The sequence below is a fragment of the Mesorhizobium sp. M0243 genome, from assembly GCF_040321775.1.
Classification (GTDB): domain Bacteria; phylum Pseudomonadota; class Alphaproteobacteria; order Rhizobiales; family Rhizobiaceae; genus Mesorhizobium.
Genome location: NZ_JAMYSF010000023.1, coordinates 1 through 57,466, shown reverse-complemented (window position 1 = coordinate 57,466; position 57,466 = coordinate 1). Strand labels below are relative to the sequence as shown.

The window sequence follows — 57,466 nt, the reverse complement described above, 5'->3', positions numbered from 1 at the left end:
CTGCAAATCTGCGCCGCGCGGGCAATAGTCCGGCGGAACTCAGAATGCTTCCCGGGATGTACTGGCATCGGATCACCGAGGCTGCCGGCAATCGGTTCTTTGAGGAAACCTGGAAGGTCGCGCCCGAAGCCGACCGCATCGGCTATCGCTTCCGGGGCGGGACGCCGCTGGAGTTCGTCGAGCGCGAGCAGCCTTTCGGTGCGGGCTCCGACCCCTCGAACATCGTCGATGCCTGCTATCCCTACGGATCCGTCCAGGTGCCGAGTGGCACGGAGCCGATCGTTCTTCACCGGGACGCGGTTTCGGGTGGCGGGTACATGATGCTGGGCGTGGTGATATCGGCCGACATGGACCTTATCGCCCAGCTCCAGCCGCACACCCCGGCGCGCTTCGTTCCGGTGACGCTGGAAGACGCGCTTGCCGCGCGAACCGAACAGCGCGCCGCGCTGGCGCGTGCTGAAGGACATCTGGCCGGCTGACGTCAGCCGGAAAAATGCCGGCGGAGGAGCCGGTGGCGAGGAGATCGGCCGGCCAAAACCGACCGTGCGTGGCGGAAGACAAAATCCGGTGCGCGAAACGACAAGACGACGCCGGGCAACGGCGTGAATTTGGCATCCGAGCAGTCCGCTAGAGACCGCCGGAACCGACAGGGGAAGACATTTGCAACGTGACTGGCCGCAAGGCCGGATGCTTCGCGCCTTTCCGTCGGTAGAAAGAAGGAAAGGGTCATGAGTCACCTGAGCGCGGAGAACGTCTCGGTATCGTTTGCGGGGCTGAAGGCCCTGTCATCGGTAGACCTCCAAATTACGCCCGGCCGCATTAGTGGCCTCATCGGCCCGAATGGCGCTGGCAAGACCACGCTCGTCAACGTGCTGACCGGCTTCCAGGCACCGACGGAAGGCACCATCAAGCTCGACGGCGCAGCACTCACGGGTCTCAAGCCGCATCAGGTCCGGCGGCGCGGCATCGCCCGCACCTTCCAGGGTGGGCGGCTCTTCCGCGACTTGCCTGTGCTGGACAATTTGGAGGTAACCGGCGTTGGCCTGGGAATGAGCCGGCGCGCTGCCATCGCCGAAGCGGAAGCGATGCTCGACTGGATAGGCATCGGTGCGCTGAGCACCCGCATCGCCGGAACGTTGCCATATACGGACGAGCGCCGCGTCGCCATTGGCCGCGCCCTGATGGGACGGCCCGCATACATCCTGCTCGACGAGCCCGCGGCTGGCATGAGTGCACTGGAGGCGCGGGAGCTTTCGGCCCTGATAAGACATATCGCCAGCGATCTCGGCTGCGGTGTCCTGCTCATCGAGCACAATGTCGGGCTGGTGCTCGGCCTTTGCCAGCATATCGTTGTGCTCGATTCCGGAGCGATCATCGAGGAAGGCCCGCCTGCGGCCATCCGCGACAGCGAGAAGGTGCGCCACGCCTATATGGGCACGGCCGCGAACACCGACTTGCCTGTTCTGGAGGCGATGGAATGAGCCTGCTCGCCCTTTCCGATATCACTATTCGCTATAGCCGTCTCACGGCGGTCCGAAATGTCTCCTTCTCCATGGCCGAGGGAGAAATCCTGTTCATCACCGGCCCGAACGGAGCCGGGAAGTCTTCGCTGCTGCGCGCGATCGCCGGTGTTACGCCGGTGGCGGGCGGCCGGATCGACCTTGCAGGTCATGAGATCACCGGCCAGGCGCCGGAAAACATCGCCCGGCTCGGATTCTCCATGGTGCCGGAGGGGCGCGATGTCTTCGGCTCGCTGACGACCGAAGAGAACCTCCTGGTCGGAACCGGCATGCACGCCCGCGAACGCGGCTGGCGCAGCCGAGCGGCCGACGAACTCGAAGCCGTCTACGCAACCTTCCCGATGCTGAAAGAGAGGCGGCACGGGCAGGCGGGATTGCTGTCCGGCGGGCAGCAGCAAATGCTGGTCATCGGACGCGCGCTGATGACCAATCCGCGGCTTGTAGCCATTGACGAGCCTTCGCTGGGCCTCGCCCCCAACATCAACGACCAGGTCTACGAGCGGCTGATCGCGCTGCGTGCGCAGCGCCAACTCACGCTCCTGATCGTTGAGCAGAGCTCGGCCCGGGCGATGATGGTGGGCGGGAGGATGATCCTGATGCGTGGCGGACAGATCGTGCTCGATGGCGACGCGCGGACGCTCGGCAACGGCGAGGCGATCCAGGCTGCCTATTTCGGCTACGAGGACAATTGAGATGCTTCAGATCCTGTTCGACGCACTCTCGCTTGGCTCGCTGTACGCGCTCGGCGCGCTCGGCATTGCCCTCATCTTCGGCGTGATGCGGCTCGTGAACTTCGCGCATGGCGACGTCATCGCCTTCTGCGTCTTCGCGCTGCTATGGCCGTCAACAGACGCCATGGCCATCGTCTTCGCCGGCCAATTGCCGTGGTACCTGCTGGTGCCCTTCGTGCTCCTCTGCGGGGCCGGGCTGTCGGTGCTGTGCGAAATCGTCGTCTTCAGGCGGTTCCGCCAGGCAAATCCGGCAACCATGATGATCGCCTCCTTCGCGCTCGGTTTCGTTATTCGCTACTTCCTGCTCATGCTTTTCTCCAGTCGGCCGAAATCGATTTCGCTGCTGCCCGAATTGTCCCAGCCGGTGGAGATCCTTGGTGCCCGGCTTCCCCTCCTCCAGCTCATAACGATCGTCGCCACGATGGTCATCCTGATCGGCCTGACATTGTTCCTGCGTCAAACCCGCTTCGGCCTGGAGATGCGGGCGGCGGCCGAGAACTTCTCGATGGCCCGCATGCTGGGTGTGCGTGCGAACCGGGTCATCATGGGTGCGTTCGCCCTCTCCGGCGCGTTGGCCGCCGCCATTGCGCTGATCTTTGGCGCCCAGACAGGCACGCTGGACATCCAGATGGGCGCCTCGATCATGTTGATGGCCTTCATCGCCACCGTCATTGGCGGCCTCGGCAGCCTCGGGGGAGCCGTGCTCGCCGGCTTCCTGCTGGGTGCCGCCTCGGTGATCATGCAGGTCATGCTGCCCATCGACGCCCGGCCATTCCGCGATGCCTTTGTCTATGGAGCGGTCATCCTCGTCCTCCTCTTCCGCCCGCAAGGGCTTATTGCCGCGCGCGGCACCAAGGAAAGGGTCTGATTTCATGGCTGTCGCCGCCTCCCTAGCCAACTCTACCGCTCCCGGTGCCGCGGCTGCCAAGCAAAAGCCCGCCCGCTTCGCACTTGCGCGCCGCACAATCCTGACGCCGGTCCTGCTTTCTCTGCTGCTGCTGGCCATCGCGCTGATCACGGTGATGACCGGATCGCGGCCCTTCAACCAGACGGTGATCGACGTGTTCGTCCGTGTCATCCTCGTCGTGGGCCTATACATCTTTATCGGAAATTCGGGCGTTCTCAGCTTCGGGCATATCGGCTTCACCTGCCTTGGCGCCTACGCGGCCGCGTGGCTCACCATCAACCCGATGATGAAACGCGGTTCGTTGCCGGGACTGCCCGAATGGCTGCTGGCGACCCGATTGCCTTACTGGCAATCGGCCGTGCTGGCGGCATTGTTCGCCGCCCTCGCCGCTCTCATCTTCGGGCGGGTGCTGATGCGATTATCGGGCATCGCAGCATCGATCGCGACCTTCGCGATGCTCGCCATGATCAACACAATTTATTCCAACTGGGAGAGCGTGACCGGAGCGACCTCGTCGGTCGTCGGCATTCCGATCGTGCGCGTGATCTGGCCGTATCTCATCGGCGCCGTGGTCGCAATCTTCATCGCCTGGGTGCACGCGATCTCCCGGTCCGGCCTAGCCCTTCGTGCTGCCCGCGACGAGCCCACCGCCGCCGCGGCTTCCGGTATCGACATTCCCAGGGAAAGACTGGTGGCGTTCGTCGTATCGGGCGCGGTGATGGGGCTGGGCGGTGCGCTGATGGCTCATTCCATCGGCGTGGTCACACCCGATACATTCTATCTCGGTCTCACCTTCATCACCCTTTCCATGCTCGTCGTCGGCGGCATGGGCAGCCTGTCGGGTGGTGTGGTGGGTGTCGTCCTGCTGTCCGCCCTCATCCAGGCGCTGCGTTGGCTGGAGGCAGGCGTATCGCTCGGCGAGTCCACGTTCGCCCTCCCGAAAGGGGTTCAGGAAATAGCCCTCGGCGTCATCATGATCGTGATCCTCGCGCTTCGCCCATCCGGACTCATGGGCAACCGCGAACTCACCTTACCTCGCAGCAGTCGCAACAAGTGACCGGCGGCACAAGCCCGACCGGAAAACAAAAAAGGAGACGTGCATGGCATACAAAATGAGAATTGTCGCAACCGCTCTGGCCTCGATGTCCATCGCATACCCGGCCCTGGCCGATGACAAGACTATCGTCATCGGCTTCGCCACTGCGGAGTCGGGCTTCATGGAAGCCTATGACAAGCCTGCCCAGGAGGCGGCTTTGATCCGCATCGACGAGATCAATGCGGCTGGCGGTCTGCTTGGAAAGCAGATCAAGGTCGTCAAGGCCGACACCAAGTCCGACCGGGCCGAAGGCGCCAAGGCTGGCCTCTCCGTGCTCGACCAGGGTGCGGATCTCGTGGTCGTGTCCTGCGACTACGACTTCGGATCGCCGGCTGCGCTCGCGGCCGAGGACGCAGGCCGTATCTCCTTCTTCCTGTGCGCGGAATCGGTCAAGGCCGGCATCCAGGGTGTCGGCCCGCACAGCTTCTCCGCGTCGGTGCTGGCGGCCGTGCAGGGAGCGACCATGGCCGAGTGGGCATTCAAGGAAAAGGGCGCAAAGGACTTCTACCGTCTGCTCGATACCTGGACGGCCTACAACAAGGGCATCTGCGACGGCTTCGACTGGATGATGCCGAAGCTCGAAGCCCAGGGCGCGAAGCTTGTCGGTGAAGACACCTTCAAGAACGAGGATGCCTCCATCGCCGCGCAGATCACCCGCATCAAGTCTCTGCCGAAGGAGCCGGATGCGATCATGCTTTGCACGATGATGCCGGGCGCCGTCTCGGCCATCAAGCAGCTTCGCGCCGCGGGTATCAATTCCATGATCCTGAATGGATCGGGCGTCGACGGTAGCTATTGGCTCTCGGCTGTGCCCGATCTGACGAACTTCTACGTCCCCGTTCAGGGATCGATCTATGGCGACGATCCCAATCCGGCCGTGCTGAAGTTCAATGCCACCTACAAGCAGAAGACAGGCGCCGATCCCTCGAGCCAGTATGTCTTTCCGGGTTACGTCATGGTCGACGTCTGGGCCAAGGCGGTGGAGCGTGCAGGCACGGCCGATGCCGACGCGGTCGTCGCGGAACTGGAAAAGATGAAGAATGAGCCGACACTGTTCGGGCCTCGTACCTTCACGCCGGAACTGCATCACCAGAACCAGACGCGGTACCTGATCGTCGAGACCAAGGCCGGCAAGCCGGGTGTTGTAGGCAACTGGACGATTTCCGAGCCGGTACCGATGGAAGCCTTGCTCAAGTAGGAGAAGATGGGCCGGGTAAGCCCGGCCCTTCATATGCGGAAGGCCCTGTTCCTTTGGGATGACCGGGCCTTTCGTCTTTTGAGGATATTGCCTTTGAGCAAAAAACGAGGGCGGCCCGTTTGGACCGCCCTTGTCGCCCGATGAATCCAGATTTTCGCTACCCTCGCGCTTTGCGGTAGGAATCCTTGAGCGCTATGAGCTCCCCCGAGAAAGCGAAGATATCGCAGCCGTCGACTTCGATTTGCTGCCCCGCTGCCGTGGTGCCGACGAAGCGCCATGATGAAAGCCCGGTGTCGCCCGTCACGATGTGCCGTCCCCTGATCCACGCGGCTTTCGGGAAGGCATCGAACAGCGCTGCATAGGCGACGCGCACTGCGTCACGCCCCACATGCTTGCGCCCTTCGGCATCGGGGCCGGCCGAGCCGTGGAAAGCGCAATTCTCAACCATGCAGTCCATCAGCGCGCCCACGTCGCGAGCGTTCCAGGCCGCGAGGAACCGGTCGAGCACGGCGAGCCGCCTGGCTGCGAGATCGCCAGCCTCAACGACCTCGACCTCGAGAAAGGCGAGCGGCGCATCGCCGGCATTGATGACATTGTGGGCCACACCCGTCCGCCGCGAGTAGGGCACCCCTTGAGTGAGAGCGGCTTGCGACTGCGCGCCGTCGGGGCCTTCGAGACCGAGCTTGCCGTCCGTAAGCGGCACGATGACGTAGTCATGGCCATGGATGTGCCAGCCGGTCTCGGCCCCGGTGGCAAAGCGCCATTCGGTGACCCGAAAGCGTTCGTCGTCGATATGGATGACCGGTTCGGCTTTCATGCGGGTCATTCAAGTCCCTCCTTGGCAACCGCACCGGTCAGGCGCTCAAGCGTCCGGCCCATGCGCGTCATGATTTCCTTCACATCGTCTTCTGTCGAGATCATCGGCGGACAGAGCGCGAGCTGGTCGCCGATGGCGCGGAAGATGAGGCCTTCCTCGTGGCCGATTCCCGCTGCGATACTCCCTGCGCGCCCAACCTTGGCGAAGGGGCGTTTCGTCGCCTTGTCTGCCACCAGCTCCACGGCGCCGATAAGACCGGTGCCCCGCGCTTCGCCGACAAGCGGGTGATCGGCGAACGAGCGGATGCCGGCCTGGAACGACGTCTCAAGGCGGGCCGCGTTTCCGATCAAGTCCCGCTCCTCGAAGATGGCGAGGTTTTCGAGACCCACCGCCGTCGCGACCGGATGACCCGACGCCGTGAAGCCGTGGCCGAAATTGCCGATCGTTGCGGTGTTGTCGGCGATCGCCTGATAGATCGCATCGGAGAAAATGACGGCGGCAAGCGGCATATAAGACGACGTGATTTGCTTGGAGACCGTCATGATATCAGGCGTGAAGCCGTATTTCTGAGCGCCGAAAGGCGTACCAAGCCGCCCGAAACCACAGATCACCTCGTCTGCTATCAGGATGATATCATTTGCCCGGCAGATTTTCTCCACGCCTTCCCAGTACCCGACCGGCGGCGGCAGAACGCCGCCGGCTGCCATGAGCGGCTCTCCTATAAAGGCTGCAATGGTGTCAGCCCCTTCTTCCGCGATCGCCGCTTCCAGCTCGGCGAGCAGACGCGCCGTGAAGGCGGCTTCGTCTTCGCCTTCCATGCCGAAGCGATAGAAGTGCGGGCAGGTCAAATGGCGAACGGGAATCGCCGGCAGATCGAAGTCGCGATGGTTGACCGGCAGGCCCGTCAGGCTGCCGGAGGCGACGGTGATGCCGTGATAGCCCTTGGTCCGTGCCAGGAATTTCTTCTTTTTTGGCCGGCCCAGCGCGTTGTTCATGAACCACATCATCTTGACGATGGTGTCGTTGGCTTCCGAGCCCGACGACGTGAAGAAGACACGCGTCAGGTTTTCCGGCGTCATCTCCACGAGTTTCTCAGCGAGCCGGATGGATGGCTCATGCGCCTTGGAGGAGAAGGTGTGGTAGTAGGGCAGCTTCAGCATTTGCTGGTAGGCAGCGTCGGCCAACCGCTTTTCCGAAAAGCCGACGCCCACCGACCACAGCCCGGCGAGCCCTTCGATGTATTCCTTGCCGCGTTCGTCATACACACGGATGCCGTCGCCGCGGCTGATGATCAGCGGCCCGGTTTCCTCGTGCTGACGCAGGTTTGTGTAGGGGTGCATGGAGGTGGCGATGTCGGCGGCGGCGAGAGAGTTGGAAAGCGCATCCATGGAAGTCCTCAGCGGCTTGGGGAAATGGTTCGGGAGGTGAGTGCGAGATAGTCCTCGATCCCATGCGTGGAGCTTTCACGATTCGGGAAATGAATCATGGCAGGCTGTTGGAATGGGTGTCGATGATCCGCCGCATCAGCGCGGCGACGTCGCGCGCATTCGGAGGATCGGAGTGGATGCAGACGGTGTCGAAGTCGACCGGGCGGATCGTACCGTCTGTCGTGACGAGTTCGCGTCGGGTAAGCGCCCCCACCATGCGGTGCTCGGCAAGCGTCAGGTCGATGGCCGACTGGACGCGCGGAATGATCAGGCTGCCGCCGGGAGCGTAGGCAAGATCGGGAAAGAACTCGCCCACGAAGGCGACGCCGAGTTCGGCTGCCGCCGTCTCGTGACAGGTTCCCGCCAGGCCGAAGAGAGGGACGCCGAACGGCTTGACCGCCGCGGCAATCGCCCGGGCAGTGTCCACGTCGTGCGCGGCCATGCCGTAGATGATGCCATGCGGCTTGACATGGCTGAGCTGCCCGCCCTCGGCGGCCAGCATTCCTGTCAGCGCACCGATTTGGTAGAGGAAGGCGGCTGTCAGTTCCTCGGGCTGAAGTTTCATCTCGCGCCGGCCGAACCCCTCGCGATCGGGAAGGGACGGATGCGCGCCAACCTGCTTTCCGTGCGAAAGCGCGAGCCGCACGGTCTTCAGCATCGTCCATGGATCGGAGGCGTGGAAGCCGCATGCGATGTTGGCGCAATCGATGTGGGGCATGATGCCGGCATCGTCGCCGAAACGCCAGTTGCCGTAACTTTCCCCCATGTCGCAGTTCAGGGTGACCATGGTTTGCTTGCCTCAGCCCAGAGTGTTCGACGCCCAGCCGTGGGCGATGTGGGGGAATTCCGGCGGCGGTTCGCGCTCGTGCAGCAGTCGAAGCACGCGCGGCGGCGTCAGTGGCAGCTGCCGCACCGGCTTGCCGATAGCGCGTGCCACAGCGCAGCCGATCGCCGCGCCCACGGCCAGGATCGGGACCTCGCCCGCGCCCTTGGTGCCTAGAGGCCCCATCGACGGAGCGCCCTCGTAGAGGTCGGCGGCGACCGGAACCACGTCCTGCGCCAGCGGCAGGCGATAGGTCTCGAAATCGTCCTGCGCGATACGTCCGTCAGCGGTGATCGTCACCTCCTCATGCAGGGCGTAGCCGAGACCCTGCACGACACCACCCTGTATCTGGCCCATGACCGCGCGCGGGTTGAGTGCGCGGCCGACATCCTGCACCACGCGATAGGCCAGCACCTCGACATGACCGGTGTCCGGATCAACCGCCACCTCGGCCTCGTGGACAACGAAGACGGGGATGTCGAGCGCATCGATGAAGTGCCCCATCGCGCAGCCGGACATTGCCGGAGTGTTCCTGGCGGTAAAGGCTCCGCTTCCGGTGACCGGGCCGGTGGTTGCCTGCGCATGGGCGACGACAGCGGGGATCGATATGCCGGAGCCGGGACGTCCCGCGATCTCGACACGACCATCCCGCAGCACCAAGTCTTCCGGTCGGGTCTGGAGCATCTCGCCGGCGGTCCGCAGCAGCTTTTCCCGCACTTCCGCGCAGGCAGCCACACTTGCCGCGCCGATGGACACGGTGGTTCGTCCGCCGCCAACGCCGACATCGAGACCGGCGGCATCGGTGTCGGCTTCGCGCACGATCACCTGGTCGGGAGCGAGGCCGAGTTGCCCGGCCACGATTTGCGGCAGGGATTGCACCATCGTGCCAGATCCGATCTCCACACCCGACGTGACCAGTGTTGCACTGCCGTCGGCGTTCAAATTCACCGTCGCCGCCGAAGGCCCGACGAAAACGAACCATGTGCCGACCGTGGTTGCAATACCATAGAGCCTGCCGTCGGCCTCGGCCTCTGATGTACCGGTACTGGCGCGCAGTGTCTCCATGCGATCGAGCATCGGACCCAGCACGTCGGCCTCGAAAACCTGGCCCGTGGCACCGAGATCACCATCTCCCAGGACATTTTTCTTCCGGAACTCCATCGGGTCGAAGCCTAGCGCATCACAGATTTCGTCGGTGTGTCGCTCCAAAGCGAATGTGTTGTAGACGCCGTTGCAAGCCCGGAAAGCACCGTTGGGTGGTGTGTTGGTGTATACGGCGCGGCTGACGAGCCGCGTTGCGCCAACCCTGTAATTGCCGCCCAGCGTGTGCGCCGTCATCGTCGTCAGAAAAACCTGTTCGCCTCCATACGCACCGCAGTCCATCAGCACGACCGCCTCGCGCCCGGCGATGTATCCTTCGGCAGTGACAGCGGACCGGATGCGGATTTCCGCATTCTCGCGGCAGAGGCAGGTTGCCATCTCTTCCTGCCGGGTATTTTCCAGGACCACCGTGCGCCCGGTCATCCGCGCCAGAACTGCAGTGATAGGCTCGATGGATGCATCGAATTTCAGGCCGAACCCGCCGCCGACAGGGGGTACAGTGACCCGCACACGCCCGGGCGGAAGCTGCATGACCCTTCCGGTGACGTTGCGCACGGTCCAAGGCACCTGCGTCGAGGTCTGTATGTGAGCACGGCCGTCCTCCCAGGAGCCGATGGCAACGCGCGGTTCGAAGGGCACATGGCTCTGCCGGCCGACGGTAAAGCTGCTCTCGACAATGCGTATGTCGGGACGGGCGAAGGCCGCATCGACGTCACCGCGGCTGGATTTTGCCTCCCATGCGATGTTGCCGGCACGTGCACCGCCCTCGGTGATCACCTCGTAGCCGCGCCAGCCCTCGTGGACGAGACGGGCGCCGGGCTGGAGCGCGTCGGCCATGGTGAGCACCGGTGCCAGCGGCTCGACCTCGAGCATGATGGCGGCAAGTGCCGCCCGCGCCTGCTTCTCCGTCTCGGCGGCGACGACGGCGATTGGTTCACCGTGATAGCGGATCGTGTCGATGGCCAGGAGCGGATGGTCGGCAATGCCGATGCCGTAGAGCCCTGGCGCGTCGGCGCCGGTCGCCACCGCGCGCACGCCAGGACAGCGAAGTGCCGCCGAAACGTCGAGCTTGCGGATACGCCCCGCGGGAACGGTCGACCGCAGCAGCACGGCATGCAACATGTCGGGGCGAACCCGGTCGTTGGTGTATTTCGTCCGCCCGCGCAGCTTGTCCTGCGCATCGCGGCGGGGAAGATTCATCACGGTGGCGGACAGCTCAGACATGTATGCCTCCCGCCAACTGGCCAGCCTTCCGCGCTTGGTCAAGGCAGTCGGCCACGGCGTCGACGATCCGCTCATATCCCGTGCAGCGGCAGATGTTGCCGGCCATCGCGGCCTTGATTTCGGGACGGCTCGCATGCGGATTGTCACGCACGAACGCCGAAAGGCTCATGACCATTCCTGGAAAACACATGCCGCATTGCACGGCATCGACCGCCTCGAAATTGGCCTGGAGCGGGTGCAGCGCCTGGCTTCCGAAACTCAATCCCTCGATGGTCGTCACCGCGCATCCCTGGACGAGGCCAATCGGCTTCAGGCAGGACGGCACCGCTTCGTCGTCGACATGCACCGTGCACGCGCCGCAAAAGCCTTCGCGGCACACGGCTTTGGTCCCCGTCAGGAATCGTTCCTGCCGCAAGATGTCGACGAGCGGCGTCATCGGATCGCCATCAAAGCGGCAGTCCTCGCCATTCAGCTGGAATGTCACGGTCATGCCAGGCCCCCAGTCTTGAGAAGTGCGGCAACACCGCGTTTGACCAGCGGCGGAAGAACCTGGCGGCGGTACCAACCCTCCGCCTCCTTACCGTCGCGGCCCTGAAAATCATTGTGCTCCAGTGCAAGCTCGGCGGTGCGTTCCGGATCGAGCGCATAGGCCGGGCCTGCCCTCATGGCCTGTTCGAGCGCCGTCCAGCGCCGCGCTACCGGCTCCACCGAGCCGACGGCGATGCGACATCGTTTGTCTTTGTCTACCGCAAGCGAGACGACGGCGACCGGATAGTCGCCGGCTTTCCGAAGCGGCAGGCGGATATGAGCACTTGCGACAAGGTCGCGGCGCAGATGAATTCTCGTCACAATCGCTTCGGCCAGCAGCGTATGCCTGTCTTTGAGGAAATCTGAAATACCGAGAAGTTTTGGGCCTTCGAACGTCTCCAGTTCCACCGCCGCCTCACAGACGAGAAGCGCAGGGGCGAGATCGGCGGCGGCAAAGTCGAGGGCACAAAGGTTGCCGCCCACGGTGGCGACCCTTCGGATGCCGGGATTGGCCGCATTCTCCGCCGCGGCAACCAGACCTTCGAAGCCCACTGCCCCGTGCAACGCGCGGCCAAGGACTGCATGGGTAACGGCTGCGCCGATCACGACATGGTCCGGTTCGATTTCGACCTTGGACAAGGCGGGTATTCGGTGGAGTGCGACCACCGCCTCGGGAAGGTCGACCCCGCGCCGTGGATCACGCATCATCCAGGTGCCGCCGGCAAGCACCGCCGCGCCTTGCCGGCGTGCGGCCATTGCCTCTTCAATCGTGCTGGCTGCGGTGAACGATCGTTCCACGCTTGGTGCCATCTGTCATACCCCTCGGAAGCAGCCAACTTTCGCGGCGCTGCAGCATTGTTGCTCCAGCTTTAGGCTCCTGTGAAATAGTAATTCTTTGAGTATCGTATCGAAAAAACAGATAACTCTGCGGCGTGCTCTTTGGCGCTCAGGCCCAGTGAGCGACCGTGCGTTTCTCAAAGCTCTCACGGAACTGGGCGGTGGTTCTGGGGAGGAGTTCGCCAGTCTCCCAGTCGAGGATCACGGCATAGTGCCGAACCGCATCGAGCGTATCGATCTCGCCGGAGCGATATTTGCGCGCGACCTCCTCAGGATCCATGCGTGCCCAGTCCTTCCGTTTCGCCCGGATGTCGGCACGGCAGGCTTCGGTTGCCGTCCCGTCGATTTCGTACTGGCACAGGTCGCGGTCGATTTCGCGGATCACCACGCCGTAGTCAGTCTTGGCGCGCTCCAGGGAAACGTAGTCGTCGATCACGTCCTCCATCACCTTGCGGGGCTCGCGCTGCAGTGGATCGCCGAAACCGCCGCCGCCGGCCGTCGGACGAGCGAACTGGTCGCCTGTGTGGACGGAGTAATCGGAGAATACGGAGCCGAGCCAGATCTCGGTCTCTTCTCCGGCGCGCTTCATGGTCAAGCCGTGGGGCATCGACGGCAGGCCTCCTTCGACACCCCAGACGACAGCGCGCTCGCGGTCGCAAATATAGGACATGACGGCATTTTCAGCCTCAAGCAGCAACGAGGTCTTCTGCACGCCGACGCCGCCCCGCCATTTGCCGGGCCCGGCTGAATCCTGCTTGATCTGGAACTCGACCGTCCGAGTCGGATTCACCCGTTCGTTGCCTTCGTTCGGTTGCGACATCAACCCGGTTCCGAAGCAGGCGGTGGTGACATCGGCACCATCCTTGCCGTTGCGCCCGCCCCAACCGCCCGGCAGCCATTCGTAGAACATGAAGATCGGCTTTTCGGGTTTGCGCGCGTCCCGTCCCCCGGCCAGCAGATATTCGAGGTTGAAGGCGCAGGCGATAGCGCGTTCGGGCATGATCTTCGACCACATCTCGAAGATCGCGTTCATGATCTTTTCGAACGGCATCAGGAACCCGGTCACCGCCACCGGCCATTCCGCACTGACGATGCTGTTCTTTGGCGCAGTCACCTCGATCATCCGGTAAAATCCGCTGTTGAGCGGGAGGTCCGGAAAGAAGGTTTTCATGCCGGCGACCACGGCCGAGAAGGTCGCGCCCGGGGCGGAATTGTACATCGAGGCAATGGTCGAATGGCTTCCCGTAAAGTCGTAGTGGATCGTGTCGCCCTTGATCGTCATCTTGATGCGGATCGGGATCATGCCTTCGCCGGCACCGAGATCCCGGTCGATGTAGTCGACCGTCTCCCAAGTGCCGTCGGGCAGTTCCGCGAGACGCTTTCGCACGGCACGTTCGACGTAGTCCTGAACCTCCTCCATCCCGCGCATGACCTGGCCGCGTCCGTACTTCTTGACCAGCCGCAACAGTTCGCGCTCGGCGGCCTGCGTCGCCTGCGCCTGGGAATGGATGTCGCCAATGATCGACGCGGGATCGCGCGTGTTGGCCGCGATCATGTTGGCGACGTCGGAGCAGAAGCGGCCGCGCTGGAAAAGGCGCAACGGCGTGATCCGCAGGCCTTCGCGAAACATGTCGCGGGCGGTGACGTCGAAGGAACCCGGCACCGAGCCGCCGAGATCCGACCAGTGTCCGTTCGACTGGGAGAAGCCGATCAGTTTGTCTTCATCGAAGATCGGTCGGACGAGCCGAACATCGCTGAAATGCGTACCGCCGGCATAGGGATCGTTGATTGCGTAGACGTCACCGGGTGCCATATCGCCTTCGAAGACCCGGATCACCTCCTTGCATGTGTTGTGCAGTGTGCCGACATGGACCGCGATGTCGTAGTTGCCCTGGGCAACGGAGTTGCCATCGGCGTCGTGCAGGGCGTTCGAAAAGTCTCGGTTGTAGATGACGAAGGAATAGCAGGTGCGAAGCATCTGTTCGGCCATCTGGTCGACGGTGGTGATGAAGGAGTTTTTCAGCACCTCGAACGTTACCGGATCGAGGCCAGGGCTCGTTTCAATCAGCTTTGTCATGTCTCAGCCTTTCGTCACGATGAGAATGTTCAGGAAGTCGTCGACGGTGGCGCTCATTCCCGGCGGAACCACGGTGGTGGAATCGAACTGTTCGACGATGGCGGGTCCCGCAAAGGCAGCGCCGGCGCTGAGTTGGTCGCGTTCATAGACAGCCGCATCATGAGATACGCCGTCGAACCAGACGCCGCGGCGGCCGACCGGCTGTGGCTTGTGCGGCAAGACTTCATGCCGCGGCATCTCGGCTTTCGGTACGATGCCGATCGCCTTGACCGCGATGCGGAAGATCGACACCGGCGCCTCTTCGCGGCGGTAGTTGAACTCGCGTTCGTGCTCGTTGTGGAATGCCTCTATCAGCGAGCAGATGCTCTCGATCCGCGCCGGGGCTGACACCGCGAGTGAGCGCCACTGGCCCTGGTACATCATCTCGACCGTACGCTGCAGCGCCATGTCTTCGCGCGCCACGCCCTCATGGGTCAGGCGCTCAACCGCCTGTTCTTCCATCAGAACAAAGGCCGTCTGCATCTCGGCGGGCGAGACCGTCGAAGCATCGGCCATGAAGCTTTCGGAGAAATCATGCTGCACGTCGACGAGAAGGCAACCGAGCGCGGAGGTGACGCCAGGATTGGGCGGCACGATCACGGTTGGAATCGAAAGCTCCTTCGCCACGGCCGCTCCGTGCAAAGCGCCTGCACCGCCGAATGCGACGAGCGCAAAGTCTCGTGGGTCATAGCCCCGGCTGATGGAGAGAAGCCGGACGGCATTGCCCATATTGGCGTTGGCGACAGCGATGATCGCCTCGGCCGCTTGGTGGAGTTCCATGCTGAAGGGTGTCGCCACAGTCTCCTGCACCGCCTGGGCGGCCAGAGCGGGGTCGAGCGTGATCTTGCCGCCCGCAAGGCTGGTGCCGAGACGACCGAGCACGACATTGGCGTCGGTGTTGGTGGCGGTGCGGTTGCCATTCTTGTAACAGGCAGGGCCCGGAAACGCGCCGGCGGACTGCGGTCCGTTGCGCAAGCTGCCGCCCTCGTCCTGCCATGCCAACGAACCGCCGCCCGCGCCGATGGTCAGCACCTCGATGGAGGGGAAGCGGATCGGATATCCGAATTCGATGTACCAGTCTTTTGTGATGCGCGACTCCCCGTTCCATGCGAGCGAGACGTCGGTGCTGGTGCCGCCCATGTCGAAGCCGATCGAGTTCTGGAAGCCACAGAGATTTCCGATGAAGCGGCTTGCGATCGCACCGGCGGCAATGCCCGATCCTGCGAGCCGGGCTGAGAAATCCCTGACGCTTGCGGGTGTCATGACCCCGCCACCGCTGTGCAGCAACAGGAGATCTCGCTTGTATCCGGCCGCGGCAAGCTTTTCTCCGAGACGCGACACGTAGTCGACGACGACCGGGGCGCAGACGGCGTTGGCCATGGTGGTGGAAAAACGCTCGTGCTCGAAGATTTCCGGCATCACCTCCGAGGAGATCGAAACCGGCAGATCCGGCATGGCCTCCTTCAGAATCTCACGCATGCGGCGCTCATTGGCGCCGTTGACATAGGAGTTCATGAAGCAGACGGCGATGGACTTGACCTGCCGTTTGACGAGAATTTCCGCGACGCGGTGAGCGGCCTCTTCGTCCAGTGCTTCCAGGATCGTGCCCTCGGCACTGACCCGTTCCCGGACCGTCAGCCGGTCGCGGCGCGGGATATAGGGCTTGGCGACATCCTTGTAGGTGTCCCAGAGGTCTTCCTTGTTGGCGCGGCGGATCTCGACAACATCACGGAAACCCTCGGTGCAGACCATTGCGGTGCGTGGCAGGCGGCGGGTGATCAGCGCATTGGTGGCGACCGTCGTACCATGAGAGAACAGCGTCACCTCCGAAAGATCGATGCGGCCCTGCTCCACGCCATTCATGATCGCCTGCATGGGATCGTCAGGCGTGGAGGCGGTCTTCTCGATGCGGATCGCGCCGCTATCTTCGTCCATGATGCAAATGTCGGTGAAAGTCCCTCCGACATCGACGGCAACTCTTATTCTGCTCATGACAGTTCCTTCGCGGGATATTTGCGGGCAAGGCCCGGCTTTCGCCGCCCTTGCCGGGGCGGCGTCGCAATAGATTATGGGAATTGGCCCGGATTTCGCCGGGTCTAGTGCCGCTCTCTTGAGGTCGAAGCGCGGCCTGCCCGGTTCGCTGCTTCGCGACGGGTATCAGTCGGTGCGCAACCGAACCGCGTCCGGTAGTGCTTGCAGAATTGAGACTGGTCGGCAAAGCCCCAGCGGTAAGCAATCTCGGCAACGCTGCTGATGTTGGTCACCGACATCAGTTCCTCGGAGCAAAGCTCAAGCCGGGCGTCGCGGATGAAGCCGTTGATCGACTGGTTGCTGTCCTGAAAAAGAACCTGCAGGTAACGCAGGGAAATCCCGCAGGCATCGGCCACCGCCTGCGGGCCGAGGCCGGAATTCTTCAGATTGTCGCGAATATACTGCTCGGCACGATGCAAATGGCCGGCCCGGATCGACGAGATGCTGCTGTCCAGCACGCGATCGTCGCTCACGATCGACAGGCACAGCATTTCCAGGATGTGCCTGCCCATCATCTCACGAGCGACTTCAGTGATCTCATCGACATGGCCGATCGTGGTTCGCACCGTGTCAAGGAAGAGCGCGGCGACGCCTTGGGTTGCGTCGAAACTGAGCGCACTGAGCCGTTCGGCAGACCCGATCCGCGCCCGAACGCTCGACGACGGCACCTTCAGGACCCACAGCGCGTTTGGCTTACCGTGCCAGAATTCGTAAGGCGCATCTCCCCTCTCAACGAGGAAGCCCCCCGGACCGCAATTGACGGTCCTCGACCCTTGCGAGAAATTCACCTCCGACATCTCCGGGATGGTGATGAGCAGGCTGGCGTCACGTTCGTTGAGGAAGTGGCGGCGATGGCGGCGATAGCTTACGGCATCGCAGCGCATTTTAGACACGCTGACGAGCCCAAGCGAGAAGGTTTCCAGCGTGCCTGAAAATTCACGACGGTTCCGATACTCGGTGTCGAGCGGAAAATAGGCTTCGGTAACAGCGGCTTGCCAGGCATCACCGCCTGTGGGACCGCCGATCGTATCGACGACGTATTTCATTCCCCGACCTTTCTGGTTGGCCCCGGTTAGCCCGGTGTTTTTCTGAAGATTACAGGAATCCGCCGGCGCGTATTGGTCAAAAACGAATAAACTTATGTGGCCGTTTGGCCCAAGGGCCGGAGCTCGCGACGGTTTCAATTATCGTCACGGTCCTGGTGTGCAGTTGATCAAACCAGCCTTGGGCGCGCAAACCGCAAGCCAACTTGGAGCCATGCATTCTTCTCGCACACTCATTCAGGATAAGTTGGCCAGCGCCGGGATCGCCGCCATGTTCTGTGCCAGGCCGACGGTCACCGCCGCCCCGGCCAGTTCCTGCGCACCCTTCACCCCGAGGATCTTGAGCGCGATGTGGGCAGCGGACGCGTCTGGTGGCGCCGCCAACCAGACCGAGCGCCATCGGCATCTCGATCGTCCCCCGAGAAACCCTGTTTCGCCAAAAATGGTGACGATCCGCTCGGCTCCTCGGTCGTTTTGGCCCATGAGCCCAACCCTTCCACGCGCCGAAGCAACGCGCCGGCCTAGTCGGCCGCCGGGATAATCCGCCAAATCTTGTTGCCCACATAATCCGCGATCAGCAATGCGCCAGTTCGGTCGATGGCGACGCCAACCGGACGGCCGAATGCCTTGTCATCGTTGCTCAGAAATCCGGTGAGCACGTCCTGTGGCGGCCCCGACGGCTTGCCGTCGGCAAACGGCACGAAGATCACCTTGTAGCCGCTTCGCGGCATGCGATTCCATGAACCATGCTGGCCGACAAAGGCGCCATTCTTCATGTGCGGGCCGAACAGGTCGGCGGTGTTGAAGGTGAGCCCAAGCGACCCGGTGTGCGCCCCGAGTGCGTAGTCGGGCACGATCGCCTTGCCGACGAGGTCCGGACGTGGTGGCTGCGCCCTGACATCGATGTGTTGGCCGAAATAGCTGTGGGGCCAGCCGTAGAAGGCGCCATCCCTGACCGATGTCATGTAGTCGGGAACGAGGTCGCTGCCGATCTCGTCACGCTCGTTGACGACCGCCCAGAGTTCCCCGCTTTCAGGGCTCCAGGAGAGGCCGTTCGGGTTGCGCAGACCCGACGCAAAGAGCCGCGTCTGCCGCGTCGCGAGGTCGATTTCGTGCACGGCGGCGCGGCCTTCTTCCTCCTCCATGCCGTTTTCGCCGACATTGGAGTTGGAGCCCACGGTGGCATAGAGCTTCGTTCCGTCCGGACTGGCAATGACGTCCTTGGTCCAATGGTGATTGCGGCCGGCCGGAAGGTCGACGATCTTCTCGGACGGAGCAGTGATCTCGGTGGTGCCGTCGCGATAGGGGAAAGTGACGACCGCGTCGGCATTGGCGACATAGAGCTTGCCGTCGAGCAGCGTCATGCCGAAGGGCGAGAAGAGGCTGCTGAGGAGGGCTGTCCTGATCTCAGCCACGCCATCGCCGTTCTCGTCGCGTAACAGCGAGATACGGTTGGCGCTCCGCACCTCGGCGCCAGCCCGGCTCTGGAACAGGTTCATGAACCAGCCACGTATGGAAAAACCTTCGTCAGGTTTTGGCGGCGCGTTGCTTTCGGCGACCAGCACGTCGCCATTGGGCAGCACGTGCAGCCAGCGCGGATGGTCGAGGCCGCCAGCGAATTCGTTGACGGCGAAGCCTTGGGCGGCGACCGGCATCTTGCCTTGGGGCCAAGGGGTCGCCTCGGCAACGTGGACCGTGGGTATCCAGGTCGGATTGGGTTCGGCGAGCGTCGGGTTTGGACCGTAGGTCTGCTCGATCGGAAGAGTGGCCTGTTCGCGCGAGAAGAAGAACAAGCTCGCCCCCGCGATTACGACGAAGGCGACAATGACGAGTAAAACGCCGAGAATTTTTCGCATCAGATATTCCCGAGATTGGGACAGTGACGTAACGCCATCAGGGCGTTCCGGTTGCGGCGGCACGCGACATTTGCGCGAAATAGGCGGCCAGTGCGGCAATATCTTCGTCCGAGAGGTTTTTAGCAGCGTTGCGCATCAGATGGGCGAAGCGCGTGCCGCCGCGCTTTTCCTCGCGGAAAAGCTCGAGCTGGGTCGCAATGTATTTGGCGGGCTGTCCGGACAGTTCCGGATAGATGGGGTTGCGGTCCGGACGACCGTGGCAACCCAGGCATGCCGGAACGTCGCGCTCCGGGATGCCGCGTCGCGCGATCTCATCGGCACGCGCGATCCGGGCACGGTCCGGTTGCGTCGACGTTGCAGGCGCAGGCAGCGCGGAAAAATGCCGCGCGAGATCGGCGAGGAGTGCAGGGTCGACAGCGGTGACAGAAATTCCCATGACACCGCTCTGGCGGTGGCCGGCAGCGTAGGCTCTCAAACTTTCAAGAAGATAGGTTTCGCGCTGAGAGGCCAAGACGGGCGTTGCGGGGCTCCGGCCGAGCCCATCCGTGCCGTGGCAGCGGGTACAGTCGGCGAGTGCGCGCTCGAGGCCTTGTGTTTGGCCAGTCGACGGTTCGCTACTGCCATAAGCAAGGTCGCGCCACCGCGCCTCGTCCATCATCGGCAGTTCGCGCAGGAAGGCGACCATCGCCCAGACTTCATCGTCGCGCTGCTGCGTCGGCCAGGCCGGCATGCCGGTGAAGCGCACGCCGTGCTGGACGATGCGGAAGAGTTCGGCGTCCGTCCATTCGCCGACCTTGCCGACAAGGTCCGGCGGCTGCGGCAGCATCGCAAGGACGGCGGGCGAGCGCGGTTCCCCGGGCGCGCCGTGGCAGATGGCGCAGCCGCGCGCGAAATGGCCGGCAGCCGGCTGAATAGCGTAGCGCGGCAGCTCGTCCGGCACCTTGACCGTGAGTGCGTATGTCCGTACGGCCGAGCGCATGGCGAAGTGCAGGAACCACTCGGTCACCTTCCAGTGGCCGGTCGAGGCGCCAACGTTGAAGAAGCCGATCCAGGTCGCGAAAAGCACGGCGGCCGGCAAAATCGCCAGGCCTATCGCCAAGTGTTTCCAGTTGACGTGCATCAGCCGGCCAGCCTCTCGGTTTTGCCGCCTAGGAGCCTGGCAAGCAGGAAGACGCCTCCAGCGAGGTAAGCGGCAGCGCCGATCATCAACATGATGATGCCGCCGAGCGCCTGGTCCTGTCCCGCCCCGAGCACGAGGCCGAAGCACGTCACATCGCCGAGGCCATAGAGCGGTCGCGAGGCGAGCGAGAGCAGCGCGCCAAGCAACGTCATGTGGATGGAGGTCAGGAGCAACGCGAAGGCGCCGGCAGCGTCCCTAGCCGGCGCATCGGAATTGCGCGGCGCCACGCACGTCAGCCACAGGAACAGCCCGGCGCCAAGGAAGGACACCTGCTCGATCATGGTGGCGATGGTCGATGTCTCGGCCCACTGGCGCGCAGCCGGCGCATGCCAGCCCCAGACGACAATCAGTTCGACGAGAGAGGCGATAAGGGGAGCGGCGGTGGCCACGGAGCGTATCGTCCTGGCAATACCGATTGCGATCAGCGGCGCCGCGATCGCGACGACGCCCATGTGGGCAAGCATGTGGGCCGCGAACGAGCCACGCCACGCATTGAGCAGCGGTCCCGCCCAGACCAGCGCGAGGGTGACGAAGCCCAGCAACAGGCTTGCCGTCCTCATGAAGAGCATCCGTCGATGAAGAGCAGCGGCAGCGCCACGTAGAGCACGGCGACGAAGCTCAGGCCGCAAAGCAGCAGCGTGGCAAACCCCTGGAAGAGGTTGCGGTCCGTCGCTGTGGGATCGTCGTGCGGCGGATCGTTCGTGCCGAAGCCCCACTGCCTCCAGGCGAGCCACCCGGACAAGACGATCATCGCGAGTGCCGCCAGCGTCATAGCCACTATGCCAGCCTGGACGACAGCGAAACCGAGGTCACCGCGCTTTGCACACCAGATTGCGGCCAGTGCGTAACAGGCGAGGAAATGTCCGGCCCAGATCACGGGCGCGGTGAAGAGCGTCCAGAGCGTTTCGACCTCTTTGGGAATGATGCGCATCACCGTCTCACATCGCTTCAGGGAAAAGGCCGATGACGGCGAAGGTGATGACAGCGGTGATCGCCATAAAATGCCAGTAGAGCGCGACGTTGTGCAGTTCCATGTCGTGCTCCCGCGTCAGGCGACCGGCGAGGCTGCGCGCAAGGCAATAGAGCTGCATGACGGATCCGACCGCGGCATGAGCAAGCGCCCAGATGACGAGAATCCAGACGATCGCCGGATAGACATGCGCTGTCGGCTGCATGTCATGCTGCCAGGGTCCGGCAAAACCGGCTGCAGAGGCAGCAAGCGTCAGCAGAAACGCGGCAACAAGCGCAACGCGTGCGCCGTCGATCCACCCGCTTGCGTTCAGTCGGCGCGCACCAAGCATCGCGACCCATGCGGCGACGAAGAGAGACAGCGCGATCATCGGCCACCGCATACCGGGACCCGGCTGCCCCAGAGTGAAGTCGGGATGGATGGTCCAGTAGAAGAAATAGCCGAAGATGAGGCTGGCGAAGGCAGTTCCGTCGCCAACCATCGTAATGAACATCGCCCACCAGCCAACAGAATCCGGACCGGAGGCATAGAGCGGCAAGCGCAGTCCAAGGCCGACATCCTTGGTCTTCTTTTCCGGGGTTTCGCCGGTGCCGGTCCAGAGCCACCACAAAATGGCAGAGAGCGTGCCGATGCCCGACAATAGGGCGAGGATCCAGAGTTCGAAGGTGAGCGCGACGAAAACGCCGCCGAGCAATGCGGCCGAGATTATTGTGATCGTGGTTGATGTCGCCACGCGCTGGCACTGCAGCGGATGGGCGTCGAGCACCGAGGTGATGAGCGTCTCGCGGCGATTCTCCTTGGCACTGCGAAGATAATAGGCGCCCTCATTGACCTTTTGCATCAGATCCGCCTGGTCCCAAAGCGGATACCGGCTCTCGATGATCGGAATGGATCGAACGCCCCAGTTCTCCTCGGGCTCGTTCAGCCATTCGAGCGTGCCCGCCTTCCACGGATTCTGCTCGCTGCGGGGTTCGCGATGCTTCGGCCGTACAACATCGAAGACAACCACCAGCACCCCTGCCGCGAAAACATAGGCGCCGATCGTGGAGATGAGATTCAGCCAGTCCCAACCGATCCCCTCGGGGTAGGTGAAGACGCGGCGCGGCATCCCGCGCAGGCCGCTGAGATGCATCGGAAAGAAGGCGACGTTGAAGCCGGCAAACATCAGCCAGAAGGCGGTGCGCCCGAGACGGGGCGAGAGCATCCGCGCATTGATCAGCGGATAGTAATAGTAAACGCCGGCGACCAGCGGGAACAGCATTCCACCGATCAGCACGTAATGCAGATGTGCGACGATAAAATAGGTATCGTGCGCCTGCCAGTCGAACGGCACGAGCGCGACCATCACGCCGGTCAGCCCGCCGATGACGAAGATAGCGAGCCCGCCGGCGCCGAACAGCATCGGCACCGAGAAGATGACACGTCCGGCCAGCATGGTGGCGATGAAGACGAAGATCTGCACGCCGGTTGGAATCGCGACCGCTTCCGAGGCGGCCGAGAAGAATGCCAGCGAGATCTGCGGCAGGCCGGTCGCGAACATGTGGTGGACCCAGAGGCCGAACGATAGGAAGCCGGTGCCGACAGCGGCAAGCACGATCCAGGAATAGCCGACGATCGGACGTTGCGAAAAGGTTGGCACGATCATCGCTATCAGCGCGATGGCGGGCAAGAAGATGATGTAGACCTCGGGGTGCCCGAAGATCCAGAACAGGTGCTGCCACAGCAGTGGGTCGCCGCCCCGCGTCGGGTCGAAGAACGGCCAGTCGAACATGCGCTGCATCTCAAACAAGATGTCGCCGGCGATCAGCGGCGGAAAAGCGAATAGGATCATGCCCGCGACGATCAGCAGGTACCAGGCGAACAGTGGCATTAGGTTGATGCGCATGCCCGGCGCGCGGCACTTCATGATGCCGACGATCAGTTCGACCGCCGCAGCAATGGAGGCGACTTCGATAAAGGAGAGGCCCAGCAGCCAGATGTCGGCACCAATGCCGGAATATGCCTTGTCAGTGGCAAGAGGCGGATACATGAACCAGCCTGAAGAGGGAGCGGCGTCGAAGAAGATCGAACCGCAAACGAAGACACCGCCGATCAGAAAGCTCCAGAAGCCGAAGGCGCCGAGACGGGGAAATGGCAGTTCACGCGCACCGAGCATTGGCGGCAGCAGAAAGATGGCGACGGCCTCGAAGATGGGCACGGCAAACAGGAACATCATCACGGTGCCGTGCAGCGTGAAGGCCTGGTTATAGAAGTCGGCAGAGAGGAAATTGTTTCCCGGAACCGCGAGTTGCGTGCGCACAAGAAGCGCCAGCACGCCGCCAAACAGCATGAAGGCAAAGGCCGCACCCCCGTACCAGAGGCCAACCTGCGTATTGTTGACCGAAGTCCAGTAACGCCAGCCGATCGGCGTCTTCCAGACGAGGCGCAGCTGTTCTTCCTCGATCTTCTCTGCGGAGGGCAAGGCGTTTCGCTTGATGCGGGCTTTGAGGGTTGTCATTCGAGCCCCTTCAGCCAGGAGGCGATTTCGGCGATGTCCTGTTGGGGCAACATGTTGAAGTCGGGCATCTTCGAACCCGGCTTGATCAAATGCGGATGGGCGATGAAGCTACGAACGGCCTCATCGTCGGTGGGCAAAACGCCGGCACCAATCGTTCCCCGCGAACCCATATGCGAGAGATCCGGGCCGACACCACCCTCAGCTTGTGTGCCCGCAACGCGGTGGCACGCGCCGCAGCCGTTGCGAAGGAATATGTCGCGTCCGGGCAAGGATGCGCCGGGCGAAGGGTTCGCCCGCACAGCCAGCCATTCCCGGAAGGCAGCGGGCTGCATGGCGACGGCCGTGAAGGTCATCAGCGCGTGCGAGGTCCCGCAATATTCCGCGCAAGGGCCGCGGTAGGTGCCAGGTTTGGTAGCCAGCAACGAGAGCCGATTCACGCGACCCGGGATCATGTCCATCTTGCCACCGAGCGCGGGAATCCAGAAGGAATGGATGACGTCGGTGCTTTTCAGCAAGAACTCGACGCGCTCGCCAACCGGCAGCCTGATCTCGTTGGCGGAAAGAATAGGAACTCCGCCGTCAGCCGGGTGGTAGGCGACCCGCCACCAGAATTGCTCACCGGTCACTTCGATCCTGAGACCATTGGCTTCGCCGGCTCGTGCGAAAGGTCTCAGTCCAGGCATCAACCAAAGCGCATAGCCTAGCAAGAGAAAGAGGAGTAGCGAAGGAATGGCTGCCCCGCCCCAGAAAATTAGCCGGCTTGCAATACGCTCGTCTATGGGAGTGCGCTCATGACGCGTCGCGTGGACCAGAAGACCGATGACCGTCAGCCAGATAAAACCGCCAGCAATGGCCATGAGCCAGAAAAGGTCAGCGATCTGGCGCGCTTCCTCTCCAGCCGGATCAAGCGCCGACTGGGCTCCCGAGCAGCTGGAACAGGTTCCCAAGCATAACCACAGCGCGAGCCAGCGCACCGCAGCGAGTTTCGTAATTCGGGCGCTTTTGCTTGGAACTGTTGACGAATCTATCCCTCCAATCGATGCCCTTGCTCACAAACGCGCCCGCAACCGAGTGGTTGCGCCAAAACTTCAGTTTAGCGGCAACGGCCAGTGCTCATGCAATCTATGCGCCGGCTTCGTCATTTGTCGCGCCGGTAGGCTTCGCCGAGCCGGCCGTCGATCTCGAACATCTCGATCCGGAACCCGCGCCTCCGGCGCGGTTGCAACGCCAGTCCTGTAAATGTCCGCAACGCCAAGGGGGCGGCTCAGCCATCCTCCCTGGCGACCAGTAGAAAAGGTTCGCGCTCCGGCGTCGTCACCGAAAAGCCCGAAGGGCCCACCGCGCTGAAAAAGCGATGGAACATGTCGATGAAGACACGCACGAAGAGTGGCTTTGCCGAACCGTACATGTCGGCGACGATCAGCGTCGGTGGCGGCAGTTCATCGAGGATTGGTCTTCGAACGATCCCCTCGCCATCGGCGGTGGCGCGGCCGATCGGCCGCATGTTGAGGACGGCCATGCCGAAGCCGGAGGCGACGGCCGAGCGCACCGTTTCGTAAGAGCGCGTGCGAAAGCGCACCTCCGGCCGTTTCGCCAGCACGTCGAACAGGGTCAGGAGATAGGTCGCCGTGTGCGGCAGGTCGAGCAGCACCAGCGGACGTGCCGCCAGTTCCGCCAGCCAGATGCCGTCGCGCGCGGCAAGGGGATCGTCTGCATTGAGCACGGCATGCGCCGGTACCTTGCAGATGCGGGTGACGCTGTCGATACCGATTGGACCGATATCGTAGAGAATGGCCAGATCGATCTGGCCGGCGACAAGCCGTTCCTGCAACTGGACCTGGTCGGCCTCGACAAGGTCGATCTCGACATCGCCGACGCTGTCGAGATAGCTGCGCAGCATCTCCGGCATGAACAGCGCGCCGAACGGCTCGAAGCAGCCGATGCGCAGGACCTTCGGCACGCGCCCGTTGAGGTCTCCGATCGACCGGTTGAACTCCGTTTCCGCCGCCAGCATGATGCGGGCGGCGGCGACGAAGCGTTGGCCGGCCGGCGTGATGGAGACGCCGCGCGCCGGCCGCCTGTCGAAAATGCGCGCCCCCATCCCGGCCTCGGCCAGAGTGATCGCCCCGAGGATGGAGGATTGCGAGATGTAGAGCGATCTGGAGGCCGCCAGCACGCTGCCAAGGCGGGCGACTTCGCAGACATAGCGCAACTGCCGAATGGTCAGATTCATGGCTCTTTGTTACAGTAAATAGCGAATGTTCCCCACAACAATACATTTTATGGTGATGAAAAAACCCGCCAGATTGCCCGGGCTGACAAGGCTGCCGCAAGAGCGGCCATGAAGTGAGGGGTTCGAACTGCATGCCGAATGGGCTGTCTCCCATTGCCGACGCCGATGATCTATGCCGCCTGGCTGCTGCGGAGCTTAGCGCCGCCTACCGCGCTGAATCGCTGTCGCCCGTCGAGGTGACGCTGGCGGCGCTGGATCGCGCCGAAGCGATCAATCCGCTTTTCAACGCCTTCACCATGATCGACCGCAAGGGTGCGATCGAGGCCGCAGGTGCTTCCGAGAAACGATGGCGGGCAGGCGAGCCGCTGTCGGCGGCCGACGGCATACCGACGACGCTGAAGGACATCGTCTGGGTCGAGGGCTGGAGCGTGCGTTACGGCAGCAGGACGACGACTTCCGCCGCCTATGACAAGGATGCCCCCGCCGTTGCCCTGCTGCGCAGAGCCGGCGCCGTCTTCATCGGACAGACGACGACGCCCGAATTCGGCTGGAAGGCGATTACCGACAGCGGCCTCTGCGGCATCACGCGCAATCCCTGGAATGCGCAAAAGACCCCCGGCGGTTCCTCCGGCGGAGCGGCGGTGGCCGCCGCCACCGGCGCCGGCGTCTTCCATCTCGGTACCGATGGCGGGGGCTCGATCCGCATTCCGGCCTCGTTCACCGGCATCGCCGGATTGAAGCCGACCTTCGGCCGCGTGCCCGCCTATCCGTCCAGCGCGTTCGGAACCGTCGCCCATATCGGACCGATGGCGCGGACAGCACTCGATCTTTCCGTCATGGCCGGCGCCATGTCCGGCCGCGATATCAGCGACTGGCAGCAAGGCGTGGGAACGCTGGCGCCGCTTGGCCGGATCGAAGAAGTTTTGCGGGGCGCCCGGATCGGCTACTGGTCGAAGCCGCCTTCAGGAGCGCTGGATTCCGGGATCGCCGCCGTCGTCTCCCACGCCTTGACGTGTTTCGACGCCTTCGGCGCGACGGTCGAGCCGATTGACCTTCCCGGTGGCGATCTCCTCGATTTGTTCCAGCATCATTGGTTCACCGGCGCCGCGGCGCGGCTGGCGCTGGTTCCGCCGAGCGAACGGGCGGGCATCGATCCGGGCTTCCTGGAGATCGCGCAGGCTGGGGCGGCGTTCGACGTCCATACGCTCGTCGCCGCACAGTTGGAGCGCGCCGAATTCGGCGCCGCCATGGACCGGCTGCTAGACGACTATGATTTCATCGTTTCGCCGGGGGCATCGATTCCAGCCTTCGACGTTGGCCTTGAAGTGCCTCTGGGCAGCGGCCTCTCGCGATGGATCGAATGGGCGGCGTTCAGCTACCCGATCAATCTCAGCCAGCAACCGGCCTGCGTCATTCCTTGCGGCATGACCGAGGCGGGCCTGCCCGTCGGCTTCCAGATCATCGGCGCGCGCGGCGACGATGCCCGCGTGCTTTCGGCGGCAGCCGACCTGGAAGCCGCTTTCGTGCCCATGACCCACGCGTTTCGCCAGAAAGATCTGGTGTGAAAGATTTCGCATGAAGAAAAGACTCTAACCAACGCCAAAAGGGGAACTTTGCCATGATGAACAGACGTGCAATGCTGCAGGGCGTGGTCGGCGCGGGTGCGGCCGGTGCCGCGCTTCTTGCCGATATGAACACTGCGGCGATCGCCCAGGACACCAAGCCCATTCCGGTCGGCTCGGCCCTGCCGATGTCCGGCATCGCCGCCGCCGACGGCATCGAGTTCAAGAACGGTCTCGAACTTGCCGCCGAGGAGATCAATGCGGCGGGCGGCATTCTCGGCCGGCCTGTCGAGATCCACATCGAAGACACCAAGGAAATGGGCGCCGACCTCGTCAGCCAGTCGATGCAGCGCCTGATCGACCGCTTCGAGGCACCGGTCATCATCAATGGCTATAATCTCGGCACCAACATGATCGAGATGGACGTCGCCGCCGACAACGACGTCATCATGATGCACTACAACACGCTGATTTCGCACAATGAGAAGTTCAAGACCGACCCTGCCCGCTATTACAGCTCCTTCCAGGGCGATCCGCCGGAGTTCTGGTATGGACCGGGCTGCCTGAACTTCCTCAAGACGCTTGCCGCGGACAGCAAATGGAAGGCGCCCAACAAGAAGATCGCCATCATCCCGTCTGCCAACGAATATTCGATCGTCATCGCCAACGCGATCCGCGACAAGGCCGCCGAATACGGCTTCGAGGTCAGCCTGTTCGAGACCGTTCCGTTCCCGACCAACCAGTGGGGACCAACGCTGGCGAAACTCCGCCAGGACCCGCCGGCGGCGATCCTGGTCACGCACTTCCTGCCGCAGGACCTGGCGCAGTTCATGGTCCAGTTCCTCGCCGAGCCGATCAACAGCCTGATCTACATGCAGTACGGACCATCGCTGCCGGCTTTCCGCGAGATCGGCGGCGAGGCGGTCAACGGCGTCGTCTATTCGACGGTGATCGGCTGCCTGCCGGACGACTTCTCCAAGCCGTTCCGCGAGAGCTACCGGGCCAAATTCGGCCCGAACTCGGCCTACATCACGGGATCGCAGACCTATGACGGCCTGTGGATGTGGGCGCTTGCCGCGGCAATCGCCGGTGGTCCAGGCGAACCGATGGACAAGGCGCAGACCACCAAGGTGGCCAATGCGATGAAGCGCCTGGTCTATCGCGGGGTCAACGGCACCTACCGGGCCGATCCGGCCGGCCAATCGGCCTTCTGCTATCCGACGCAGGTGGCCGATCCGTCACTTGGCATGCCGCACCAGTTCCTGCAGCATCAGGATTACAAGACCGATCCGAAGCTGATCGCGCCGGCGCTCTATGCCACGGACAGCTTCATCCTGCCGCCATGGATCAAGTGACCGGACGCGGAAATGAAACCAACGACACCGGCCGGGCCCTTTGCCCGACCGGCTCCATTGGGTGAGAAATATGACTGAGGCCGCCGGTCCGATGCTGGTTTGTGACAGTGTGGTCAAACGGTTCGGCTCGCTGGCCGCCGTCGACGGCGTGTCGATGGTGGTCAATGCGGGCGAGATCGTTGGCATTGGTGGGCCAAACGGCGCCGGCAAGACAACCTTCTTCGACGTGGTGACCGGGATCACGCCGGCCAGTGGCGGCCGGGTGCATTTCGGCGACACCGACATTTCGGCGCTTCCGGCCGACCGCATCTGCCAACTCGGCATCGCCCGCACCTTCCAGCTCAATGCCGCCTTCGACAGCTTGACCGTTCGCGAAAACATCGAGATCGCCGCGTATTTCGGCCGGCAGCGGCGAAGGCTGGCCGGCTTCCGCCTCGGCGAGGATGTCCGGCAGGCAACGATCGAAGCGCTGGACTTCGTCGGGCTTGCGGCCAAGGCCGACGAGACCGTGGCGCGGCTGCCGGTGCTCGACCGCAAGCTGCTGATGATTGCCGGCGCCATCGCCACCCGGCCGAAAATGCTCTTCCTCGACGAGCCGGTGGGCGGGCTCAACGTCGCCGAGATCGACCAGATCATGGCGATGGTGCTGAAACTGCGCGACCAGGGACTGACGATCGTCCTGATCGAGCACGTCATGCGCTTTCTCCTGGCGCTCTCCAGCCGCGTGATCATCATGCACCATGGCAAGGTGATATTCGAAGGCCGGCCGGACAAGGTCGCCGAGGACCAGACCGTTGTCGAAACCTATCTCGGCCAGGGCACGCAGAAACGGCTGAAGAAATTCTTCGATGAGCAAGCCGCCATGACGAATCCGGCGGTGGGGGGAACGCCATGACGGGCGCAGCCGCAAAACCACCTGTCCTGCAACTCGACGGCATCGTCTGCGGCTATGACGGACTCGACGTGCTCAAGGGCATTTCGCTGACCGTTCACGCCGGTGAATTCATCACCGTCGTCGGCCCGAACGGCCATGGCAAGTCGACATTGCTCAAGACCATTTCCGGCCTGGTGCCGCTGCGCGGCGGTCAGATCAGCATCGACGGCCGGCGCCTGTCCGGCAAGCCGCATGAGACGGCGATGCTGGGCGTCGCCCACGTGCCGCAGGGCGATATGCTGTTCGCGCAGATGAGCGTGCTCGAAAACCTTTTGATGGGCGGCTATCTCGCGCCGGACAAGGCCGAGATCACGCGTCGGCTGGACGAGGTCTACGCGCTTCTGCCGAAGCTTGCCGACCGTCGCAACCAGATCGCCTCGAGCCTGTCGGGCGGCGAACGGCGCATGGTCGGCATAGGCCGCGGCCTGATGATGGGCGGGCGCATCCTTTTGATCGACGAGCCGTCGCTTGGCCTCGCGCCACTGATCATCGATCAGGTCTACGACGTCATTTCGCAACTGAGCAAGGCTGGCCGCACGATCCTGCTGGTGGAGGAGAACCCGGCCCGGGTCGAGGACCTCGCCGACCGCCTGCATCTGCTCGACGACGGCGCCATCGTCTGGTCAGGCAAGCCCCCCGAACTGATGGCGCGCGACGAACTCCTCGCAACCTACCTCGGAGGCTGACGCCATGACCGACGTTCTCTTGGCCATTCTCGTCGCCGGCTTCACCTCGGGCGCGCTCTATGCGCTGGCGACGGTCGGGCTGTCGCTGGTCTGGGGTTCGATGGGCATGCTCAACATGGCCCATGCGGCGATGCTGACGCTTGGCGGCTACGTCGCCTTCACGGTGATCACCTCGCTCGGCCTGCCGGTCGCGATCGGTTTCGCCGGTGCCATCGTCGCGGGTGCTTTGGCCGGCGCCATCCTCTATTTCGCGATCGTTCGCAATCTCCTGCAGAATGACAAATCGACATTCGAAGCCAACGTCATGATCGCCACGGTCGGCATCGGCATCGCCCTCGAGAATGCCATTCTCCTGACCTATGGCGGGCAGCCGCTGAAGCAGCCGGTTTCGATCGCCGGTGCCTTACGCCTGGGGCCGCTGACGCTGCCCTGGCAGAACCTTCTGATCATCGCGGTGGTGGTCGTGATGATGGTGGTCGTCTCGGCGGCGCTCGGCCGCACGCGGATGGGCCGTGCGATCCGGGCGACGGCGCAGAACCGCGACGCGGCGCAGCTCATGGGCGTCGCCGTCAACCGCGTCTACCTGCAGGTGCTGATGCTGTCGGGCGCGCTCGCCGGCATCTGCGGCGTCATGGTCTCGTCGATGACGCAATTGTCGCCGCCACTCGGCAACGACCCGATGCTGAAGGCCTTCATCATGTGCGTGGTCGCCGGTCTCGGCAATCTGCCGGGCGCCATCGCAGCAGCACTTGGGCTGGCGTTGCTCGAATCCTTCGTTCAGTACGCCTTGGGCGCCAGGTGGGGCTTTCCATCGCTGCTGTTCGTCGTCATTGCCGTGCTGATCTGGCGGCCGTCCGGCCTTTTCGGCCACGCCGAAATCCGGCGCATGTGAGGGGCATCATGACAGAGACACGCCCCATGTCCCGTTCCTCCATGTCTCGCTCGGCCAGGACTGATCTTGCCATCAGCCTGATGCTGATCGCGGCGGCGATCGCGCTGCCGTTCCTGGTCGACAGCCGCTACATCCTTGGCCAGATCGTGCTGGCGCTGTTCTATGCGACGATCGCCTCGCAGTGGAACCTCCTGTTCGGCTTCTCGGGCATCTTCTCGCTGGCGCAAATGGCGATCTTTGCGTTCGGCGGCTATGCGACGGCGATGCTCTGCTTCTATTTCGGCTGGAACGTCTGGGCAGCACTTGTGCCGGGCGCGCTGGGCTCCGTGCTGTTCTCGCTGGTCGTCGGCCTCGCCTGCCTTCGCCTGACCGGCGTCTATGTGGCGCTGCTGACGCTGGCGATCGCCCAGACGATGTATCTGCTGATCGTCACCGACACCGAATGTTTCGTCATGGTCGGCTCCGTCTGCCGCCAGTTCACCGGCGGCGCCGTCGGCTTTGCCCGCTTCGGCGACCTCGGCACCAGGGCCTTGCTCCGGGCGCAGTGGCTGGTCGGCAATTACGCCATCATCGCGGTGCTGTTCGCGCTCACCATGGTCTTCACCTACGCGATCGTCAAAAGCCCTATCGGCCTTGCCTTCCGGGCGCTGAAGGACAATCCGGGCTATGCGGTGGCCCGCGGCGTCAACCGCTTCCAGGCGCAGCTTCTGGTGTTCGGCATCTCCGCCTTCTTCACCGGGCTGGCCGGCGGTTTCTATGCCGCGCATTTCCAGGCGATCGGCCCCGGTGTGCTGTCGATGTCGCAACTTATGTTCATCATCGCCATCGTCGTGGTCGGCGGCGTCGGCACGTTCTGGGGACCGCTGGTCGGGACGGTGGTGCTGGTGCTGGCTGACGAATTGATGCGAGAGAGCGGCGAGTTCCGCACGCTCGGGCTCGGCCTGATCATCGCCCTGTCGGTGGTGTTGATGCCCAAGGGGCTGGTCGGCCGTTTTGGTGATCTCATCGACTGGCTCGGGCGCCGTCGCGCCAGCCCCGACAGCAAGCCGGCAGCAAGCAGCATTGTGCAAAGCCCGACCCCGGCCGGAAAGTGAGAGACTGACGATGTTCGATACGATCATAGTGGGCGCCGGCTCGGCCGGCTGCGTGCTGGCAAACCGGCTCAGCGCCGATCCTGCCCGCAAGGTGCTGCTGCTGGAGGCCGGGCGCGAGGCGCCGCTCGCCTCGGATGTGCCGTCGGACTGGCCGACCATGTTCAACACGCAAGTCGACTGGGGCTACTACACCGAGCCGCAGGCCGCCTGCCGCGGCAGGCGGGTGTTCTGGCCGCGCGGCAAGATGATCGGCGGCTCCGGCGCGCTGAACGCCATGATCTATATTCGCGGCCTGCCGTCCGACTATGATGGCTGGGCGGCGATGGGCTGCCCCGGCTGGGCGTGGGCTGACGTGCTGCCGGTGTTCAAGGCCAGTGAAAGCAATGCCGAACTCGGCAACGACCCGCTGCACGGCGCCGACGGGCCGCTGCATATCGGCAATGTCGGACATGTCGATCCCAACGAGCTTGCCTGGATCGAGGCCTGCAAGGCCGCAGGCTACAAGCAGAACCGCGATTTCAACGGCGTCGAGCAGGAAGGCGTCGGCCTGTTCCAGTTCACCATCAAGAATGGCGAACGTTGGGGCACCGGCAAGGCCTATCTGCGCCCGGCGCGGGAACGACCCAACCTGACTGTGAAAACCGGTGTGCTGGCGACGGGCCTGATCGTCGAGAAGGGCCGGGTCAAGGGCATCCGCTATCTCGTCAATGGCGAACCTGAGACCGCTTTCGCCGACAGCGAGGTGGTGCTGTCCTCGGGCTCGATCGGCAGTTGCCAGCTGATGCTGCTTTCGGGCATCGGGCCGGCCGACGAACTCGCCCAGGTCGGCGTTGCTCCCGTGCACGACCTCCCGGGCGTGGGCAAGGATCTGCAGGACCACATCAACATTCCGATCACCTTCTATACCAAGGACAAGATCGGCGTCGGCGCCTGGACCGACGAGACGCTGCAGCGCGACTTCGCGGAATGGCAGACATCGCGCAGCGGTCCGCGTTCCTCACCCTGGGTGGCGGCGGGCGGCTTCGTCAAGAGCCGGCCCGATATCGAGCCGGACCTGCAGCTTTACGGCGCCATCAGCCCGCATCGCGACTATGTTCGGTTCCTTTCGTCCAGGCCCGGCATCACGCTGCACACCACGCTGCAGCGGCCAGACAGCCGCGGCGAGATTCGCCTGCGCTCGGCCAATCCAATCGAATATCCGGCGATCGATCCACGTTACTTCATCAGCGACGAGGATGGCTCGGACATTGCCACGCTGGTCGAAGGCATCCGCATCAGCCGGCGCATCGCGGCGCAGTCGCCGCTTGCCGAAATGCTCGTCGGCGAAATCACGCCGAGCGCCGAATGCGAGAGCGACGCCGAGATCGCCGACTATATACGCGGCCACTGCACGACGCTCTATCACCCGACCAGCACCTGCCGCATGGGTTCAGATGCGATGGCCGTCGTCGATCCCACGTCGATGAAGGTTCATGGGCTGGACGGGCTTTGCATCGCCGATGCCTCGGTCTTTCCGAAAATGGTGTCGGGCAACACCAACGCGCCGACGATCATGATCGCCGAACGCGCCGCGTCAATGATCCTGGCGGGCTAGGAAACAAAACATGACGACAGGCTGGAATTTCCACGAACTCTATCTCTGGCACGAGACCGGCAATGCCGCGCAGTTCTTTCAGCCGAGCCTGACCATCGAGCCCGGCGAGCATGCGGAGAATGCCGACACGAAACGCCGATTCCGCAATCTGATGGAGGTTTCGGGCCTGACCGAGAAACTGTATAAGATCGCCTCCGTCGCGGTGAGCGAGGATGACCTCGCCCTGTTTCACGACCGCGACTACATCAGCCGTATCAAGCTGCTCAGTGATGGGCGCGGCGGCGATGCGAGCTATCTCACCCCCTTCGGCCATGGCAGCTACGAAATCGCCTGTCTGGCCGCCGGCGGCACGGCAGCGGTGATGGATGCGGTGTTGAGCGGCGATGCCGACAATGGCTATGCGCTGGTACGACCGCCCGGCCATCATGCCGAGCGCGGGCAAGGCATGGGCTTTTGCCTGTTCGGCAACGTTCCGGTCGCTATCCTGAAGAACCGGGCCAAACATGGCTTCGAGCGGGTCGCCAGCGTCGACTGGGATGTTCATCACGGCAACGGCACCCAGTCCGCCTTCTATTCGGACCCGTCGGTACTGACCATCTCGATCCATCAGGACGGTCTTTATCCGGATGACAGCGGTCTTCACAAGGAACGCGGCGAGGGCAAGGGCGAAGGCTACAACATCAATGTACCGCTGCCGGCCGGCTGCGGCCACGGCGCTTACATGTCCGTCTTCGAACGCGTCGTGCTACCGGCGCTCAATCGCTACAAGCCTGATCTCATCGTCGTGCCGTCGGGCTTCGACGCCTCGGCGGCCGATCCGCTGGGGCGCATGATGCTGCATAGCGGTAGCTACCGCGACATGACGCGGATGCTGATGCAGGCGGCGGACGACCTCTGCGGCGGGCGCCTGATGATGTCGCATGAGGGCGGCTATTCGGCCTCCTACGTTCCCTATTGCGGCCTGGCGGTGATGGAGCAACTGTCCGGCATCAGGACGCATATCGACGACCCGTTCCTGCCGGTCTTCGAAAGCTATGCCGGCCAACCCTTGCAGCCACATCAGGCGGCCGCTGTTTCCAGGGCGGAGGAACTTTTGGGCGGCATCGCCTAGAATTCTGATTGCGGTCAGCCAATGAGGCGATCTCAAGACACACCGGCGCCCAATCTCACAAATGCGGACTTGCGCTGACGGTAGGACGTGCGGCTGATGCATGTCGCCCAAAAGTGGCCCCGGTTTGGGACAACGACATGCATGAAAACAAAGACTTAAAGCGCGTCGCATGAATCCGTTTCAACGCGACGCGCTTTAAAGTACTGTTCGCGCCGAAACGTCACCGGGAAAGCCATTTATTTCAAATGGTTGACCTACAAAAAGCGTCAGGCCGAGAAACGGGTGACGGTCCTTTCTCGGACGTTGATTCACGTACGAAAAGTACCGTCAAAAGTACCGCCAGATTGATCTGCTGCCCTTCACACGCAACGAAGCCCTCGTTTGCACGGGGCCAGAAAAATCAGTGACTTAGACAGTCGGAGACTTCAGTTGATGATGCAGCATCGATAGTGAATGAGATAAACCGCAAATCGTTGCTTTTTCTGCGAAAAACTACGCCGGAGCAGTCCAGACTACTAACTCCTACTCCCACTCGATTGTTCCCGGCGGCTTCGACGTCACGTCGTAGACGACGCGGTTGATGCCGCGGACTTCGTTGATGATGCGGGTGGCGGCGGCGCCGAGGAAGGCCATGTCGTAGTGGTAGAAATCCGCCGTCATGCCGTCGACCGAGGTGACGGCACGCAGCGCGCAGACGAACTCGTAGGTGCGGCCATCGCCCATCACGCCGACCGTCTGCACCGGCAACAGCACGGCGAAGGCCTGCCAGATGGCGTCGTAGAGGCCGGCCTTGCGGATCTCGTCGAGATAGATGGCGTCGGCCTCGCGCAGGATCTCCAGCTTTTCGCGGGTGATGCCGCCGGGGCAACGGATGGCAAGACCCGGGCCTGGAAACGGGTGCCGGCCGATGAAGCTTTCGGGCAGGCCAAGCTCCTTGCCCAGCGCCCTGACCTCATCCTTGAACAGTTCGCGCAGCGGCTCGACAAGCTGCATGTTCATGCGCGCGGGCAGGCCGCCGACATTGTGGTGCGACTTGATCGTCACTGACGGGCCGCCGGTGAAGGAGACGCTTTCAATGACGTCGGGATAGAGCGTGCCCTGCGCCAGGAATTCGGCGCCGCCGAGTTTCTTGGCCTCTTCCTCGAACACCTCGATGAACAGCCGGCCGATGGTCTTGCGTTTTTTCTCCGGGTCCGACTCGCCCTCGAGGGCGTCGATGAAACGGTCCGACGCGTTCACCAGAATGAGCGGTAAATTGTAGTGTTCGCGGAACATCGCCACCACGCCCGCGGCCTCGTCCTTGCGCATCAGGCCGTGGTCGACAAGGATGCAGGTCAGCTGGTCGCCGACCGCTTCGTGGATCAACAGCGCCGCAACGGAGGAATCGACGCCGCCCGACAGCGCGCAGATGACCTTGCCCTTGCCGACCTGCTTGCGGATCGTCTCGACCGCGTGCTCGCGGTAGGCGCGCATGGTCCAGTCGCCCTCGATGCCGGCGATGTTGTGGACGAAATTCCTGAGCAGCCGGGCGCCGTCGGGCGTATGCACCACCTCGGGATGGAACATGATGCCGTACATCTTGCGCTCGATGTTGCCGAAGATGGCGAAGGGCGAGCCTTCCGACTTGCCGAACACTTCGAAGCCCTTGGGCAAGGAGATGACGCGGTCGCCATGGCTCATCCACACCTGGTGGCGCTGGCCGGGTGCCCACAGGCCCTCGAACAGCGGGCTGTCCTTTTGGATCTCGACGAAGGCGCGGCCGAACTCGCGATGATCGGAGCTTTCGGCAACGCCGCCCATCTGCACGCACATGGCCATCTGGCCGTAACAGATGCCAAGCACCGGCACGCCGGAATCGAAGACGATCTGCGGCGCGCGCGGGCTGCCGATATCGCCGGTCGAAGCCGGACCGCCGGACAGAATGACGGCCTTCGGATTGATGCGCTTGAATGCCGCTTCGGCCGACTGGAATGGCACGATCTCGGAAAACACGCCGGCCTCGCGGATGCGGCGGGCGATGAGCTGGGTGAACTGGCTGCCGAAATCGACAATCAGGACGGTGTCGGGATGATTGGCTGTTTTCATGGCGAGCGTTTAGAGAAAGAAACGAGTCGGCGCAATGGGTTGCGTAGCCCGACTTTCAGGCTGGTCTGGCATCTTCATGGGATGGTTCCGTCCGAAGGGCGCCGTCGCCGATTGCCTGTTCAAGCCGCATGACGGCGTCCGCCAGCTTCTCGTCGATGACTTCAAGATATTCGGTCCAGTCGCCGACATGCCGCAGATCGGCCGCCCCGTCGGAAATGCCGCGCAGACCGATCAGCGGAATGTCGAACAGTTGACAGGCGCGCAGGCAGGCGAAGGTCTCCATGTCGACCATGTCGGCGCTAACAGCATCATAGGCCGCACCGGTGATGATCGCTGCGCCGGTCGACAGGGTCGCCTGCCTGATCTCCGGTATCTTGAAGGGCAATGGCACGGTTACCGGCAGGTCGAGGAAGGGTGTCGCACCCTTTTCGAAGCCGAGCGGCGAAGCGTCGATGTCACGGTAGCTGACCGAAACCGCCTGGTAGATCTCCGTCTGCTCCAGCGTCCGACTGCCGGCTGAGCCGAGCGAAACAACGAGATCCGGCAGTGCCTTTTGCGATTTCAGCCAGGAGAGTTCCGCACCCAGCCTGACGCCGGCCTCGACGGGACCGACACCGGTCATCAACGGCGTGAACAACTGCTTGAGGTGCGGGCCGTATTCGGCCTGCGCCGCCATGACGAAGAGGACGTCCTTGCCCGACAGGCGCGACACTTTACCGGTCATGATGATTTGCTCCTCTCCGCCGGATCATCTGCTTATCTGCACCGCCGCTCGCCGGGACCCGCTGCCTCCGGCAGCTCCCGGCGTTCGTGGCCTTCCATCGTGCCACCGGCACGATGGATTCGCCTGCGGCGAACCGGCCACTCACCCTTCTATGCCATCACGCCCGACCACGGTCATCATGGTGCCGGTCATGGTGGCGATCAGCTTGGCCTCGCCGTCGGCGGCGAAGGCGTAGGCTTGGCCGTCGGCGACGATGATGGTGCGGCCCGGCTTGGTCACCGAGCCGCGAAACAGGAAGCGCTCGCCCCTGCCCGGCGCCAGGAGGTTGACCTTGAACTCGATGGTCAGCACGCCGGAATTTTCCGGCATCAGCGAAAAGGCGGCATAGCCGCAGGCCGAGTCCAGCGCCGTCGAAATGACGCCGGCATGGAGGAAGCCGTGCTGCTGGGTGAGTGCCACCGAATAGGGCATCTCGATCTCGATGATGCCGGGCGTCACCAGCGTCAGTTCGGCGCCGATCGTGGCCATCGCCTTCTGGCGCGCGAAGGAGGTCCTGACGCGATCCTCATAGTCCGGGGCGGGTACGATCTTTGCTGCCATTGCCGCTGCCTTCCTCTACGCGGATAAGCTTATTGCAGAGGCATGGACGGCAGGCAAATGCTTTTGCTGCACTGCACAATCGACCTGGCCTGCCGGCCGGCGCCGCGCATCCGTCAGGAATTGGATTCAGGCCGATCTGCGTAACGCACAGAGATAAAACCCATCGGTGCCGCTGAGCGCCGGCGACAGCGAGATGTCGCCTTTGGCGCCGATGCGTGCGGCTGCCTCATGGCCGGGAAAACGGCTGTCCCAGAGCCGGCGGTGGTCGACGGGAACATAACCGCTGTTACGGTCCCGAAAGGCCGCGATCTGCTCACCGTTTTCCTCATCGAACACCGAGCAGGTGATGTAGACCAGCAGGCCGCCCGGTTTGACATAGGCTTTGGCCGCATCGAGGATCGCCGACTGCTCGCCCTTGCGGGCATCGAGCTGTCTCTGCGTCAGCCGCCATTTGGCGTCGGGACGGCGGCGCCAGGTGCCGCTGCCGGTGCATGGGGCGTCGACCAGCACGATGTCCATGTGGTTGCCGAGCGGCGCGAGTTCTGTGGGTTTGGTGACCACCTGCACATTGCGGTTTTCCGAACGACGGATGCGGTCGAAGATCGGTGCCAGCCGTGCTTTCTCCGCATCATGGGCAAAGATCTGGCCACGATTTTCCATCGAAGCCGACAGTGCCAGCGTCTTGCCGCCGGCGCCGGCGCAGAAATCCAGCACCTGCATGCCGGCTTCGGCCCCGGCAAGGGCGGCCGCGATCTGCGAGCCTTCGTCCTGGACCTCGAACCAGCCCTTCTGGAAAGCCGGCTCGGCCTGCACGTTCGGGTGCCGGCCGTCGCCGTCGATCGGCGGGATGCGGATGCCGTGTGGCGCGATTGCCGAGGGTTTCGCGCCAGTTCCCGTCAGTTCGGCCAGCACCTTGTCGCGGTTGGCCTGCAAGGTGTTGACCCTGAGGTCGAGCGGCGGGCGCGTTGCCAGCGCCGCGCCCTCGTCGGCCCAGGTCGAGCCAAAGGCTCGCTCGAAAAGCGGCGCGCACCAGTCGGGAACATCCGCCCGCACCGCGTCCGGCGCGTCGGCGAGCCGATGGTCGGCGATGGCCTGAAGCTCGGCGGCGGTCAGCAGCGGCGGTGCGAACTTGTCGCCATCAAGCGCCTCGTTGAGCGATTGTGCCGTCTGGCCCCATTCGAGCAGCAGCGCGCCGAAGCCGATGGCGCGCGGCGTGTCCTGCCCCAGCAGCCAGCCGGCGGAACGCTTGTGGCGCAAGGCGTCATAGACGATGTTGCCGATCGCCGCACGGTCGCCGCCGCCGGCGAAGCGATGCGACAGGCCCCAATCCTTCAGCGCGTCCGCCACCGGCCGGTGGCGCCGGCCGATGTCTTCCAGCACTTCGATGGCCGCAGCCAGCCGTCCGCCCAATCGCATGGTCTTGTTCCGTCACGCAGAAAATTATTCCGGCCCTGCTCTAGAGCGCGCAACCGGCGCGCACAAGCAGGTCGGCCTGCACAACCGCTCTGCTTTCCAACTTTTCTGGTTGCGAATACTCTTCCGGTTGTGATTCGCGGAGCGCAAAAGGCGGACCGGCGGATTGACACGAGGAGAGGGCAATGAAGACTTATCTGGCGGAAGTTCTAGGCACATTTCTATTGGTGTTCATCGGTACGGCTTCTGTGGTGACGGGCGGCTTCGGCGGCGCGCTGCCTCTCGGCCAGGAAGGCATCGGTCTGGCGTTCGGCATCGGCCTCATCGCGGCGGCCTATGCGATCGGCCCGATTTCGGGCGCGCATCTCAACCCGGCGGTGACGCTCGGTGTCTTTCTGGCGGGCCGGCTGCCGGCCAAGGACGTCATCCCCTACTGGATCGCGCAGGTCATCGGCGGCGTCCTTGCTTCGCTGGCGTTGTGGATCATCGTTTCCGGCCAGGTTGGCGGACACACGACCGGCTTCGGCGCCAATGGCTGGGATGTGACGAAATGGGGCGTCAGCTCGGCATTTCTGTGGGAAGTGATCGGCACCTTCACCTTCGTCACCGTGATCCTTGGCGTCACGGCTGAAAAGCACTCGACCGCGTTCGCCGGACTGGTCATCGGCCTGACGCTGGCAGGATTGCACTTCGCCATCATCCCGGTGACCGGAACGTCGCTCAACCCGGCCCGCTCGATCGGCCCGGCGCTGTTTTCGGGAACTGCCGCAATCGGCCAGCTCTGGCTGTTCATCGTTGCACCGCTGATCGGCGGCGCCATCGCCGGCGTGGTTGCGAAGGCGCGCATCTTCGAGAAGGACTGAGCTTCGAAAGCCTGGACAGAACAAAGGCGCGGGCCAAATCCGCGCCTTTTTCTTTGGGGGATACTCTTGCCGTCAAAGCACAGCCGGGGCGGTCGTCGTTAGGATCCGGACCTTCGGAGGGCGTAGCAGAAAATAGAATGCGGCGATGTGCGTGATCATCAGCAGCGGCACATAGATGATCGGGATCGCGTAGGCGGCGCCCAGTTGCTCCGCATGTGCAGGGAGGCCGACCTGGATGGCGTGGTAATAATCGACGACGAGCTCGACCGTCCCGACGATGTTGAAGGCGACGATCAACGGCCAGAAGAGCCGGGGTAGCCTCACCGTGAGCAGCGCCAGCATGGCCAGTACCCCTGTTGCGAAGTCGCCGTAGGCGGCGAACACGGCGAAACCGGCCGGCAGATCGGGGCTTACGACGCCCGGCAGGATGAAGACGAGCCCGAAGAAACGGAAGCTGTGCAGGGTGGCGATGGCACGTTGCGCCGCGACCCGGTCCAGCGAGCTCAGCCATGGGAGGCCGTATGCGCCGAAGCAGAGCAGCCACGCGACGTAGCCTAGAACGAGATGGGTCTGGAACACCATTTCCGTGGACATTTGGCCTCCTGTCAGCAGCCGGTTCACGCGGCCCCAGCTTCAGTCGGTTACCTCTAAGCCTGCTTCCATAATTCGACTACCCGGTGTAATCACAACAACCTATGAAGCAGAACTACACAGTCCGGCACGGTGCGCTGGACGGGGTCGAGACCTTCCTGGCGGTTGCCAGGCGCCGCAACTTTCGCCGTGCCGCCGCCGATCTCGGCGTGACGCCGTCCGCCGTGAGCCAGGCGGTGCGCACGCTGGAAGCCCGCACGGGTGCGGCGCTGTTCGTGCGCACGACGCGAAGCGTCGGTTTGACAGAGGCTGGCCAGCGGTTCCTCGATCGTGCCGGACCTGCCTTCGAGGAGCTCGTCGCGGCAGGCGAGGCCGCGCGCGATGTCGGCCAACGGCCAACCGGGCTGCTGCGCCTGTCTGTGCCCCGCGCCGTCGTGCCGTTGATCCTGGAGCCGATGATCGCGTCGTTCTGCCGAACCTATCCGGAGATCGAGCTGGAGATCGCCGCGAGTGACGAGATGGTCGATCTTGCGACCGGCGGGTTCGATGCCGGCATCCGCCTCGGCCAGTTCATCGCGCCCGACATGGTCGCGGTGCGGCTGACGCCGTCGTTCCCGTTCGTGGTCGTCGGCAGTCCGGACTATCTCGAGCGCCATGGCTACCCCGAGCACGTCGACGACTTGTGCCGCCACGCCTGCCTGCGCTTGCGCCGTTCGAACGGCGCCATCGCGCCCTGGTCTTTCGTCGACGGCAACGGGGAGATCGAGGCGATGGTCTCAGGCCCGCTGATCGCGCACGACTATCCGACGCTGCTCGGGGCCGCGATGCAGGGCATTGGGCTGGCGCAGATCCCCCGACCCGTCGCCGAAGGTCCGATAGGCCAGGGAAAACTCGAGCCGGTCCTAGACACCATCGCCGCCACGACGCCGGGCGTCTTCCTCTACCATCCCGGCAAGCGCCAGATCCTGCCGAAGCTGCGCGCCTTCATCGACCACCTCAAATCCACGGCGTGAGGTAACGAAGGATACCGCCCCCTTGGCGCTTCGCTTGCACCAAAGCTCTCATGGTATAAATATCAGAAATACATAAGTAAAAAATACTACAAGATGGACCATTCCGGTCAAGAACGTCGTTCTTTCAGTGCTGAAGCTTACATTGCATATGAAAAGCGCCAAGACCAAAAGGACCGCATCAGCAGCCGGCAGCCCCAGGGTTAACCCTCTTCCCGTCAGCAGGCTGGCGGCTGCGACCGCCGGTATTGTCAAACCAATCGTGGCACAAGCGGAACCCATCGCGACATTCAAACCGCGTTGCAGCTCATTGTTGAGTGAAGCGCGAACCGCCGAAATGGCCTCCGGCATCAAAACCAGCCCGGCGATCAATGCCCCCACAATGCTGTCAGCCTGTGTCACCTGATAGGCAACGAGCGTATTTTCAACACTTGCGGCGACCTGCTCGGCGAGCATGACAATGCCAATCAGCCCGATCAAAAGCAGCAATGCGCCGGCAAAGACGCTTTCGTGAGGGGCAGTCCGCAGCGCAACGCCGTGGGCCTGCCCTTCGACAAAGTCTTCTCGGTGGCGGACAGTCTGCGCGAACACAAAACTTGCATAAAGCAGCACCGAAAGCACGCTCACAAAGCCAAGTTGAGCTGCCGAAAATGTGCCCGGCCCCGTAGCTTGTGTGTAGGTCGGCAGAATAAGCGTCATGATGGTCAGCGCGATCAGAACCGCCAAATATGCGCTGGTCCCTTGTCGAACAATTGCCTGCTTGCGATGACGCCAGCCGCCGAGCGCAAGACACGTGCCGACGACGCCGGTAGATGCAATCATCACCGTTGAGAAGACGGACTCACGTGCAAGCGTAGGGTTGTTCTCTCCATGCAGCATCATGGAAACGATGATCGACACCTCGATTGCCGTCACGGCAAAAGTCAGCACCAATGTGCCATAGGGCTCTCCTACACGCCGGGCCACCGCCTCGGCGTGGTCGAGCACCACGAAAATGGTGGTGAACATAATCGCACTCGAAAGCGCTCCGACGAGTATCCTGGCGCTCAGCGAACCTTCGTCCGCCGACAGCCCGCCTGCCCTGACTGCAACAGCCATCACCAAGGCGGCCAAGGGCATCGCATAAGAAACCACCGATCGTTTGAAACCACCCATTCAAGCCCCTATGCGCTTCTGCGAACCTTGCGGAAAACCCATGCGGAGTGTGGAGCGCCTTGGAAAACATCCGGCAGGCCCGACGGCCGGCGTTCGCCCCCTCACAAACAACGCGCTCCAAATGATGCAGCAGGATCGCGACCTGACCGCACCCAGCGCGCCGGACAAACCGAAGCGCCGCCTTCGCTCACGCCGTCTTCTGCGCCACCAGCCCCAGTTCCTCCACCATCGCCTCGCGCATCAAGAACTTCTGCGGCTTGCCGGTCACCGTCATCGGCAATTCGGTGCGGAAGCGTATGTGGCGGGGGATCTTGTAATGGGCGATCTGGCCGGCGCAGAAGTTCTTGACCTCCTGCTCGGTGGCGATCTGGCCGGGCTTGAGCACGATCCAGGCGCACAGCTCCTCGCCATATTTGGCGTCGGGAATGCCGAACACCTGCACCTCCTTGACCTTGGGGTGTCGGTAGAGGAATTCCTCGACCTCCCTGGGATAGACGTTCTCGCCGCCGCGGATGACCATGTCCTTGACCCGGCCGACGATGTTGCAATAGCCTTCGGCGTCGATGGTGGCGAGGTCGCCGGTGTGCATCCAGCCGTCGCTGTCGATCGCCTCGCGGGTCTTCTCCTCGTCGTCCCAGTAGCCCTTCATCACCGAATAGCCGCGCGTGCAAAGCTCGCCCGGCGCGCCGACGGCGACGGTGGCGCCATCGGCATCGACCGCCTTGACCTCGACATGAGGGTGGATACGCCCGACGGTCGAGACGCGCTTTTCCAAGGGATCGTCGACGCCGCTCTGGAACGAGACCGGGCTGGTCTCGGTCATGCCGTAGGCGATGGTCACCTCTTCCATATGCATCAGCGACACCACCTTCTTCATCACCTCGATCGGGCATGGCGAGCCGGCCATGATGCCGGTGCGCAGGCTGGAGAGATCGAAGGCGGAAAAATCCGGATGATCCAGCAGGGCGACGAACATGGTCGGCACGCCATAAAGCCCGGTGCAGCGTTCCTGAGCCACCGCCTTCAGTGTGGCGCCGGCGTCGAACCCTTCTCCCGGGAAAACCATGGTCGCGCCTTTCGAGACGCAACCCATCGTGCCCATCGACATGCCGAAGCAGTGATAGAGCGGCACCGGAATGCACAGCCGGTCGTCGGCGGTCAGCTTGATCGCCGAAGTGACGAAATTGCCGTTGTTGACGATGTTGCTGTGGGTCAGCGTCGCGCCCTTGGGGGCTCCCGTGGTGCCTGAGGTGAACTGGATGTTGATGGCCTCGCCCGGCTTCAGCTTCTCCGAGATGCGGTCGAGGCTGTCATGCTCGTCACGCCCGGCCATGGCCAGCACGTCGCCGAAATTGAACATGCCGGGCGAATTCTCGTCGCCCATGCGGATGACGATCTTCAGCGCCGGCAGTTTCTGTGCCTTGAGCTTGCCCGGTGTGGCCTTGGCGATCTCGGGTGCCAGCGTCTCGATCATGCCGAGATAGTCTGACGTCTTGAACTTGGCAGCGGTGACCAGCGCCTTGCAGCCGACCTTGTTCAGCGCATAGTCGAGCTCGGTCAACCGATAGGCGGGGTTGATGTTGACCAGGATCAGGCCGATGCGGGCGGTGGCGAACTGCGTCACCAGCCATTCCCAGCGGTTGGGCGACCAGATGCCGACGCGATCGCCCTTTGCCAACCCCAGTGCCAGGAAGCCTGCGGCCAGCGCGTCCACCGTGTCCGACAGTTCGCTCCAGGTGAAGCGCTTGTCCTGGTCGACGAAAACGGCGGCGTCGAGCGTGCCGTATTTGCTGACGGTGTCGGAAAACAGCGCGGGGATGGTCTTGTCGAGCAGCGGCACGCTGCGTTCACCAGAGACATGCGCTCTGTTGTCGACGGGTGCGACGAAGACACCGCCAGCACGCGCGCCGCGTCCGCGCAAATTGCTGGCATTCTTCAGCTCGTCGAGATTGACCGGCATCGCTCTCTCCTCCCGGGACTGGCCGAGCCTATCAGCCCGAGGGGGTGGTGAAAATCCCGCCGATGGTCGAGGCCGGGCAACGATACGGCCCACGACGCTTCGGGGCCTTCGTTGGTTGACGAACATCAAAACGCAAAAACCCGCCTGGGCGGCGGGTCACTGGCGCAAATCAGCACCATAGGCAAAAATGTACCATAGCTGACTGCATCGATCAAGGAAATAATTCCTATACAGGAAAAACCCCGGCGCAAAGTTACCGACACCGCAGGACGGCCCGCCGTAAGGTTTTGAAGCTGGGTTCGGAGCCCTGAGGGCAGCGGGCGAAGGCCCGCCGCTATCCGGCCGCAGCCGCCATCTTCGCGGCAATGTCGCGCAAGAGCGCCTCATCCGCCGCCGCCCGTGTCTTCTTCGACGCTACCAGACAGGCCTGCGAGCGCAGGACGAGGCCATCGCCCAGCACCTTGAGATGATTGGCGCGCAGCGTCGAGCCGGTGGTTGTGATGTCGACGATGACATCGGCCAGACCGGCCGCCGGCGCGCCTTCGGTAGCCCCTAGGCTCTCGACGATGCGATAAACCTGGATGCCGTGCTTCTGCGAGAAGAATTGCTGCGTCAGCCGCCAGTATTTGGTGGCGATGCGCAGCCGCCGGCCATGGCGCTGGCGAAAATCGGCGGCGACGTCGTCGAGATCGGCCATGGTGTCGACATCGAGCCATATGTCGGGCACGGCAACCACGACATCGGCATTGCCGAAGCCGAGACGGGCGACAATTTCGGCGCGGGTCTCCCAGTCGGCGAGGTTTTCACGCACCAGGTCCTCGCCGGTGATGCCGAGATCGACGGCGCCCTGGCCGATCTCGCCTGATATCTCGGAAGCCGACAGGAACACCACTTCGACATCATCCAGACCCTCGACGCGGGCGTGGTATTTGCGCTCGTCACCGGGCAGGCTGACGGCGAGGCCGGCTTTGGCCAGTATTTGCAGCGCCTGCTCTTTCAGGCGGCCTTTCGACGGGATCGCCAGCGTGATCATGGCGCCGTCTCCCGCAATGCCTCGATGCGATCGAGCCAGACCGAAAAGCCTACGCCGGGGATAGGCGTCTTCGCGCCAAGCAGGGTCAGCAGCCGGTCATAGCGGCCGCCGCCGACCAGCGGCCGGTCGCCATTGTCGGCCGCGATTTCGAAAACCAGGCCGGTGTAGTAATCGAGCGGGCGGCCGAAGGCGGCGTCGTAGCGGACTTTATCGGCCGGCAAGCCATGCGCTTCGATCGCCTTGGCGCGGGCAGCGAACTTTTCCAGCGCGACATCGAGCGACAGACCGGCCCCGGTGGCGAAGGTCTCCAGTGCCTGGGCCGCGCCATCAAGCGGAACGTCGATCGCCAGAAAATCCTTCAGCGCGGAAAAGGCCTCGCTCGACAACCGAACGCTGCGCAATTCGGCTTTCTCGATCAGCCGCCGGGCAATGTCGGACGGCGCGCGTCCGGCGGACGCCGACAGGCCCGCCTCTTCCATGCCGCTGGCGATGTGAGCGGAAAGACCGTCCAGATCACCGTCTAGCACAAGGGCCGCGACCGGCCCGGAGAGCTGGCCGTTGCGCGGCGGGTTGGCGAGATCGGCGAGAGCCGCCTCAAGCATCGGCGCCGAGCCGAACGCACGGGCAAGGCGCATGCGCCAGCCGCGCGGCAGGCCAAGGGCAGCCAGAACCGCCTCGAAAATGGTCTGGTCGCCGAGCGTGATGGCCAGCGCCTGACCAGGCAGCACCAGCGACAGCAGCGCATGCGCATCCGCCACCGAGCGGGCATCGGCTCCAGCGGTATCGCGGTCGCCGAGATCCTCGATGCCGGCCTGGAAGAACTCGTTGCCGCCTTCGCGGCGTTGGCGAAACACCTCGCCCAGATAGGAATAACGGCGCGGCGTGCCGGCCTGCGAACTTATGTGGTCGAGGCAGACCGGAATGGTGAATTCCGGCCGCAGGCAGAGCGTCTGCCCGGTTTCGCTTTCGGTCAGGAAAATCCGGCGGCGCAGATCCTCACCGGCCATGTCGAGGAAGGGGTCCGCCGGTTGCAATATGGCGACCTCGACCGCGTGCGTGTTGCGGGTGGCGAAGAGGTTGGTGATGTCGGTTGATATTGCGGGGTAGCGGGAGGTCATCGATCGGATGGGCGCGAGGCACCCCCCTCTGGCCTGCCGGCCATCTCCCCCGCAAGGAGGGAGATCGGCAGCTTGAGGCTCAGCGCCTCTTCTTCAACGCTGGAGATTGGCGAAAGCCCACGTGACATCCAATCTCCCCCCTTGCGGGGGAGATGGCCGGCAGGCCAGAGGGGGGTATTCAAGCGCCACCTTTCGCGCGATCAGCGGCCTGCGCCGCCAATATCTTCTTCACCTCACCAACCAGCTCGCTTTCCGCCACCGTCACCTGCGCCGGGCGGGCGGCGCGCCATTCGGCGTTGTCTGTGATCTCGGCCGACATGCGCGCGCCTTCGATCAGATCCTTGATCTGCAGCTCGCCCTTGGCGCGCTCGTCGCCACCCTGGATGATGGCGACCGGGCAGCCGCGGCGGTCGGCATATTTGAGCTGCGCCTTCATGCCGGCGCCGCCGAGATACATTTCGGAACGGATGCCAGCGGCACGCAGCTCCGCCACCATCTTCTGGTAGCGGCCGAGGCTGTCGGTGTCCTTGTCCATCACCAGCACGACGACAGGTGCGATCACATCCGAGGCGTCGAGCTTGCCGAGGTTCTTCAGCGCGGTCATCAACCTGGAGACGCCGATGGAAAAGCCGGTCGCCGGCACAGGCTCGCCGCGAAAGCGCGAGACCAGACCATCATAGCGACCGCCGCCACCGACCGAGCCGAAGCGCACGATCTGGCCGTCCTCGTTGGGGATTTCGGCCAGCAGCTCGGCCTCAAAAACGGGGCCGGTATAGTATTCGAGGCCGCGCACGACCGAGCGGTCCATGGCAATGCGGTCCTCGCCATATCCTGCCGCCCTGACCAGCGCTTCAATCGTGGCGAGTTCGCCGACGCCTTCCTGGTAGATGGCATTCGAACTGACCATGGAATCCTGGCCGGTCTGTATAGTCCTCGCAGTCGCGAGAAGAACCGCCTCGGCTTGCCCGTTGTTCAATCCGGCGCCCTTGGCGAAGTCGCCTTCGCCCTCCTTGCCGCCGTCCCAGCGGCCCGGGCCAAGCAAAAGCTTCACGCCTTCCGGCCCGAGCTTGTCGAGCTTGTCGATCGCGCGCAGCACCGTCAGCCTTCGTCCGGCATTCTCCTCGCCGCCAAGGCCGATCGCCTCCAGCACGCCATCCAGAACCTTGCGGTTGTTGACGCGAATGACGTAGTCGCCGCGCCTGATGCCGAGCGCTTCCATGACGTCGGCCATCATCATCGCCATTTCGGCGTCGGCGGCCACGCCAGGCGTGCCGATCGTGTCGGCGTCGAACTGCATGAACTGGCGGAAGCGGCCCGGACCCGGCTTCTCGTTGCGGAACACCCAGCCGGAGCGATAGCTGCGGTAAGGCTTGGGCAGCCGCTCGTAATTCTCGGCGACGAAACGGGCCGTCGGCGCGGTCAGGTCGTAGCGCAGCGACAGCCACTGGTCGTCGTCATCCTGGAAGGAGAACACGCCTTCGTTCGGCCGGTCCTGGTCGGGCAGGAATTTTCCGAGCGCGTCGGTGTATTCGATCAGCGGCTGGTCTGCCGGTTCGAAGCCGTAAAGCTCATAGACCGAGCGGATCGTCGCCATCATCTTCTCGACGGCGCGGATGTCCTCGGCGCTGCGGTCGGCAAAACCGCGCGGCAGTCGCGCTTTCGTCTTTTCCGATTTGTCGGCCATGAGTGAGCATCCGGTGTTTCGTGGCGTTGCGGGATAGGAAATTTCCTATTCGGCAGCGCGCGTTTCCTAACTGATGCAGCCGGGAGCGGCAAGGGTCGGCACCCAGCACCACGCTCGAACCTCCGTGAAACAAAACCGCATCGAAAATGAAACAATCCCGACACGGGTGCGGCATCGTGCCGACACAATCGTCGCCGATAAGGCGGGGTAAATGAGGGCTCGGGGCCATGGTCAGCACAGCAAGATTTTACGCTATTGATGGCGAAGCCGGCGAATTGCCCGCGCGCTTGCGCCCGGCCGACATCCACGCTCCGAAAATGGTCAGCCAGGCTGCCGGCCCGTTCGAAGTGCCGGCCGACACCGGCAAAGGCCCATCCATGCGCGACGCGTTGATGACCGGCCTGCTGGTGATCTATCCGACCGTGGCCACGGTGGTGGCGATCGTCGCCGGCCTGGTGCTGGCCAGCGCCAACGGCACCTGAAATTACTCGTTTTACCGGAAGTAGAGGGGCTACTTCGGCCTTTTGAACGCCTTCCGCTGCTTCTCGACCTCTTTGCGGCAGATGCAGCCCTCGAGATGGTCGTTGACCAGGCCCATCGCCTGCATGAAGGCGTAGACAGTGGTCGGCCCCACGAAGCTCCAGCCGCGTTTCTTCAACTCCTTCGAAATCCGCACCGAGACCGCCGTGGTCGGGTTGGCGCGCAGATGGGCGAGATCGACGATCTGCGGCCGCTCCTCCTTGCCGGGTTCGAACTTCCAGAACCAGGCGGCCAGCGAGCCGAACTCGTCGGCCATTTCGCGGGCGCGCTTGGCGTTGTTGATGGTCGAGACGATCTTGCCGCGATGGCGGATGATGCCGGCATTGCCGAGCAGGCGCTCGACATCCTTGTCGGTGAAGGCGGCGACCTTGTCGAATTCGAAATTGGCGAAGGCTTCGCGAAAATTCTCCCGCTTGCGCAGAATGGTCAGCCACGACAGGCCAGACTGAAAGCCTTCGAGGCAGATCTTTTCGAACAGCCTGCGGTCGTCGGCCACAGGCCGGCCCCATTCATGATCGTGGTAGTGCAGATAGTCGGGCAGATTGCCGTGCCAGAAGCAGCGCGCGACACCATCGGGACCGGCGAGCAGTCCGGTGTTTTCCTTGTCCATAAGCCAAAATCCGTTCGTTAACGCGCTTTTGCGCGGCATTTACTGCGGCTTTACCAGATTCCTGAACCCGGCGGTAACCACACCAAAAGGTTTACCGACAGTTCCGCATTTTACGCATTCCGATTCATGTTTCGGTTGCTGCTTGCGCGCCAATGATCGCCGAACCGGGAGGACGTTTCCACCCGTTTTGTATCAGACGATCAAGGTGCGCTACGATGAAGACAGTTCTGTTTCCCGTGCTCGGCGCCGTGGCTGTGTTTGCCGCCGGCGTCACACCCTCAACCGCCGGCGACCGCTATGCCGACAGGCCGCCGGTGATGGTGAGCCCCGACCTTTCCGCACCCTGGGTGCTGCAGCTTGGCCAGGCACCCGGCATCGTGCGCCAGAACCGCCAGGTCGTCCAGCAACAGCGGCGCCTGCGCCCGGCGCAGCCCGACCGGGTGCAGACGGCGGCGGTGCAGCCGCCGGCCAAGCGCATGGTCGCGCGTCCTCAGATCAACCCGATCTACCTGCCGCAGGAAGTCGACTATGACGGAGGCCAGAAGCCGGGCACGATCGTCATCGACACCACGCAGAATTTCCTCTTCCTGGTCGAGAAGAACGGCAAGGCAAGGCGCTATGGCGTCGGCACCGGCAAGCCGGGCTTCGAATGGTCGGGTACGCACAAGATCACCAACAAGCGCGAGTGGCCGGACTGGCGCCCGCCGGCGCAGATGATCAAGCGCGAAGCCGCCAAGGGCCGCTATTTGCCGACCTATCTTGCCGGCGGCGCGGAGAACCCGCTTGGCGCCCGCGCGCTCTACCTCGGCACGACCGAGTACCGCATCCACGGCACCAACCAGCCGTGGACGATCGGCGGTGCGGTGTCATCGGGCTGCATCCGCATGCGCAACGAGGACGTCGTCGACCTCTATGAACGGGTCAATGTCGGAACCACGGTCGAGGTGATATAGTAGGTCCTGCGAATCACCTGGCCGGCAAAGCAGTCCGCTTTTCGAGGCCAGTTAGGGACAACGGGGGACGGGCCGTATGGGGATGCGGCCGGTCAGGAAGGGCAGCACGGGAAACCGCGCTGCCCTTTCCGTTTTTGAGCAGAAATCGAGGGCAAAGGTCACCTACGCGTCGCGCAACGGGCATAGCGGTTCGCTTTCATGCTGCCCTTTACCGCATTCTTTTGCTATCTCGGTGGCTAGTTCCACAAAAGAGTTCACCCATGCCCCTGTCCGAAGACAGCCGTTATCTCAAGGGCGGCCCGGTCGCCCAGCGCATCATCGCCGCCGTTCGCGAGGACGCCGCGATCGCCAAAGCCGAGGGCTTTCCCCCCAAGCTGATCTCGATCACCGTCGGCGACACCGATGCGGTGGATGTTTATGTGCGCAACCAGCGCGCCAAGGCTGAGCTCGCCGGCATCGATTTCGAGGAACGGCGCTTTCCCGCCACCATCACGGCAGGCGAGTTGGAAGCGGCCATTCACGGCCTGAACGCCGATCCGCGCGTTACCGGCATCATCATCCAGCGGCCGGTCCCAGTGCATATCCCGATCAGGACGCTGCAGGCGGCGGTGCATCCGCTCAAGGATGTCGAAGGCATGCATCCGGCCTCGATCGGCAACATCGTCTACAACCAGCTCGATCTCGCGCCTTGCACGGCGGCGGCCTCGGTCGAACTGCTCAAGGAAACCGGCCTCGACCTCAAGGGGCTGGAAGTCGTCATCGTCGGCCATTCGGAAATCGTCGGCAAGCCGATCGCCTTCCTGTTGATGAGCGAAGGCGCGACGGTGACCGTGTGCCACCACATGACGCGGTCGGTCGCCGCCCATGCGCGACGTGCCGATGCGCTGTTCGTCGCCGTCGGCAAGCCGCGGCTGATCAAGGCCGACATGGTCAAGCCGGGTGCGGCCGTCATCGACATCGGCATCAATTCCGAAATCGGCCCCGACGGCTCAAGCCGCATCGTCGGCGACGTCGACACCGAGAGCGTCCGCGAGGTCGCCTCCTGGATCACCCCGGTGCCGGGCGGCGTCGGCCCGATCACGGTCGCCATCCTGCTGCGCAACACCATGGTCGCGCTCAGCCGCCAGCGTGCGCTTTATGAGGCGACCTACGGTACGGCGGACAGGCTCGCGGCGGAGTAAGCGCGGCGCCCTACTCCGCGGCGATGAGGTTCTCTCCCCGAACGCCTGCCGGCATCGGTCCGCCATAGGCCCAGTCGAGCAGTTTTATCGTGTGCACCACCGGCAGCTTGGCGGCGGAAGCGATCTGGGTGATGCAGCCGATGTTGCCGGTGGCGACGATCGAAGCCCCCGTCGCCTCGATGTTCTTCACCTTGCGATCGCGCAGTTTGGCCGAGATCTCGGGCTGCAGGATGTTGTAGGTGCCGGCGGAGCCGCAGCAGAGATGTCCTTCACGCGGCTCGCGCACGATGAAGCCGGCCTTGGCCAGCAGTTCCTTCGGCTGGCGGGTGATCTTCTGGCCGTGCTGCATCGAACAGGCCGAGTGATAGGCGACAACCGTGCCCGGTTTGCGCACCGGTTCGGGCAGGTCGAAGGTCGAGAGATATTCGGTAATGTCCTTGGCCAGCGCCGAAACGCGCGCCGCCTTGTCGGCATAGGCCTGGTCGAGCCGCAGCATGAAGCCGTAGTCCTTGATCGTCGTGCCGCAGCCGGAGGCAGTGATGACGATGGCATCGAGCCCGCCTTGTTCGATGGCGCGCGTCCAGGCATCGACATTCTGCCTCGCAGAGGCAAGCGCGGCCTGCTCGCGCCCCATATGATGAACCAGCGCCCCGCAGCAGCCCTCGCCCGGTGGCACCACGACCTCGACGCCGAGCCGCGTCAGCAGCGAAATCGTCGCCTCGTTGATGGCGGGATCGAGCACCGATTGCGCGCAGCCGGTGAGGATGGCGACGCGGCCTCTTTTGCTCCCCTGCCCGGCATGGATGCCAGGTGAAGCTATCGACGATGCTGTCGGGATCGAGGCCGGCGCGAGCTTGAGCATCGCACCGAGCGGTTTCAGCGCCGGAACCTTGTCGAACAAGCCTATGAACGGCTTGCCCAGCTTCGCCAGCTTGAGCGCCGCGCGAAAACGCTGGGGATAGGGCAGCACGAAGGCCAGCATGGCGCGGGTCAGGCGGTCGAGCAGCGGCCTCTTGTAGGTTTCCTGGATATGGGCGCGGGCATGGTCGACCAGATGCATGTAGTTGACGCCCGACGGGCAGGTGGTCATGCAGGCAAGGCACGACAGGCAGCGATCGATATGGGTGACGATCTCCTTGTCGGCCGGACGGCCGTTTTCCAGCATGTCCTTGATCAGGTAGATGCGCCCGCGCGGTGAATCGAGCTCGTTGCCAAGCGTCACATAGGTCGGGCAGGTGGCGGTGCAGAAGCCGCAATGCACGCATTTGCGCAGGATCTTTTCCGATTCCGCGACATGCGGATCGGCAAGCTGGGCAAGCGAAAAATTGGTCTGCATCGCTGATGTCCTAGGCCATTCGGCCGGGATTGAGGATATTCTTCGGGTCAAATTCTTGCTTCAGCCGCTGGCTGAGTGCTGCCAGCGCCGGCGGCTGCGGCTCGAACACCGGCAGAGCGGCGCGATGCGAAGGTGCGGCACGCACCAGCGTCGCATGGCCGCCGCCATGTTTCCTCAACAGCCCGCGCAGCAGGGCGGCTTCCGGGTCGCCTTGTTCCATGCGCAGCCACACCAGCCCGCCCTGCCAGTCATAGAAGGCGCTGACGGCGGCCTGCATGCGCAGTGTCAGGACCATCTGGTGGCACTGTCCCGGCGTCATCGAGACACGCCAGACCGGTTTCTCGCTGCCGTCGGCGAAAGGCCTGCAATCGCGCACATCGCGCCAGATCAGCCGTGAGGTTTCACCGGCAATCTCCTGCAGCGGCCCGGCCTTGCCGAGCAGCGTTTTCAGCGCGGCGATGCGATAGGCAACGGACGGGCCGAAGCCTTCGACACGCAGCAGCGTGGCGGCCTCGCTGCCGAGACTGCCGCCGGCGACACGCGCGGCGATGCGCTCCGGCAGATGGGCGGCACTCGACACTTCAGCACTCGAGCCAAGCGCCAGGGCCATGGCTGCGGCAGCGGCATCATCGAGCAGGCCACGGATGGCGAGCGTGACTTCGGTCTCGGCTGCCGGCAGCACCTTGAAGGTGACGTCGGTGAATACGGCCAGCGTGCCCCAGCTGTTGGCCATCAGCTTGGACATATCATAGCCGGTGACGTTCTTGACGACGCGGCCGCCCGACTTAAAGGCCTCGCCGCGACCGGACACCACATTGATGCCCAGAATATGGTCGCGCGCAGCACCCGCCTTCAGCCGGCGCGGACCGGAGAGGTTCGCGGCGAGCACGCCGCCGATCGTGCCTTTGCCAGCTTCGCCGCCGAGCAGCGGGCCGTAGTCCATCGGCTCGAAGGCAAGCTGCTGGCCGTGTTCCGCCAGCAACTTTTCGATGTCGGCCAGCGGCGTGCCGGCCTCGGCCGACAGCACCAGTTCAGCCGGTTCGTAAAGCGTGACGCCGGTGAGCCTCGACAGGTCGAGCGTGTGTTCGGTTTGCAATGGCCGGCCGATGCCACGCTTGGAACCGTGGCCGAGGATTTCGAGCGGCGAGCCTTCCGCCACGGCCCAGGCGACGGTGGAGAGGACTTCTTCCGACGTGGTTGGGGTGAAGGTGGTCATGAGATCGACGCCCCATCGACAGATGCGGAGGCGTCGCGATCCTTCACACCCCCCTCTGTCCTGCCGGACATCTCCCCCGCAAGGGGGGAGATCGGCAACTTCAACGTCGCATCTGTCTTCCAACGCCGGCAGTTGGCGAAAGCCGCGATGATAGCCAATCTCCCCCCTTGCGGGGGAGATGTCCGGCAGGACAGAGGGGGGTGTTCAAGCGCCGACATGTCCACTCAAAACCTCGGAATGTCTGGGAACGGCAGTTTGCCGCCGGAAATGTGCATCCGCCCAAGCTCGGCGCATCGCCGCAGCTGCGGGAACACTTTTCCCGGGTTGAGCAGATGGTTGGGATCGAAGGCACATTTGACCCGCATCTGCTGGTCGAGATCGATCTGGGTGAACATTTCCGGCATCAGGTCGCGTTTTTCCACGCCCACACCGTGTTCGCCGGTCAAGACGCCGCCGACCTTGACGCAGAGCCGCAATATGTCGGCGCCGAAGCTTTCGGCCTTGTCGAGTTCGCCCGGTACGTTGGCATCGTAGAGGATCAGCGGATGCAGATTGCCGTCGCCGGCATGAAAGACATTGGCGACGCCGAGACCGTATTTTTCCGACAGCTCGCGCATGCCGGCGAGCACGCGCGGCAGCTCCTTGCGCGGGATGGTGCCGTCCATGCAGTAGTAGTCGGGCGAGATGCGGCCGACGGCCGGAAACGCCGCCTTGCGGCCGGCCCAGAAGCTCAGCCGTTCCTGTTCGGATTGCGAAATGCGGCAGGTGGTCGAGCCGTTCTTGTAGGCAATCGCCTCGACCAGACCGATCAGATGATCGACTTCGACGCCCGGCCCGTCGAGCTCGACGATCAGCAGCGCCTCGACATCGAGGGGATAGCCGGCATGAACGAAATCTTCCGCCGCATGGATCGCCGGCCGGTCCATCATCTCCATGCCGCCCGGGATGATGCCGGCGCCGATGATGTCGGCGACGCACTGGCCGCCCTGCTCGCTGGTCGGGAAGCCGATCAGCAGTGCACGTGCCGTCTCCGGCTTCTTCAGGATGCGTACGGTAACCTCGGTGACGACGCCGAGCAGCCCTTCGGAGCCGGTCATGACGCCGAGCAGGTCGTAGCCTTCCGCATCAAGGTGACTGCCGCCCAGCCGCACCACTTCGCCATTCATCAGCACCATCTCGATGCCGAGCACATTGTTGGCGGTTAGGCCGTATTTCAGGCAGTGCACGCCGCCGGAATTCTCCGCGACATTGCCGCCGATCGAGCAGGCGATCTGGGAGGATGGATCGGGGGCGTAGTAAAAGCCCTCCTGCTCGACGGCGGTGGTGATGCCGAGATTGGTGACGCCCGGCTGGGCAACGACGATGCGATTGGGGAAATCGATCCCGAGGATTCGGTTGAAGCGGCTCATGACCAAAAGCACCGCGTCCTCGAGCGGCAGCGCGCCGCCCGAGAGCGAGGTGCCGGAGCCGCGCGGCACGACGCGGATGTTGCGGTCGTTGCAGTATTTCAGCACGCGCGAAACCTGCGCCACCGTTTGCGGCAGCACGACAACCAGCGGCAGCTGCCGATAGGCGGTCAGGCCGTCGCTCTCGAAGGCGCGCATGGAATTGGCGGCGTCGACGACGCCCTCACCCGGCACGATGATGCGCATGTCGGCGACGATCTCGTCGCGCCGGCGCATCGTGGCGTCGTCTGGTTTCGGCATGGACAGGCCCGACATCAGCAGCCTCATTTCGCTTGACTGGTCAAAATCTTTTACCAGTGAAGTGGGTTGGGTGCAAATCCGGTGGTGGTTGGGAATCCGGCATCAAGGCTGAGGCAAGCTTCCGCAGCGGCAATCTGCCGCTGTCTCACCCTCCCCCTTGGGGGGAGGGTCGCGAACGAAGCGAGCGGGGTGGGGGTCCGCGCGGCGCTCTACGAGGAGGCCCCCCCCCGGGGCCCCGAGTGGGGGGGGGGGGGGGGCGGGGGGGGGGCGCGCCCCCCCGCGCGGGGGGGGGGGGGGCGTGTGGGGGGGGGGGGGGGGGGGGGGG

Annotated in this window: 50 protein-coding genes (1 of these 50 cut by a window edge); 19 read left to right on the top strand and 31 right to left on the bottom strand. The window is 63.6% G+C overall.

Translation table 11 applies throughout. The features are described from left to right. The 6 genes from NKJ11_RS25180 to NKJ11_RS25155 form a co-directional block, all read left to right on the top strand. Positions 1–479, top strand: the final stretch of a protein-coding gene (locus tag NKJ11_RS25180; protein WP_023808979.1) for a 5-oxoprolinase subunit C family protein. It extends 493 nt beyond the left edge of the window; the window shows 479 of its 972 coding nt (coding positions 494–972); its start codon lies off the left edge, out of view; its stop codon occupies positions 477–479. Positions 480–728: 249 nt separating this feature from the next. Next, positions 729–1,481: an ABC transporter ATP-binding protein gene (locus NKJ11_RS25175; RefSeq protein ID WP_352440674.1), complete on the top strand. Its 753-nt coding sequence runs from the start codon at positions 729–731 to the stop codon at positions 1,479–1,481. Beyond that, entirely contained in the window at positions 1,478–2,212 is a 735-nt protein-coding gene (locus NKJ11_RS25170; protein WP_023808981.1) for an ABC transporter ATP-binding protein, read from the top strand. The genes NKJ11_RS25175 and NKJ11_RS25170 overlap by 4 nt, the downstream gene beginning before the upstream one ends. Before the next feature lies 1 nt (position 2,213). Next, on the top strand, positions 2,214–3,119 hold the full coding sequence (locus tag NKJ11_RS25165) for a branched-chain amino acid ABC transporter permease (protein ID WP_027036291.1): 906 nt from the start codon (positions 2,214–2,216) through the stop codon (positions 3,117–3,119). A gap of 4 nt (positions 3,120–3,123) precedes the next feature. Further along, positions 3,124–4,215, top strand: a complete 1,092-nt coding sequence (locus NKJ11_RS25160; protein WP_352440675.1) for a branched-chain amino acid ABC transporter permease — start codon at positions 3,124–3,126, stop codon at positions 4,213–4,215. Positions 4,216–4,258: 43 nt separating this feature from the next. Further along, positions 4,259–5,452, top strand: coding sequence for an ABC transporter substrate-binding protein (locus NKJ11_RS25155; RefSeq protein ID WP_023808984.1), 1,194 nt, complete (start codon positions 4,259–4,261; stop codon positions 5,450–5,452). A gap of 157 nt (positions 5,453–5,609) precedes the next feature. Here the strand turns inward: NKJ11_RS25155 and NKJ11_RS25150 are convergent, their stop codons facing one another. The 17 genes from NKJ11_RS25150 to NKJ11_RS25070 all read right to left on the bottom strand — a co-directional run bounded on the left by NKJ11_RS25150 (position 5,610) and on the right by NKJ11_RS25070 (position 26,135). Further along, a complete protein-coding gene (locus NKJ11_RS25150; RefSeq protein WP_127294316.1) occupies positions 5,610–6,278 on the bottom strand; it encodes a nuclear transport factor 2 family protein in 669 nt (222 codons plus the stop codon). Beyond that, positions 6,275–7,657, bottom strand: coding sequence for an aspartate aminotransferase family protein (locus tag NKJ11_RS25145; RefSeq protein ID WP_352440676.1), 1,383 nt, complete (start codon positions 7,655–7,657; stop codon positions 6,275–6,277). The genes NKJ11_RS25150 and NKJ11_RS25145 overlap by 4 nt, the downstream gene beginning before the upstream one ends. Positions 7,658–7,751: 94 nt before the next feature. Next, a complete protein-coding gene (locus NKJ11_RS25140) occupies positions 7,752–8,483 on the bottom strand; it encodes a LamB/YcsF family protein (protein WP_023808987.1) in 732 nt (243 codons plus the stop codon). Between the two features lie 12 nt (positions 8,484–8,495). Continuing rightward, on the bottom strand, positions 8,496–10,844 hold the full coding sequence (locus NKJ11_RS25135; RefSeq protein ID WP_352794550.1) for a xanthine dehydrogenase family protein molybdopterin-binding subunit: 2,349 nt from the start codon (positions 10,842–10,844) through the stop codon (positions 8,496–8,498). Continuing rightward, positions 10,837–11,334 carry a (2Fe-2S)-binding protein gene (locus NKJ11_RS25130; protein WP_352610068.1) on the bottom strand — a complete coding sequence of 166 codons (498 nt, stop codon included), beginning with the start codon at positions 11,332–11,334 and terminating at the stop codon, positions 10,837–10,839. The genes NKJ11_RS25135 and NKJ11_RS25130 overlap by 8 nt, the downstream gene beginning before the upstream one ends. After that, a complete protein-coding gene (locus NKJ11_RS25125) occupies positions 11,331–12,182 on the bottom strand; it encodes an FAD binding domain-containing protein (protein ID WP_352794549.1) in 852 nt (283 codons plus the stop codon). Before NKJ11_RS25125 ends, NKJ11_RS25130 begins: the two co-directional genes overlap by 4 nt. Before the next feature lie 136 nt (positions 12,183–12,318). Then, on the bottom strand, positions 12,319–14,286 hold the full coding sequence (locus NKJ11_RS25120) for a hydantoinase B/oxoprolinase family protein (RefSeq protein WP_352610065.1): 1,968 nt from the start codon (positions 14,284–14,286) through the stop codon (positions 12,319–12,321). Between the two features lie 3 nt (positions 14,287–14,289). Then, entirely contained in the window at positions 14,290–16,317 is a 2,028-nt protein-coding gene (locus NKJ11_RS25115) for a hydantoinase/oxoprolinase family protein (RefSeq protein WP_352610064.1), read from the bottom strand. A gap of 104 nt (positions 16,318–16,421) precedes the next feature. Further along, positions 16,422–17,402 (bottom strand): AraC-like ligand-binding domain-containing protein, encoded by a 981-nt coding sequence (locus tag NKJ11_RS25110; RefSeq protein WP_023808993.1) that lies wholly within the window; start codon positions 17,400–17,402, stop codon positions 16,422–16,424. A gap of 234 nt (positions 17,403–17,636) precedes the next feature. Further along, the gene (locus tag NKJ11_RS25105) at positions 17,637–17,882 is read right to left on the bottom strand and encodes a hypothetical protein (protein WP_352628422.1); all 246 of its coding nucleotides are present in this window, start codon (positions 17,880–17,882) and stop codon (positions 17,637–17,639) included. Between the two features lie 38 nt (positions 17,883–17,920). Continuing rightward, positions 17,921–19,255 carry a PQQ-dependent sugar dehydrogenase gene (locus NKJ11_RS25100; protein WP_352794548.1) on the bottom strand — a complete coding sequence of 445 codons (1,335 nt, stop codon included), beginning with the start codon at positions 19,253–19,255 and terminating at the stop codon, positions 17,921–17,923. A gap of 37 nt (positions 19,256–19,292) precedes the next feature. Continuing rightward, entirely contained in the window at positions 19,293–20,354 is a 1,062-nt protein-coding gene (locus NKJ11_RS25095; RefSeq protein ID WP_352628418.1) for a c-type cytochrome, read from the bottom strand. A gap of 20 nt (positions 20,355–20,374) precedes the next feature. Next, complete coding sequence (locus NKJ11_RS25090; protein WP_352628416.1) at positions 20,375–20,995, bottom strand: cytochrome c oxidase assembly protein; 621 nt, start codon at positions 20,993–20,995, stop codon at positions 20,375–20,377. Then, positions 20,992–21,366 (bottom strand): hypothetical protein, encoded by a 375-nt coding sequence (locus NKJ11_RS25085; RefSeq protein WP_127294296.1) that lies wholly within the window; start codon positions 21,364–21,366, stop codon positions 20,992–20,994. Before NKJ11_RS25085 ends, NKJ11_RS25090 begins: the two co-directional genes overlap by 4 nt. Positions 21,367–21,373: 7 nt before the next feature. Then, on the bottom strand, positions 21,374–23,902 hold the full coding sequence (ctaD, locus tag NKJ11_RS25080; RefSeq protein WP_352794546.1) for a cytochrome c oxidase subunit I: 2,529 nt from the start codon (positions 23,900–23,902) through the stop codon (positions 21,374–21,376). Beyond that, a complete protein-coding gene (gene coxB / locus NKJ11_RS25075) occupies positions 23,899–24,876 on the bottom strand; it encodes a cytochrome c oxidase subunit II (RefSeq protein WP_281040870.1) in 978 nt (325 codons plus the stop codon). The genes ctaD and coxB overlap by 4 nt, the downstream gene beginning before the upstream one ends. A 290-nt stretch (positions 24,877–25,166) precedes the next feature. Further along, positions 25,167–26,135 (bottom strand): LysR family transcriptional regulator, encoded by a 969-nt coding sequence (locus NKJ11_RS25070; RefSeq protein WP_352628410.1) that lies wholly within the window; start codon positions 26,133–26,135, stop codon positions 25,167–25,169. Between the two features lie 131 nt (positions 26,136–26,266). On the opposite strand from NKJ11_RS25070, the gene NKJ11_RS25065 reads away from it, so the two are divergent. The 8 genes from NKJ11_RS25065 to NKJ11_RS25030 all read left to right on the top strand — a co-directional run bounded on the left by NKJ11_RS25065 (position 26,267) and on the right by NKJ11_RS25030 (position 35,363). Continuing rightward, a complete protein-coding gene (locus NKJ11_RS25065) occupies positions 26,267–27,700 on the top strand; it encodes an amidase (RefSeq protein WP_352628407.1) in 1,434 nt (477 codons plus the stop codon). 53 nt (positions 27,701–27,753) lie between these two features. Continuing rightward, entirely contained in the window at positions 27,754–29,052 is a 1,299-nt protein-coding gene (locus NKJ11_RS25060) for an ABC transporter substrate-binding protein (protein WP_352628405.1), read from the top strand. 70 nt (positions 29,053–29,122) lie between these two features. Further along, positions 29,123–29,947, top strand: a complete 825-nt coding sequence (locus NKJ11_RS25055) for an ABC transporter ATP-binding protein (protein WP_031212363.1) — start codon at positions 29,123–29,125, stop codon at positions 29,945–29,947. After that, positions 29,944–30,672 (top strand): ABC transporter ATP-binding protein, encoded by a 729-nt coding sequence (locus NKJ11_RS25050; protein WP_352628403.1) that lies wholly within the window; start codon positions 29,944–29,946, stop codon positions 30,670–30,672. The genes NKJ11_RS25055 and NKJ11_RS25050 overlap by 4 nt, the downstream gene beginning before the upstream one ends. A 4-nt stretch (positions 30,673–30,676) precedes the next feature. Continuing rightward, positions 30,677–31,564, top strand: a complete 888-nt coding sequence (locus tag NKJ11_RS25045) for a branched-chain amino acid ABC transporter permease (protein WP_128302560.1) — start codon at positions 30,677–30,679, stop codon at positions 31,562–31,564. 26 nt (positions 31,565–31,590) lie between these two features. Beyond that, positions 31,591–32,658 (top strand): branched-chain amino acid ABC transporter permease, encoded by a 1,068-nt coding sequence (locus NKJ11_RS25040; RefSeq protein ID WP_352628400.1) that lies wholly within the window; start codon positions 31,591–31,593, stop codon positions 32,656–32,658. A 10-nt stretch (positions 32,659–32,668) separates the two neighbouring features. Then, on the top strand, positions 32,669–34,252 hold the full coding sequence (locus tag NKJ11_RS25035; RefSeq protein WP_352628398.1) for a GMC family oxidoreductase: 1,584 nt from the start codon (positions 32,669–32,671) through the stop codon (positions 34,250–34,252). A gap of 10 nt (positions 34,253–34,262) precedes the next feature. Beyond that, positions 34,263–35,363: a histone deacetylase-like amidohydrolase gene (locus tag NKJ11_RS25030; RefSeq protein WP_023809007.1), complete on the top strand. Its 1,101-nt coding sequence runs from the start codon at positions 34,263–34,265 to the stop codon at positions 35,361–35,363. Between the two features lie 522 nt (positions 35,364–35,885). Here the strand turns inward: NKJ11_RS25030 and guaA are convergent. The 4 genes from guaA to NKJ11_RS25010 form a co-directional block, all read right to left on the bottom strand. Continuing rightward, positions 35,886–37,448 carry a glutamine-hydrolyzing GMP synthase gene (gene guaA / locus NKJ11_RS25025; RefSeq protein WP_023809008.1) on the bottom strand — a complete coding sequence of 521 codons (1,563 nt, stop codon included), beginning with the start codon at positions 37,446–37,448 and terminating at the stop codon, positions 35,886–35,888. Between the two features lie 55 nt (positions 37,449–37,503). Next, complete coding sequence (locus NKJ11_RS25020) at positions 37,504–38,172, bottom strand: 5'-methylthioadenosine/S-adenosylhomocysteine nucleosidase (RefSeq protein WP_352610060.1); 669 nt, start codon at positions 38,170–38,172, stop codon at positions 37,504–37,506. A 141-nt stretch (positions 38,173–38,313) separates the two neighbouring features. Continuing rightward, complete coding sequence (locus tag NKJ11_RS25015) at positions 38,314–38,772, bottom strand: PaaI family thioesterase (RefSeq protein WP_352610059.1); 459 nt, start codon at positions 38,770–38,772, stop codon at positions 38,314–38,316. Positions 38,773–38,898: 126 nt separating this feature from the next. Then, a complete protein-coding gene (locus NKJ11_RS25010; protein ID WP_352610057.1) occupies positions 38,899–40,188 on the bottom strand; it encodes an RsmB/NOP family class I SAM-dependent RNA methyltransferase in 1,290 nt (429 codons plus the stop codon). Between the two features lie 182 nt (positions 40,189–40,370). Between NKJ11_RS25010 and NKJ11_RS25005 the strand changes: the two genes are divergently transcribed. Further along, the gene (locus NKJ11_RS25005) at positions 40,371–41,048 is read left to right on the top strand and encodes an MIP family channel protein (RefSeq protein WP_013530368.1); all 678 of its coding nucleotides are present in this window, start codon (positions 40,371–40,373) and stop codon (positions 41,046–41,048) included. A 72-nt stretch (positions 41,049–41,120) separates the two neighbouring features. On the opposite strand, the gene NKJ11_RS25000 is transcribed toward NKJ11_RS25005, so the two are convergent. Continuing rightward, complete coding sequence (locus NKJ11_RS25000; protein WP_352610055.1) at positions 41,121–41,642, bottom strand: DUF8737 domain-containing protein; 522 nt, start codon at positions 41,640–41,642, stop codon at positions 41,121–41,123. Positions 41,643–41,743: 101 nt separating this feature from the next. On the opposite strand from NKJ11_RS25000, the gene NKJ11_RS24995 reads away from it, so the two are divergent. Next, the gene (locus tag NKJ11_RS24995; protein ID WP_352610053.1) at positions 41,744–42,652 is read left to right on the top strand and encodes a LysR substrate-binding domain-containing protein; all 909 of its coding nucleotides are present in this window, start codon (positions 41,744–41,746) and stop codon (positions 42,650–42,652) included. A 48-nt stretch (positions 42,653–42,700) separates the two neighbouring features. On the opposite strand, the gene NKJ11_RS24990 is transcribed toward NKJ11_RS24995, so the two are convergent. The 5 genes from NKJ11_RS24990 to hisS all read right to left on the bottom strand — a co-directional run bounded on the left by NKJ11_RS24990 (position 42,701) and on the right by hisS (position 49,599). Further along, complete coding sequence (locus NKJ11_RS24990) at positions 42,701–43,804, bottom strand: calcium:cation antiporter (protein WP_352610052.1); 1,104 nt, start codon at positions 43,802–43,804, stop codon at positions 42,701–42,703. 187 nt (positions 43,805–43,991) lie between these two features. Then, on the bottom strand, positions 43,992–45,764 hold the full coding sequence (locus NKJ11_RS24985) for an AMP-binding protein (RefSeq protein WP_352610050.1): 1,773 nt from the start codon (positions 45,762–45,764) through the stop codon (positions 43,992–43,994). Between the two features lie 334 nt (positions 45,765–46,098). Next, positions 46,099–46,797 carry an ATP phosphoribosyltransferase gene (gene hisG / locus NKJ11_RS24980; protein WP_352610049.1) on the bottom strand — a complete coding sequence of 233 codons (699 nt, stop codon included), beginning with the start codon at positions 46,795–46,797 and terminating at the stop codon, positions 46,099–46,101. Further along, complete coding sequence (locus tag NKJ11_RS24975) at positions 46,794–47,915, bottom strand: ATP phosphoribosyltransferase regulatory subunit (protein WP_352794544.1); 1,122 nt, start codon at positions 47,913–47,915, stop codon at positions 46,794–46,796. Before NKJ11_RS24975 ends, hisG begins: the two co-directional genes overlap by 4 nt. Positions 47,916–48,093: 178 nt before the next feature. Continuing rightward, positions 48,094–49,599, bottom strand: a complete 1,506-nt coding sequence (gene hisS, locus NKJ11_RS24970) for a histidine--tRNA ligase (RefSeq protein WP_352610047.1) — start codon at positions 49,597–49,599, stop codon at positions 48,094–48,096. 227 nt (positions 49,600–49,826) lie between these two features. Between hisS and NKJ11_RS24965 the strand changes: the two genes are divergently transcribed. Next, positions 49,827–50,081 (top strand): hypothetical protein, encoded by a 255-nt coding sequence (locus NKJ11_RS24965; RefSeq protein ID WP_023809021.1) that lies wholly within the window; start codon positions 49,827–49,829, stop codon positions 50,079–50,081. A 29-nt stretch (positions 50,082–50,110) separates the two neighbouring features. Here NKJ11_RS24965 and NKJ11_RS24960 read toward each other — a convergent pair whose 3' ends face one another. Then, entirely contained in the window at positions 50,111–50,749 is a 639-nt protein-coding gene (locus NKJ11_RS24960) for a DNA-3-methyladenine glycosylase I (protein WP_023809022.1), read from the bottom strand. A gap of 215 nt (positions 50,750–50,964) precedes the next feature. Here NKJ11_RS24960 and NKJ11_RS24955 point away from each other — a divergent pair, with 215 nt between their 5' ends. Continuing rightward, entirely contained in the window at positions 50,965–51,702 is a 738-nt protein-coding gene (locus NKJ11_RS24955; RefSeq protein ID WP_352610046.1) for a L,D-transpeptidase, read from the top strand. A gap of 260 nt (positions 51,703–51,962) precedes the next feature. Further along, on the top strand, positions 51,963–52,883 hold the full coding sequence (locus tag NKJ11_RS24950) for a bifunctional 5,10-methylenetetrahydrofolate dehydrogenase/5,10-methenyltetrahydrofolate cyclohydrolase (protein ID WP_127292743.1): 921 nt from the start codon (positions 51,963–51,965) through the stop codon (positions 52,881–52,883). 10 nt (positions 52,884–52,893) lie between these two features. On the opposite strand, the gene glcF is transcribed toward NKJ11_RS24950, so the two are convergent. The 3 genes from glcF to NKJ11_RS24935 form a co-directional block, all read right to left on the bottom strand. Further along, a complete protein-coding gene (gene glcF / locus NKJ11_RS24945) occupies positions 52,894–54,219 on the bottom strand; it encodes a glycolate oxidase subunit GlcF (RefSeq protein WP_352794542.1) in 1,326 nt (441 codons plus the stop codon). A 10-nt stretch (positions 54,220–54,229) separates the two neighbouring features. Continuing rightward, positions 54,230–55,435 (bottom strand): glycolate oxidase subunit GlcE, encoded by a 1,206-nt coding sequence (glcE, locus tag NKJ11_RS24940; RefSeq protein ID WP_352610042.1) that lies wholly within the window; start codon positions 55,433–55,435, stop codon positions 54,230–54,232. 224 nt (positions 55,436–55,659) lie between these two features. Next, complete coding sequence (locus NKJ11_RS24935) at positions 55,660–57,156, bottom strand: FAD-linked oxidase C-terminal domain-containing protein (RefSeq protein WP_352610040.1); 1,497 nt, start codon at positions 57,154–57,156, stop codon at positions 55,660–55,662. Positions 57,157–57,466: the final 310 nt, after the last annotated feature.

Bases quoted from the DNA above. Each gene is read 5' to 3' on its own strand.
- NKJ11_RS25175 (WP_352440674.1), top strand. From the start codon at position 729: ATGAGTCACCTGAGCGCGGAGAACGTCTCGGTATCGTTTGCGGGGCTG.
- NKJ11_RS25170 (WP_023808981.1), top strand. From the start codon at position 1,478: ATGAGCCTGCTCGCCCTTTCCGATATCACTATTCGCTATAGCCGTCTC.
- NKJ11_RS25165 (WP_027036291.1), top strand. From the start codon at position 2,214: ATGCTTCAGATCCTGTTCGACGCACTCTCGCTTGGCTCGCTGTACGCG.
- NKJ11_RS25160 (WP_352440675.1), top strand. From the start codon at position 3,124: ATGGCTGTCGCCGCCTCCCTAGCCAACTCTACCGCTCCCGGTGCCGCG.
- NKJ11_RS25155 (WP_023808984.1), top strand. From the start codon at position 4,259: ATGGCATACAAAATGAGAATTGTCGCAACCGCTCTGGCCTCGATGTCC.
- NKJ11_RS25150 (WP_127294316.1), bottom strand. From the start codon at position 6,278: ATGACCCGCATGAAAGCCGAACCGGTCATCCATATCGACGACGAACGC.
- NKJ11_RS25145 (WP_352440676.1), bottom strand. From the start codon at position 7,657: ATGGATGCGCTTTCCAACTCTCTCGCCGCCGCCGACATCGCCACCTCC.
- NKJ11_RS25140 (WP_023808987.1), bottom strand. From the start codon at position 8,483: ATGGTCACCCTGAACTGCGACATGGGGGAAAGTTACGGCAACTGGCGT.
- NKJ11_RS25135 (WP_352794550.1), bottom strand. From the start codon at position 10,844: ATGTCTGAGCTGTCCGCCACCGTGATGAATCTTCCCCGCCGCGATGCG.
- NKJ11_RS25130 (WP_352610068.1), bottom strand. From the start codon at position 11,334: ATGACCGTGACATTCCAGCTGAATGGCGAGGACTGCCGCTTTGATGGC.
- NKJ11_RS25125 (WP_352794549.1), bottom strand. From the start codon at position 12,182: ATGGCACCAAGCGTGGAACGATCGTTCACCGCAGCCAGCACGATTGAA.
- NKJ11_RS25120 (WP_352610065.1), bottom strand. From the start codon at position 14,286: ATGACAAAGCTGATTGAAACGAGCCCTGGCCTCGATCCGGTAACGTTC.
- NKJ11_RS25115 (WP_352610064.1), bottom strand. From the start codon at position 16,317: ATGAGCAGAATAAGAGTTGCCGTCGATGTCGGAGGGACTTTCACCGAC.
- NKJ11_RS25110 (WP_023808993.1), bottom strand. From the start codon at position 17,402: ATGAAATACGTCGTCGATACGATCGGCGGTCCCACAGGCGGTGATGCC.
- NKJ11_RS25105 (WP_352628422.1), bottom strand. From the start codon at position 17,882: ATGGGCCAAAACGACCGAGGAGCCGAGCGGATCGTCACCATTTTTGGC.
- NKJ11_RS25100 (WP_352794548.1), bottom strand. From the start codon at position 19,255: ATGCGAAAAATTCTCGGCGTTTTACTCGTCATTGTCGCCTTCGTCGTA.
- NKJ11_RS25090 (WP_352628416.1), bottom strand. From the start codon at position 20,995: ATGAGGACGGCAAGCCTGTTGCTGGGCTTCGTCACCCTCGCGCTGGTC.
- NKJ11_RS25085 (WP_127294296.1), bottom strand. From the start codon at position 21,366: ATGCGCATCATTCCCAAAGAGGTCGAAACGCTCTGGACGCTCTTCACC.
- ctaD (WP_352794546.1), bottom strand. From the start codon at position 23,902: ATGACAACCCTCAAAGCCCGCATCAAGCGAAACGCCTTGCCCTCCGCA.
- NKJ11_RS25070 (WP_352628410.1), bottom strand. From the start codon at position 26,135: ATGAATCTGACCATTCGGCAGTTGCGCTATGTCTGCGAAGTCGCCCGC.
- NKJ11_RS25065 (WP_352628407.1), top strand. From the start codon at position 26,267: ATGCCGAATGGGCTGTCTCCCATTGCCGACGCCGATGATCTATGCCGC.
- NKJ11_RS25060 (WP_352628405.1), top strand. From the start codon at position 27,754: ATGATGAACAGACGTGCAATGCTGCAGGGCGTGGTCGGCGCGGGTGCG.
- NKJ11_RS25055 (WP_031212363.1), top strand. From the start codon at position 29,123: ATGACTGAGGCCGCCGGTCCGATGCTGGTTTGTGACAGTGTGGTCAAA.
- NKJ11_RS25050 (WP_352628403.1), top strand. From the start codon at position 29,944: ATGACGGGCGCAGCCGCAAAACCACCTGTCCTGCAACTCGACGGCATC.
- NKJ11_RS25045 (WP_128302560.1), top strand. From the start codon at position 30,677: ATGACCGACGTTCTCTTGGCCATTCTCGTCGCCGGCTTCACCTCGGGC.
- NKJ11_RS25040 (WP_352628400.1), top strand. From the start codon at position 31,591: ATGTCCCGTTCCTCCATGTCTCGCTCGGCCAGGACTGATCTTGCCATC.
- NKJ11_RS25035 (WP_352628398.1), top strand. From the start codon at position 32,669: ATGTTCGATACGATCATAGTGGGCGCCGGCTCGGCCGGCTGCGTGCTG.
- NKJ11_RS25030 (WP_023809007.1), top strand. From the start codon at position 34,263: ATGACGACAGGCTGGAATTTCCACGAACTCTATCTCTGGCACGAGACC.
- guaA (WP_023809008.1), bottom strand. From the start codon at position 37,448: ATGAAAACAGCCAATCATCCCGACACCGTCCTGATTGTCGATTTCGGC.
- NKJ11_RS25020 (WP_352610060.1), bottom strand. From the start codon at position 38,172: ATGACCGGTAAAGTGTCGCGCCTGTCGGGCAAGGACGTCCTCTTCGTC.
- NKJ11_RS25015 (WP_352610059.1), bottom strand. From the start codon at position 38,772: ATGGCAGCAAAGATCGTACCCGCCCCGGACTATGAGGATCGCGTCAGG.
- NKJ11_RS25010 (WP_352610057.1), bottom strand. From the start codon at position 40,188: ATGCGATTGGGCGGACGGCTGGCTGCGGCCATCGAAGTGCTGGAAGAC.
- NKJ11_RS25005 (WP_013530368.1), top strand. From the start codon at position 40,371: ATGAAGACTTATCTGGCGGAAGTTCTAGGCACATTTCTATTGGTGTTC.
- NKJ11_RS25000 (WP_352610055.1), bottom strand. From the start codon at position 41,642: ATGTCCACGGAAATGGTGTTCCAGACCCATCTCGTTCTAGGCTACGTC.
- NKJ11_RS24995 (WP_352610053.1), top strand. From the start codon at position 41,744: ATGAAGCAGAACTACACAGTCCGGCACGGTGCGCTGGACGGGGTCGAG.
- NKJ11_RS24990 (WP_352610052.1), bottom strand. From the start codon at position 43,804: ATGGGTGGTTTCAAACGATCGGTGGTTTCTTATGCGATGCCCTTGGCC.
- NKJ11_RS24985 (WP_352610050.1), bottom strand. From the start codon at position 45,764: ATGCCGGTCAATCTCGACGAGCTGAAGAATGCCAGCAATTTGCGCGGA.
- hisG (WP_352610049.1), bottom strand. From the start codon at position 46,797: ATGATCACGCTGGCGATCCCGTCGAAAGGCCGCCTGAAAGAGCAGGCG.
- NKJ11_RS24975 (WP_352794544.1), bottom strand. From the start codon at position 47,915: ATGACCTCCCGCTACCCCGCAATATCAACCGACATCACCAACCTCTTC.
- hisS (WP_352610047.1), bottom strand. From the start codon at position 49,599: ATGGCCGACAAATCGGAAAAGACGAAAGCGCGACTGCCGCGCGGTTTT.
- NKJ11_RS24965 (WP_023809021.1), top strand. From the start codon at position 49,827: ATGGTCAGCACAGCAAGATTTTACGCTATTGATGGCGAAGCCGGCGAA.
- NKJ11_RS24960 (WP_023809022.1), bottom strand. From the start codon at position 50,749: ATGGACAAGGAAAACACCGGACTGCTCGCCGGTCCCGATGGTGTCGCG.
- NKJ11_RS24955 (WP_352610046.1), top strand. From the start codon at position 50,965: ATGAAGACAGTTCTGTTTCCCGTGCTCGGCGCCGTGGCTGTGTTTGCC.
- NKJ11_RS24950 (WP_127292743.1), top strand. From the start codon at position 51,963: ATGCCCCTGTCCGAAGACAGCCGTTATCTCAAGGGCGGCCCGGTCGCC.
- glcF (WP_352794542.1), bottom strand. From the start codon at position 54,219: ATGCAGACCAATTTTTCGCTTGCCCAGCTTGCCGATCCGCATGTCGCG.
- glcE (WP_352610042.1), bottom strand. From the start codon at position 55,435: ATGACCACCTTCACCCCAACCACGTCGGAAGAAGTCCTCTCCACCGTC.
- NKJ11_RS24935 (WP_352610040.1), bottom strand. From the start codon at position 57,156: ATGTCGGGCCTGTCCATGCCGAAACCAGACGACGCCACGATGCGCCGG.